General features: G+C 43.5%; 68 protein-coding genes and 1 other annotated feature (1 of these 69 running past the window's edge). Of the genes, 50 read left to right on the forward strand and 18 right to left on the reverse strand.

All coding sequences use genetic code 11. The annotated features are described in order from the left end of the window. Positions 1–81: 81 nt before the first annotated feature. On the reverse strand, positions 82–888 hold the full coding sequence (locus ABEV15_RS07255; RefSeq protein WP_498852810.1) for a Cof-type HAD-IIB family hydrolase: 807 nt from the start codon (positions 886–888) through the stop codon (positions 82–84). 108 nt (positions 889–996) lie between these two features. On the opposite strand from ABEV15_RS07255, the gene ABEV15_RS07260 reads away from it, so the two are divergent. Both ABEV15_RS07260 and ABEV15_RS07265 read left to right on the forward strand, forming a co-directional pair. Further along, positions 997–1752 (forward strand): alpha/beta fold hydrolase, encoded by a 756-nt coding sequence (locus ABEV15_RS07260; RefSeq protein WP_498852811.1) that lies wholly within the window; start codon positions 997–999, stop codon positions 1750–1752. Positions 1753–1820: 68 nt separating this feature from the next. Beyond that, positions 1821–2528: a YwiC-like family protein gene (locus tag ABEV15_RS07265; RefSeq protein ID WP_498852812.1), complete on the forward strand. Its 708-nt coding sequence runs from the start codon at positions 1821–1823 to the stop codon at positions 2526–2528. 40 nt (positions 2529–2568) lie between these two features. On the opposite strand, the gene ABEV15_RS07270 is transcribed toward ABEV15_RS07265, so the two are convergent. Further along, positions 2569–3252, reverse strand: a complete 684-nt coding sequence (locus tag ABEV15_RS07270) for a Crp/Fnr family transcriptional regulator (protein ID WP_498852813.1) — start codon at positions 3250–3252, stop codon at positions 2569–2571. A gap of 176 nt (positions 3253–3428) precedes the next feature. Here ABEV15_RS07270 and argC point away from each other — a divergent pair, with 176 nt between their 5' ends. From argC to clpB, 9 genes are all read left to right on the forward strand, one after another. Next, positions 3429–4454: an N-acetyl-gamma-glutamyl-phosphate reductase gene (argC, locus tag ABEV15_RS07275; RefSeq protein ID WP_498852814.1), complete on the forward strand. Its 1026-nt coding sequence runs from the start codon at positions 3429–3431 to the stop codon at positions 4452–4454. A 14-nt stretch (positions 4455–4468) separates the two neighbouring features. Beyond that, on the forward strand, positions 4469–5695 hold the full coding sequence (argJ, locus tag ABEV15_RS07280) for a bifunctional ornithine acetyltransferase/N-acetylglutamate synthase (RefSeq protein WP_498852815.1): 1227 nt from the start codon (positions 4469–4471) through the stop codon (positions 5693–5695). A gap of 12 nt (positions 5696–5707) precedes the next feature. Continuing rightward, complete coding sequence (gene argB, locus ABEV15_RS07285; protein ID WP_498852816.1) at positions 5708–6466, forward strand: acetylglutamate kinase; 759 nt, start codon at positions 5708–5710, stop codon at positions 6464–6466. Next, a complete protein-coding gene (gene argD / locus ABEV15_RS07290; RefSeq protein WP_498852817.1) occupies positions 6463–7620 on the forward strand; it encodes an acetylornithine transaminase in 1158 nt (385 codons plus the stop codon). Before argB ends, argD begins: the two co-directional genes overlap by 4 nt. A 49-nt stretch (positions 7621–7669) precedes the next feature. Next, positions 7670–8737 carry a carbamoyl phosphate synthase small subunit gene (locus tag ABEV15_RS07295; RefSeq protein WP_498852818.1) on the forward strand — a complete coding sequence of 356 codons (1068 nt, stop codon included), beginning with the start codon at positions 7670–7672 and terminating at the stop codon, positions 8735–8737. Beyond that, positions 8730–11834: a carbamoyl-phosphate synthase (glutamine-hydrolyzing) large subunit gene (gene carB / locus ABEV15_RS07300; protein WP_498852819.1), complete on the forward strand. Its 3105-nt coding sequence runs from the start codon at positions 8730–8732 to the stop codon at positions 11832–11834. Before ABEV15_RS07295 ends, carB begins: the two co-directional genes overlap by 8 nt. Beyond that, positions 11831–12775, forward strand: coding sequence for an ornithine carbamoyltransferase (argF, locus tag ABEV15_RS07305; protein WP_498852820.1), 945 nt, complete (start codon positions 11831–11833; stop codon positions 12773–12775). Before carB ends, argF begins: the two co-directional genes overlap by 4 nt. 89 nt (positions 12776–12864) lie before the next feature. Beyond that, complete coding sequence (locus tag ABEV15_RS07310; protein WP_003395421.1) at positions 12865–13044, forward strand: YjzC family protein; 180 nt, start codon at positions 12865–12867, stop codon at positions 13042–13044. An 85-nt stretch (positions 13045–13129) separates the two neighbouring features. Continuing rightward, complete coding sequence (gene clpB / locus ABEV15_RS07315; RefSeq protein WP_498852821.1) at positions 13130–15703, forward strand: ATP-dependent chaperone ClpB; 2574 nt, start codon at positions 13130–13132, stop codon at positions 15701–15703. Positions 15704–15728: 25 nt separating this feature from the next. Here the strand turns inward: clpB and ABEV15_RS07320 are convergent, their stop codons facing one another. Next, on the reverse strand, positions 15729–15908 hold the full coding sequence (locus tag ABEV15_RS07320) for a YjzD family protein (RefSeq protein WP_064214244.1): 180 nt from the start codon (positions 15906–15908) through the stop codon (positions 15729–15731). A 49-nt stretch (positions 15909–15957) separates the two neighbouring features. On the opposite strand from ABEV15_RS07320, the gene ABEV15_RS07325 reads away from it, so the two are divergent. The 7 genes from ABEV15_RS07325 (at position 15958) to ABEV15_RS07355 (ending at position 21446) form a co-directional block, all read left to right on the forward strand. Continuing rightward, positions 15958–16215 (forward strand): hypothetical protein, encoded by a 258-nt coding sequence (locus ABEV15_RS07325; protein ID WP_064214245.1) that lies wholly within the window; start codon positions 15958–15960, stop codon positions 16213–16215. A gap of 84 nt (positions 16216–16299) precedes the next feature. After that, positions 16300–17259, forward strand: coding sequence for a BMP family ABC transporter substrate-binding protein (locus tag ABEV15_RS07330; RefSeq protein ID WP_429631442.1), 960 nt, complete (start codon positions 16300–16302; stop codon positions 17257–17259). Positions 17260–17366: 107 nt separating this feature from the next. Next, entirely contained in the window at positions 17367–18299 is a 933-nt protein-coding gene (locus ABEV15_RS07335; protein WP_498852822.1) for a beta-ketoacyl-ACP synthase III, read from the forward strand. A 32-nt stretch (positions 18300–18331) separates the two neighbouring features. Beyond that, positions 18332–19573: a beta-ketoacyl-ACP synthase II gene (gene fabF, locus ABEV15_RS07340; RefSeq protein WP_498852823.1), complete on the forward strand. Its 1242-nt coding sequence runs from the start codon at positions 18332–18334 to the stop codon at positions 19571–19573. Positions 19574–19643: 70 nt separating this feature from the next. After that, complete coding sequence (locus ABEV15_RS07345) at positions 19644–20366, forward strand: DUF2268 domain-containing putative Zn-dependent protease (RefSeq protein ID WP_064221101.1); 723 nt, start codon at positions 19644–19646, stop codon at positions 20364–20366. A gap of 56 nt (positions 20367–20422) precedes the next feature. Then, positions 20423–20629 (forward strand): YuzI family membrane protein, encoded by a 207-nt coding sequence (locus ABEV15_RS07350; RefSeq protein WP_064221102.1) that lies wholly within the window; start codon positions 20423–20425, stop codon positions 20627–20629. 76 nt (positions 20630–20705) lie between these two features. Further along, positions 20706–21446, forward strand: coding sequence for a YjbA family protein (locus ABEV15_RS07355; RefSeq protein ID WP_004891837.1), 741 nt, complete (start codon positions 20706–20708; stop codon positions 21444–21446). Between the two features lie 33 nt (positions 21447–21479). On the opposite strand, the gene trpS is transcribed toward ABEV15_RS07355, so the two are convergent. After that, positions 21480–22469, reverse strand: coding sequence for a tryptophan--tRNA ligase (trpS, locus tag ABEV15_RS07360; RefSeq protein ID WP_088223460.1), 990 nt, complete (start codon positions 22467–22469; stop codon positions 21480–21482). Between the two features lie 48 nt (positions 22470–22517). Beyond that, positions 22518–22745 (reverse strand) — a binding site (T-box leader). 524 nt (positions 22746–23269) lie between these two features. On the opposite strand from trpS, the gene ABEV15_RS07365 reads away from it, so the two are divergent. The 5 genes from ABEV15_RS07365 to ABEV15_RS07385 all read left to right on the forward strand — a co-directional run bounded on the left by ABEV15_RS07365 (position 23270) and on the right by ABEV15_RS07385 (position 28880). Then, positions 23270–24910: a peptide ABC transporter substrate-binding protein gene (locus ABEV15_RS07365; protein ID WP_498852824.1), complete on the forward strand. Its 1641-nt coding sequence runs from the start codon at positions 23270–23272 to the stop codon at positions 24908–24910. A gap of 87 nt (positions 24911–24997) precedes the next feature. Next, positions 24998–25933 (forward strand): ABC transporter permease, encoded by a 936-nt coding sequence (locus ABEV15_RS07370; RefSeq protein ID WP_128356843.1) that lies wholly within the window; start codon positions 24998–25000, stop codon positions 25931–25933. A 2-nt stretch (positions 25934–25935) separates the two neighbouring features. Then, positions 25936–26853 (forward strand): ABC transporter permease, encoded by a 918-nt coding sequence (locus ABEV15_RS07375; protein ID WP_128356845.1) that lies wholly within the window; start codon positions 25936–25938, stop codon positions 26851–26853. A gap of 14 nt (positions 26854–26867) precedes the next feature. Further along, positions 26868–27935, forward strand: a complete 1068-nt coding sequence (locus tag ABEV15_RS07380) for an ABC transporter ATP-binding protein (protein ID WP_498852825.1) — start codon at positions 26868–26870, stop codon at positions 27933–27935. A 3-nt stretch (positions 27936–27938) separates the two neighbouring features. Further along, the gene (locus ABEV15_RS07385) at positions 27939–28880 is read left to right on the forward strand and encodes an ABC transporter ATP-binding protein (protein WP_498852826.1); all 942 of its coding nucleotides are present in this window, start codon (positions 27939–27941) and stop codon (positions 28878–28880) included. Between the two features lie 103 nt (positions 28881–28983). Here the strand turns inward: ABEV15_RS07385 and ABEV15_RS07390 are convergent, their stop codons facing one another. After that, entirely contained in the window at positions 28984–29175 is a 192-nt protein-coding gene (locus tag ABEV15_RS07390; protein WP_498852827.1) for a hypothetical protein, read from the reverse strand. Between the two features lie 250 nt (positions 29176–29425). Between ABEV15_RS07390 and spxA the strand changes: the two genes are divergently transcribed. Continuing rightward, on the forward strand, positions 29426–29836 hold the full coding sequence (gene spxA, locus ABEV15_RS07395; RefSeq protein WP_004891816.1) for a transcriptional regulator SpxA: 411 nt from the start codon (positions 29426–29428) through the stop codon (positions 29834–29836). 13 nt (positions 29837–29849) lie between these two features. On the opposite strand, the gene cls is transcribed toward spxA, so the two are convergent. Continuing rightward, positions 29850–31358 carry a cardiolipin synthase gene (gene cls / locus ABEV15_RS07400; protein WP_498852828.1) on the reverse strand — a complete coding sequence of 503 codons (1509 nt, stop codon included), beginning with the start codon at positions 31356–31358 and terminating at the stop codon, positions 29850–29852. 57 nt (positions 31359–31415) lie between these two features. Beyond that, a complete protein-coding gene (gene mecA, locus ABEV15_RS07405) occupies positions 31416–32081 on the reverse strand; it encodes an adaptor protein MecA (protein ID WP_004891810.1) in 666 nt (221 codons plus the stop codon). 223 nt (positions 32082–32304) lie between these two features. On the opposite strand from mecA, the gene ABEV15_RS07410 reads away from it, so the two are divergent. Continuing rightward, positions 32305–33489 (forward strand): competence protein CoiA, encoded by a 1185-nt coding sequence (locus ABEV15_RS07410; RefSeq protein WP_429631469.1) that lies wholly within the window; start codon positions 32305–32307, stop codon positions 33487–33489. A gap of 37 nt (positions 33490–33526) precedes the next feature. Beyond that, the gene (gene pepF, locus ABEV15_RS07415; protein WP_498852829.1) at positions 33527–35323 is read left to right on the forward strand and encodes an oligoendopeptidase F; all 1797 of its coding nucleotides are present in this window, start codon (positions 33527–33529) and stop codon (positions 35321–35323) included. Between the two features lie 24 nt (positions 35324–35347). Here pepF and ABEV15_RS07420 read toward each other — a convergent pair whose 3' ends face one another. The 5 genes from ABEV15_RS07420 to ABEV15_RS07440 all read right to left on the reverse strand — a co-directional run bounded on the left by ABEV15_RS07420 (position 35348) and on the right by ABEV15_RS07440 (position 38204). Then, positions 35348–35512, reverse strand: a complete 165-nt coding sequence (locus ABEV15_RS07420; protein WP_429631473.1) for a hypothetical protein — start codon at positions 35510–35512, stop codon at positions 35348–35350. Between the two features lie 239 nt (positions 35513–35751). After that, positions 35752–36564 (reverse strand): ClpXP adapter SpxH family protein, encoded by an 813-nt coding sequence (locus tag ABEV15_RS07425; RefSeq protein WP_498852830.1) that lies wholly within the window; start codon positions 36562–36564, stop codon positions 35752–35754. Then, entirely contained in the window at positions 36548–36952 is a 405-nt protein-coding gene (locus tag ABEV15_RS07430) for a globin domain-containing protein (protein WP_429631477.1), read from the reverse strand. Before ABEV15_RS07430 ends, ABEV15_RS07425 begins: the two co-directional genes overlap by 17 nt. Positions 36953–37008: 56 nt before the next feature. Beyond that, positions 37009–37617, reverse strand: coding sequence for a lytic transglycosylase domain-containing protein (locus ABEV15_RS07435; protein WP_498852831.1), 609 nt, complete (start codon positions 37615–37617; stop codon positions 37009–37011). Beyond that, positions 37614–38204 carry a CYTH domain-containing protein gene (locus ABEV15_RS07440; protein ID WP_429631481.1) on the reverse strand — a complete coding sequence of 197 codons (591 nt, stop codon included), beginning with the start codon at positions 38202–38204 and terminating at the stop codon, positions 37614–37616. The genes ABEV15_RS07435 and ABEV15_RS07440 overlap by 4 nt, the downstream gene beginning before the upstream one ends. Positions 38205–38331: 127 nt before the next feature. Between ABEV15_RS07440 and ABEV15_RS07445 the strand changes: the two genes are divergently transcribed. Genes ABEV15_RS07445 through ABEV15_RS07460 form a run of 4 tightly spaced genes read left to right on the forward strand, consistent with a single transcriptional unit; the run spans position 38332 to position 41027 of the window. Further along, positions 38332–38688 carry a UPF0738 family protein gene (locus ABEV15_RS07445; protein ID WP_004891794.1) on the forward strand — a complete coding sequence of 119 codons (357 nt, stop codon included), beginning with the start codon at positions 38332–38334 and terminating at the stop codon, positions 38686–38688. Positions 38689–38700: 12 nt separating this feature from the next. Beyond that, complete coding sequence (yjbM, locus tag ABEV15_RS07450; RefSeq protein WP_498852832.1) at positions 38701–39339, forward strand: GTP diphosphokinase; 639 nt, start codon at positions 38701–38703, stop codon at positions 39337–39339. 5 nt (positions 39340–39344) lie between these two features. Then, positions 39345–40136, forward strand: coding sequence for an NAD kinase (locus tag ABEV15_RS07455; protein ID WP_498852833.1), 792 nt, complete (start codon positions 39345–39347; stop codon positions 40134–40136). A 12-nt stretch (positions 40137–40148) separates the two neighbouring features. Continuing rightward, positions 40149–41027 carry an RluA family pseudouridine synthase gene (locus ABEV15_RS07460; RefSeq protein ID WP_498852834.1) on the forward strand — a complete coding sequence of 293 codons (879 nt, stop codon included), beginning with the start codon at positions 40149–40151 and terminating at the stop codon, positions 41025–41027. On the opposite strand, the gene prpE is transcribed toward ABEV15_RS07460, so the two are convergent. After that, complete coding sequence (gene prpE / locus ABEV15_RS07465) at positions 41024–41758, reverse strand: bis(5'-nucleosyl)-tetraphosphatase PrpE (RefSeq protein ID WP_498852835.1); 735 nt, start codon at positions 41756–41758, stop codon at positions 41024–41026. The genes ABEV15_RS07460 and prpE overlap by 4 nt on opposite strands. 42 nt (positions 41759–41800) lie before the next feature. Beyond that, positions 41801–42964: an FtsW/RodA/SpoVE family cell cycle protein gene (locus ABEV15_RS07470; protein ID WP_498852836.1), complete on the reverse strand. Its 1164-nt coding sequence runs from the start codon at positions 42962–42964 to the stop codon at positions 41801–41803. Between the two features lie 113 nt (positions 42965–43077). Between ABEV15_RS07470 and mgtE the strand changes: the two genes are divergently transcribed. The 4 genes from mgtE to ABEV15_RS07490 all read left to right on the forward strand — a co-directional run bounded on the left by mgtE (position 43078) and on the right by ABEV15_RS07490 (position 46328). Beyond that, on the forward strand, positions 43078–44400 hold the full coding sequence (gene mgtE, locus ABEV15_RS07475) for a magnesium transporter (RefSeq protein WP_498852837.1): 1323 nt from the start codon (positions 43078–43080) through the stop codon (positions 44398–44400). A 90-nt stretch (positions 44401–44490) separates the two neighbouring features. Further along, positions 44491–45267 (forward strand): enoyl-ACP reductase FabI, encoded by a 777-nt coding sequence (gene fabI, locus ABEV15_RS07480; protein WP_128356807.1) that lies wholly within the window; start codon positions 44491–44493, stop codon positions 45265–45267. 100 nt (positions 45268–45367) lie between these two features. Next, positions 45368–45724, forward strand: a complete 357-nt coding sequence (locus ABEV15_RS07485; RefSeq protein WP_498852838.1) for a CotO family spore coat protein — start codon at positions 45368–45370, stop codon at positions 45722–45724. A 271-nt stretch (positions 45725–45995) separates the two neighbouring features. After that, on the forward strand, positions 45996–46328 hold the full coding sequence (locus ABEV15_RS07490; protein WP_429631499.1) for a DUF1360 domain-containing protein: 333 nt from the start codon (positions 45996–45998) through the stop codon (positions 46326–46328). 21 nt (positions 46329–46349) lie between these two features. Here ABEV15_RS07490 and ABEV15_RS07495 read toward each other — a convergent pair whose 3' ends face one another. Next, the gene (locus tag ABEV15_RS07495; protein ID WP_498852839.1) at positions 46350–47027 is read right to left on the reverse strand and encodes a hypothetical protein; all 678 of its coding nucleotides are present in this window, start codon (positions 47025–47027) and stop codon (positions 46350–46352) included. A 267-nt stretch (positions 47028–47294) separates the two neighbouring features. Then, positions 47295–48014, reverse strand: coding sequence for a BMQ_0737 family morphogenetic spore coat protein (locus tag ABEV15_RS07500; RefSeq protein WP_498852840.1), 720 nt, complete (start codon positions 48012–48014; stop codon positions 47295–47297). Between the two features lie 154 nt (positions 48015–48168). Here ABEV15_RS07500 and ABEV15_RS07505 point away from each other — a divergent pair, with 154 nt between their 5' ends. The 13 genes from ABEV15_RS07505 to ABEV15_RS07565 all read left to right on the forward strand — a co-directional run bounded on the left by ABEV15_RS07505 (position 48169) and on the right by ABEV15_RS07565 (position 54218). After that, a complete protein-coding gene (locus tag ABEV15_RS07505) occupies positions 48169–48435 on the forward strand; it encodes a spore coat protein regulator protein YlbO (RefSeq protein ID WP_498852841.1) in 267 nt (88 codons plus the stop codon). Between the two features lie 71 nt (positions 48436–48506). Continuing rightward, positions 48507–48629, forward strand: coding sequence for a hypothetical protein (locus ABEV15_RS07510; RefSeq protein WP_429631507.1), 123 nt, complete (start codon positions 48507–48509; stop codon positions 48627–48629). Positions 48630–48647: 18 nt separating this feature from the next. After that, on the forward strand, positions 48648–48899 hold the full coding sequence (locus ABEV15_RS07515; protein ID WP_498852842.1) for a phage holin family protein: 252 nt from the start codon (positions 48648–48650) through the stop codon (positions 48897–48899). A gap of 24 nt (positions 48900–48923) precedes the next feature. Continuing rightward, a complete protein-coding gene (locus ABEV15_RS07520) occupies positions 48924–49127 on the forward strand; it encodes a DUF1657 domain-containing protein (RefSeq protein WP_064214209.1) in 204 nt (67 codons plus the stop codon). Positions 49128–49280: 153 nt separating this feature from the next. Beyond that, a complete protein-coding gene (locus ABEV15_RS07525) occupies positions 49281–49736 on the forward strand; it encodes a YhcN/YlaJ family sporulation lipoprotein (RefSeq protein ID WP_498852843.1) in 456 nt (151 codons plus the stop codon). A gap of 12 nt (positions 49737–49748) precedes the next feature. Next, positions 49749–50231, forward strand: a complete 483-nt coding sequence (gene spoVAC / locus ABEV15_RS07530; RefSeq protein ID WP_498852844.1) for a stage V sporulation protein AC — start codon at positions 49749–49751, stop codon at positions 50229–50231. Beyond that, complete coding sequence (gene spoVAD, locus ABEV15_RS07535) at positions 50228–51244, forward strand: stage V sporulation protein AD (RefSeq protein ID WP_192950919.1); 1017 nt, start codon at positions 50228–50230, stop codon at positions 51242–51244. Before spoVAC ends, spoVAD begins: the two co-directional genes overlap by 4 nt. Then, on the forward strand, positions 51241–51597 hold the full coding sequence (gene spoVAE, locus ABEV15_RS07540) for a stage V sporulation protein AE (protein ID WP_339170809.1): 357 nt from the start codon (positions 51241–51243) through the stop codon (positions 51595–51597). The genes spoVAD and spoVAE overlap by 4 nt, the downstream gene beginning before the upstream one ends. 6 nt (positions 51598–51603) lie before the next feature. After that, positions 51604–51810, forward strand: a complete 207-nt coding sequence (locus ABEV15_RS07545; RefSeq protein ID WP_088223447.1) for a DUF1657 domain-containing protein — start codon at positions 51604–51606, stop codon at positions 51808–51810. A 2-nt stretch (positions 51811–51812) separates the two neighbouring features. Continuing rightward, positions 51813–52670 carry a DUF421 domain-containing protein gene (locus ABEV15_RS07550; RefSeq protein WP_498852845.1) on the forward strand — a complete coding sequence of 286 codons (858 nt, stop codon included), beginning with the start codon at positions 51813–51815 and terminating at the stop codon, positions 52668–52670. A gap of 296 nt (positions 52671–52966) precedes the next feature. Continuing rightward, positions 52967–53194, forward strand: a complete 228-nt coding sequence (locus tag ABEV15_RS07555; protein ID WP_019418193.1) for a helix-turn-helix transcriptional regulator — start codon at positions 52967–52969, stop codon at positions 53192–53194. A gap of 5 nt (positions 53195–53199) precedes the next feature. Beyond that, a complete protein-coding gene (locus tag ABEV15_RS07560; protein WP_019418192.1) occupies positions 53200–53493 on the forward strand; it encodes a hypothetical protein in 294 nt (97 codons plus the stop codon). 206 nt (positions 53494–53699) lie between these two features. After that, positions 53700–54218 carry a hypothetical protein gene (locus ABEV15_RS07565; RefSeq protein ID WP_498852854.1) on the forward strand — a complete coding sequence of 173 codons (519 nt, stop codon included), beginning with the start codon at positions 53700–53702 and terminating at the stop codon, positions 54216–54218. A gap of 20 nt (positions 54219–54238) precedes the next feature. Here the strand turns inward: ABEV15_RS07565 and ABEV15_RS07570 are convergent, their stop codons facing one another. Continuing rightward, entirely contained in the window at positions 54239–54559 is a 321-nt protein-coding gene (locus ABEV15_RS07570) for a thioredoxin family protein (RefSeq protein WP_088223443.1), read from the reverse strand. Positions 54560–54646: 87 nt separating this feature from the next. Between ABEV15_RS07570 and ABEV15_RS07575 the strand changes: the two genes are divergently transcribed. The 3 genes from ABEV15_RS07575 (at position 54647) to spoVIF (ending at position 55444) form a co-directional block, all read left to right on the forward strand. Next, entirely contained in the window at positions 54647–54889 is a 243-nt protein-coding gene (locus ABEV15_RS07575; RefSeq protein ID WP_339170804.1) for a hypothetical protein, read from the forward strand. Positions 54890–54957: 68 nt separating this feature from the next. Further along, on the forward strand, positions 54958–55101 hold the full coding sequence (locus ABEV15_RS07580) for a YjcZ family sporulation protein (protein WP_429636266.1): 144 nt from the start codon (positions 54958–54960) through the stop codon (positions 55099–55101). A gap of 88 nt (positions 55102–55189) precedes the next feature. Then, positions 55190–55444 (forward strand): sporulation-specific transcription regulator SpoVIF, encoded by a 255-nt coding sequence (gene spoVIF / locus ABEV15_RS07585; RefSeq protein ID WP_498852846.1) that lies wholly within the window; start codon positions 55190–55192, stop codon positions 55442–55444. A 17-nt stretch (positions 55445–55461) separates the two neighbouring features. Here spoVIF and ABEV15_RS07590 read toward each other — a convergent pair whose 3' ends face one another. After that, positions 55462–55532: the 3' end of an ATP-dependent helicase gene (locus ABEV15_RS07590; RefSeq protein WP_498852847.1), read on the reverse strand. It continues 2053 nt past the right edge of the window; 71 of the gene's 2124 nt are visible here — the last part of the coding sequence; its start codon lies beyond the right edge, outside the window; it ends in the stop codon at positions 55462–55464.

Raw genomic sequence — 55532 nt, forward strand, 5'->3', positions numbered from 1 at the left:
AGGGTGCGAAATGTGAGTTGTGACGCGTATGGCGTCACATATAGTTTGCGCATATGACGCCACAATACGTGAGGGAATTTTTTATAACTTTAATGACGATTGCAAATAAACAGCGATCCCGTCTTCTTCGTTCGTTTTTGTCACATCGTCTGCCACCGCTTTGAGCGGTTCAATCGCATTGCCCATCGCGACACCTAATCCAGCCCATTTTAACATCTCGATATCGTTATCTTCATCGCCAAAAGCGATGACGCGCTCGCGTGGAATACCGTAATAGGAAGCAATTTTTTCAAGACCGACCGCTTTATGAATGCCGCTTCGGACGATTTCGATGACGTGCCACGGGGCTGTCCAACTGCGGTGGTCGATGACGTTGGCATGCACTTCAGATAAATATGTGCGAATGCGCCCGACGTTTTGTTCGTCAGATAAAATTAAAATGCTCGTTGGATCTTTTCGTAAAATGTCACGTAAGTTTCCGATATATACATTTGGATTTCCTAAATTAAACAAATCAAGCAATTGCTCGTCATGTTCGTGAAAATAAACATCGTCCATCACTTCAGCTAAAATGTTGCGTACGTTATATTTTCGGCTTACTTCAACAATTTCTTTTACTGTTTCTAACTGAAGTGGCGTATGGTACATTCCCCAGCTGTCATCTTTTGGATGATGGACGAATGCGCCGTTGAAATTGACGATTGGCGTCGTTAAGTCGAGTTGTTCATAATACATTTTGCTTGCGCGATACGGCCGTCCTGTCGCAATGACGACAATATGCCCCGCTTGTTTTGCTTTCTGAATGACATCGTAGGAGCGTGGAGAAATCGTTTTATTATCTTTTAGCAACGTGCCATCTAAATCAAGTGCAATTAAATGTTGTTCCATAACCGTTCCCCTTTTCGTTAAAATTATTCCTCATTCAGTGTATCGTTTTTCCAAAATATTTGTCTATATGGTAAGATAATGTTAAAACATAAAATGGGAGATGAGAACATGGTGTCGATTATTCGGGAGTCGATCGCAAATATTCCGTGCCTGCAGGTCGTGAAAGAAGATGGTACACATCATATGCGACCACTTGTCATTTTTATTCATGGATTTACAAGCGCGAAGGAACATAATCTTCATTTCGGCTATTTGCTTGCGGAAGCAGGGTATCGTGTCGTTTTGCCGGATGCGTTGTATCATGGGGAACGTCCAAATCCGCTTTCTGACGATGAACTTCATTTGTCTTTTTGGGATATTGTGTTAACGACTATTCGCGAATTAGAACAAATAAAAAATGAACTTGTGGCGCGAGAACTTGTTGATCCAAAGCGCATTGGCGTCGTTGGGACATCGATGGGGGGCATTGTGACGTTCGGTGCGTTGACGCAATATGAATGGATTCGCGTGGCTGGTTCGCTAATGGGGAGCCCGTGCTATAAAAAGCTTTTTGATTTGCAATTGCAATTTGCCGAGCGAAAAGGGATGACATTGCCGCTTTCTAAACAGCAAATCGAAACGTTGCGCAACACATTAACGGCATATGATTTATCGCTACAACCAGAAAAATTAAACGGTCGTCCGCTTTTCATTTGGCACGGAAAACAAGATGACGTCGTTCCGTTTGAGTATACATACGCCTTTTATAAACAAATCGAGCCGTTTCATGAGCCACTCCGTATGTTAGTCGATGAACGAGCAGGTCATAAAGTGACGCGCGAAGCATGGTTACAAACGGTTCAATGGTTTGTCACACATTTATAAAAACATGTGACATCGATCACAAAAAAGAGAAAGGGAGGATGGTACAATGAGACGTGAGGAGGGATAGTATGGTTATTCCGAAACAACATGGCGCATGGGCGATGTTAATCATTCCATTTTTATTCGGCATCGACATCGGTCAAGCGACGTGGCTTCATTTTCCGTTATTTGTCGCATGGTTTTTTCTTTATTTAGCCACATATATATGGATGCTCGTTGTAAAAAAGCAAGCGACCGCTCATCATAAAAAATGGCTTGCCATCTATACGTTTGTTGCCCTCATTTTCGTCGCTATCCCGCTTGCTTACAAGCCGACGCTCGTTTATTTTGGATTAGCTATGGTTCCGTTTTTTGTTGTGAATATATATTTTGCGAAAAAGAAAAAAGAGCGGTCGTTTACGAACGATGTGGCGGCGATTATGAACTTTTCGCTCGGCGGTGTAGGAAGCTACTATGTCGGAACGGGAGCAATCGATGAAAAAGCGTTGTTTTTATTTGTTGCCTCCGTTTTATTTTTCGTCGGAAGCACATTTTACGTAAAAACGATGATTCGTGAAAAAAACAACCCGCGGTATAAGTGGGCATCTTGGGTATTTCATATCGGGCTTATTGTCGCATGCATCGCTACGGGCCATGGCTGGCTTGCGCTCGCTTATGTGCCGAGCGTCGTGCGTGCCATTTACTTTTATGGAAAAGCGTTGTCGATTAAAAAAGTAGGGATTTACGAAATTGCCAATGCTGTTTATTTTGCGCTTGTTGTGATGATCGTTTATTAATATGATGCAAAACGGGTGCCGCCATTTTTCGGACACCCGTTTATTTCATGTTGCATATGTCGATTGGACAACCTTCGCAACGAATTTCATCTTTTAAAAACTGCAAATCGTGAATCGTTATTTTTCCTTTGTGGACAGAGATGATTTTTAGCTCTTTTAACTCTTTTAATAATCGGCTGACGACTTCGCGTGCACTGCCACAAAAATTGGCGAGTTCTTGCGTCGTCATCGGAAGATCGATAAAAATGCCGTCTTCTGTTTCAACACCGTAGCTATTCGCTAAACGAATGAGTGTGGAATAAAGCGCACCTTTTTTTCCGTACAAAATTAAATCGCGCACTTTTGCTTGCATCCGTTGCAATTGTAAATGAATCCATTGCATAAACTGCAACGCAAACGCATGGTCTGTCGTCAATTTTTCTTCGAGTTGTTGCTTGGTGATGACAGCTAACGTCCCCGCCTCCACCATTTTTGCGCTAACGGTACAAACGCACATCGGTTGAAACGGAACGATCTCCCCAAACGAGTCCCCTTGCTCACAGATGCGCAGCAATAGTTCGCGTCCTTCATCGGTTGTTTTACTCAATTGTACTTTTCCTGTACATACAACATACAGCTCGCTTGTCGCTTCTCCTTCACGAAAAATATATTCTCCTTTTTGAATGTCGATCGTATGGTGAGAGAGGGAAAGAAGCTCGGATAAGGAGATCGGTTGAATTGTCATATGCTAACCACCTTTTGTTGTTATCTAATTCCATTAAAAAGAAAAACAGAGGTAGCGTCAATAAAGAAGGTGAAAAAATAAAAAAAAATATTTAAATATACATTTGATTTTATTTTTATGCAGTATTATAATGATAACTAAATTTATAAAATATACAGAAAGTGGGGAACAGGTTAATGAAAGTCTCCATTATTGGAGCGACAGGATACGGGGGAATTGAACTCATTCGCTTATTGCAACATCATCCGCATATGCATGTCGCTTCTGTTCATTCATCTTCACAAGCAGGTGTTTCGCTACATGACGTGTATCCGCATATCGAGGAGCGTTTCGTCTTGCGTGATATTCGAAGCGACGATATCGAAGGCGAGCTTGTGTTTTTAGCGACACCGCCTGGCGTATCGAGTGAATGGACGCCAAAATTGCTTGCGGCAGGATATAAAGTCATTGATTTATCGGGAGACTTTCGTTTACGTGATGGGAACGTATATGCAAAGTGGTATAAAAAAGCCCCGCCGAACGAAAAAGTGTTGAAACAGGCGGTATATGGTCTGACAGAATGGAATCGCGAGCAAATTAAAAAAGCGACATTGATTGCGAATCCTGGCTGTTACCCGACAGCGACGTTGCTCGGATTAGCACCGCTCGTTATTCAAAAATGGATTGTGCCGCACTCCGTCATCGTTGATGCGAAATCAGGCGTATCTGGCGCAGGGCGAGGCGTTTCGCTTGGCGTTCATTTTGCGGAAACGAATGAAAATGTAAAAATATACAAAGTAAATACACATCAACATATTCCTGAAATAGAACAAATGTTGTGCGATTGGAACGAACAAATGGCACCAATCACGTTTAGCACGCATTTAATTCCGATGACGCGCGGCATTATGGCGACGATATATGCGGAAGCTGCATGCGCATTATCGCATGAAAGAATCATAGAGTTATATAAAGAAACGTATAAACATTGCCCGTTCGTGCGCGTTCGGGAAGCGGGATCTTTTCCGTGCACGAAAGATGTGTACGGCTCGAACTATTGTGATATTGGGATTGCTTATGATGAGCGTACGAATCGCATTACTGTTGTGAGCGTGATCGATAATTTAATGAAAGGGGCGGCAGGGCAAGCCGTTCAAAATGCAAATGTGATGTTTGGATTTGATGAACAAACGGGACTGACGGCGATGCCGATGTATCCGTAAATGGGGGGAGAAAAGTGAAAGTGAAAGAAAAAAAAGTAAAATATATAGCCGATGGAACGATTGTTACACCGAAAGGATTTCAAGCAGCAGGTGTGCATGCGGGCTTACGTTATACGAAAAAAGATTTAGGGGTGATCGTTTGTGACGTGCCCGCATCATGTGCGGCAGTATATACGCAAAACGTGTTTCAAGCCGCTCCATTGCAAGTAACAAAGCAAAGCATCGCTGTTGAAAACAAGCTGCAAGCAGTAATCGTCAACAGCGCGTATGCAAATGCATGTACAGGCGAACAAGGATTAAAAGATGCGTACGAAATGAGAAAATTGTGTGCGGAGACGTTCGGGCTTCATGAACATCTCGTCGCTGTCGCATCGACAGGGGTGATCGGTGAATGTTTGCCGATGGGAAAAATCCGCGCGAGCATTCCAAAGCTGAAACCGACGGCAGAATGGGATGGAGCGGTTGATTTTCAAACGGCTATTTTAACGACCGATCTTGTCATGAAAAAAACGTGCTACGAAACGATCGTGGACGGTCAAGTGGTGACCGTTGCAGGAGCGGCAAAAGGATCGGGGATGATTCATCCGAATATGGCGACGATGCTTGCTTTTATTACGACGGATGCGAACATCCCATCAGACGTATTACAAGATGCGCTGCGCTCCATTACAAATGTGTCGTTTAATCAAATTACGGTCGACGGAGAAACGTCAACGAACGATATGGTCATCGTTATGGCGAGCGGATTAGCAGGCAATGAGCCGCTTTCTCCACAACATCCGGATTGGGCGAATTTTTATGAAGCGCTTCGCCAAACGTGTGAACATTTAGCGAAACAAATTGCGCGCGACGGTGAAGGGGCAACGAAATTGATTGAAGCGCGCGTCAAGGGAGCGCGAACAGACGAAGAAGCAAAATGGGCAGCCAAACATATCGTCGGCTCGAATTTAGTGAAAACAGCTGTGTATGGGGCGGATGCCAATTGGGGGCGCATTATCGGCGCGATCGGTCATAGCGGAGCATACATCAATCCTAATTGTGTTGACGTATGGATTGGCTCCATTCAAATGTTAAAGCAAAGCCAACCGGTGCCGTTTTCAGAGGAAGAAGCTAAAGCGACTCTGATGGAAGATGTTGTCGTCATTACAGTCGATTTACATCTCGGCGAAGGAGAAGGCATCGCATGGGGATGCGATTTAACGTACGACTACATTAAAATTAATGCGAGCTATCGCACATAAGGTGGGATCGTTGTGATTGTCATTAAATGCGGCGGCAGTGTGCTTCATGAGTTATCTCCATCGTTTTTTACGAGCGTTAAACAACTAAGAGAAAGTGGACTTGATGTTGTCATCGTTCATGGCGGCGGGCCAGACATTGGGCATTTGTTACAGGCGCTCAACATTCCGTCCGAATTTGTGAACGGCTTGCGAAAAACGACAAAAGATGTGTTGGACGTTGTTGAAATGGTGTTAAATGGAAAAGTGAATCAGACGCTCGTCTCTCTTTTGCAAGCAAACGACATTCGCGCAGTCGGGTTATCGGGCGTTGATGATCGCCTTTTACAAGCAAGTCCAATCGATCTCGATGCGCTCGGCTATGTCGGTGAAGTTGTGAACGTTCATACGAAGCTGTTGCATACGTTGCTGCGCCACGGATACGTTCCTGTCATCGCGCCAATCGGTGTTGATGAACACGGTCAGACGTATAACATTAACGCAGATACAGCCGCAGCGGCTGTGGCACAGGCACTTTCGGCTGATAAACTCGTTTTTGTGACAGACGTCGCTGGCATTTTAAACAATGGGGAAGTTGTGAAAGAAGCAACAGCACATATGATTGAAGCGATGATCGCAGATGGAACGATTTCAGGTGGGATGATTCCAAAAGTCAAAGCCGCCCTTCATGCGCTCAACTCGGTCAATGAAGTGGCGATTGTAAGCGGAAAAGTTCCATTTTTTAAAGACGGAACATGGCATGGAACGATGATGAAGAAAGAGGTGTATGTATGATTTTTCCGACTTATCAACGGTTTCCGATTACGGTTGCAAAAGCGGAAGGCACGAAAGTCATCGCGACGGATGGAAAACAATATATCGATTTTGTTGCAGGCATTGCGGTATGCAATCTCGGTCATCGCCATCCTGCTGTGCAGCAAGCGTTAGAAGCGCAGTTAAACGAAGTATGGCACGTGTCCAATTTATTTCATCTTCCGATTCAAGAAGAAGTCGCTTCTCTTCTTGTTCAACATTCCGTTGGCGATGCGGTGTTTTTTTGCAATAGTGGAGCGGAGGCGAACGAAGCAGCGATCAAGCTTGCACGTAAACATACAGGACGGTCGAAAATAATTACGTGCGAACGGTCTTTTCACGGCCGTACGTTTGCGACGATGTCAGCGACAGGGCAGGCGAAAATTCACGATGGCTTCGGCCCGTTGTTGCCGACGTTTGTTCATGTGCCGTTTAACGATATCGCCGCGCTTGAGCGGGAAATGGATGAAACGGTAGCAGCTGTGATCGTTGAAGTTGTGCAAGGTGAAGGAGGTGTTGTCGTCGGAGAAAAGTCGTTCTTGCAGGCGGCACAACAGCTTTGCCAAACGCATGGTGCATTGTTCATTGTCGACGAGGTGCAAACGGGGATCGGGCGAACAGGAACGTTATTCGCCTACGAACAGTTTGACATTTCACCAGATGTCATTACCGTTGCGAAAGGGTTAGGAAGCGGATTTCCTGTTGGGGCGATGCTCGGAAAAAAACATGTCGTCGCAACGTTTAGCGCAGGTGTGCACGGCTCCACGTTTGGCGGAAATGCTTTAGCGATGGCAGCAGCGAAAGCAACGCTTGAAATCGTCACTCAGCCTTCGTTTTTACAAGAAGTACAGGAAAAAGGAATATATTTCAAGGAAAAATTAGCCGAGCAGTTAAAAGACGTTCATATCGTTCAAGACGTACGTGGTTTAGGACTGATGGTTGGTATTGTATGCAGCGAACCAGTCGCAAACATATTGCCGCATATTCATGAAAAAGGGCTGCTCGTTTTAGCGGCGGGACCGAACGTTATTCGCTTGTTGCCACCGCTTATTGTCACGAAGCAAGAGATTGATGAAGCGGTAAATATATTACAAGATGCGTTAACATCGTATGAACGCAATTTTTTATACGCATAGATGAATAAAAATTCTATTTGTTTAATAAACATTCGGTTGGGGTGTTGAAATGGAAGCATATTTACATTTGCAAAACGGCAAAACGTTTGTCGGCAATTTAGAAACGGCGTGGACGGGAGATATTGCGGGAGAAGTTGTCTTTTTTACAGGAATGACAGGATATCAAGAAGTGTTAACAGACCCGTCGTATAAAAATCAAATGATTGTTTTTACGTATCCGCTCATTGGAAATTACGGGATTAATGAAGTCGATTTTGAAAGCAAACAGCCGCATGTAAAAGCTGTCATCGTTTATGAAGCAGAAGAGACGGGACATCATTACGAAGCGACGTATAGTTTAAAACAATATTTGCAAAAATGGAACATCCCCCTTCTTACGCATGTGGATACGCGGGCGGTTGTGAAACAAATTCGGGAACATGGGGCGATGCCTGCCGTCATTTCAACAAGTCGTCAAGCGGTCGTGCAAATGGAGGAACAAGCGCCTGTTCCGCTCGTCAGCACATCGGAAATAAAAACATATGGAGACGGTCACATGCATGTCGTTTTATTTGATTTCGGCTATAAAAAATCGATCGTTCATTCGCTAATCGAGCATGGCTGTCGGGTGACCGTCGTTCCGTACAACACGACGTTACAAACGGTAGAACAACTTGATCCAGATGGGGTGTTATTATCGAACGGACCGGGGGATCCGAAACAGTTGTCGCATCATTTACGAAACATTCTTTCCGTTATTGAACGGTATCCAACGCTTGCGATTTGTCTCGGACACCAGCTCGTGTCGCTTGCTTACGGCGGGGATACGGAAAAATTACCGTTTGGGCATCGTGGGGCGAATCAGCCGGTATATGATACGAAGACGAAAAAAGTGTTGATGACGTCACAAAATCACGGCTATGTCGTCAAGGCGGAAAGTTTAGCCGATACGCCGCTCTCCATTCGCTTTATTAACGTTAATGACGGTTCAGTGGAAGGAGTCGTCCATGAAACGAAGCCGATTTTATGCGTGCAATATCATCCTGAAGCGCACCCTGGACCAAACGATACGCAATTTATCTTTGCGGAATTTGTCGACATGATGAAAGCAGCAAGAAAGGAGACAGTGTATGCCTAAAGATACAACGTTACGTTCGATACTTGTCATCGGTTCTGGTCCGATCGTCATCGGGCAAGCAGCGGAGTTTGACTATTCAGGAACGCAAGGGTGTTTAGCGCTAAAAGAAGAAGGGTATCGCGTCATTTTAGCTAACAACAACCCAGCGACGATCATGACGGATGAAGTGCATGCCGATGCTGTATATTTTGAACCGCTCACCGTTGAAAGCATGGAAAAAATTATCGCAAAAGAGCGACCCGATGGGTTGCTAGCTACGCTTGGCGGCCAGACGGGGCTCAATTTAGCTTTTGCGCTACATGAACGCGGCATTTTGCAAAAATATAACGTTCGCTTGCTCGGTACACCGATTGAATCAATTAAGCGTGGGGAAGATCGTGAAGCGTTCCGTGCGTTAATGTACGAATTAAATGAACCCGTGCCAGAAAGTGAAATTGTGACGACTGTCGAAGAAGCGGTGCAATTCGCAAAACAAATCGGGTTTCCGATTATCGTTCGTCCAGCATATACGCTTGGTGGAACAGGCGGCGGGATCGCAGCAACGATGGATGAGCTTGTTGAGATTGTGACGAAAGGGTTGCACGAAAGCCCGATTACGCAATGTTTAGTGGAACGGAGCGTCGCGGGGTTTAAAGAAATTGAATATGAAGTGATGCGCGACCATACGAATACGTGCATTACGATTTGCAACATGGAAAATATCGATCCTGTCGGCATTCATACGGGCGATTCGATCGTTGTTGCCCCGTCGCAAACGTTGACGGATGTCGAATATCATATGTTGCGTTCCGCTGCGATTAAAATTATTTCGGCGCTTGGCGTTGTCGGTGGATGCAACATTCAATTTGCGCTCGATCCGAAAAGTAAAAAGTATTATTTAATTGAAGTCAATCCGCGTGTGAGCCGGTCATCTGCGCTCGCATCGAAAGCGACCGGTTATCCGATCGCTAGAATGGCGGCGAAATTGGCGGTCGGCTATACGCTAGCCGAGCTTATTAATCCGGTGACGGGACATACGTATGCGAGCTTTGAGCCTGCACTCGATTACGTCGTCGTGAAATTTCCGCGCTTTCCGTTTGATAAATTTTCGTTTGCCGATCGTCGTCTCGGCACGCAAATGAAAGCGACGGGAGAAGTGATGGCGATTGACCGCAATTTCGAACGCGCATTACAAAAGGCGCTTCATTCGCTTGAGTTAGACCATGTTGGTTTATATTCACCGACGCTTGCGAAACAGCCGACAAAGGCGTTAATTGACATCGTAAAAGCGGGAGACGATCGGCGCTTTTTTGCGATATTAGAGCTGCTTCGGCGCGGCGTTTCAACGGAACAAATATATGAATGGACGAAAATGGACTTATATTTTTTAACGCGTTTTGCTCAGCTTATTGTGCTTGAACAACAGGCGAAAGAAACGACGCTCGATCTCATTGATGAACAAACGTTTCGCACGTTGAAAGAAAAAGGTTTTTCTGATGCATATTTAGCTTATATATGGAACGTTGACGAAAAAGACGTGCGTGAAAAAAGAAAAGCATACGGCATTGTACCTGCTTATAAAATGGTTGATACGTGTGCAGCGGAATTTTCAGCAGAAACATCGTATTATTACTCGACATATTTCGGTGAAAGCGAAGTGCAAACGAGCGACAAACCGAAAATGCTTATTCTCGGCTCAGGTCCGATTCGTATCGGGCAAGGTGTTGAATTTGATTACAGTTCCGTTCATTGCGTGTACGCTTTACAGCAAGCAGGCTATGAAGCGATTTTAATCAACAACAATCCCGAAACGGTAAGTACCGATTTTACGGTAGCGGATCGTTTATATTTTGAACCGCTCACCGTTGAAGACGTATTAAATGTGGTGGAAGCGGAGAACGTTGAAGCGGTCATCGTGCAATTTGGCGGGCAAACGGCCATTAATTTAGCGAGCAAACTTGAAGCGTATGGCGTTTCTATCATTGGAATGAATAGCGATACGATCGATCAGTTAGAAGATCGGGAGCGTTTTTATACGTTGCTTCAATCGCTTGACATCCCGCACGTGAAAGGCGCGATGGCAAACGATGAAACGGAATTATGGAGAAAAGTAGAAGAAATTGGATATCCACTTTTGCTTCGTCCGTCGTATGTCATTGGCGGACGAGGAATGCATATCGTTTACGATAAACAACAGCTTTCTGAGCTTGTCGAGCAAGGTCTTGTATATCCTGTATTAATTGACGAATATATGCGTGCAAAAGAAGGCGAGCTTGACGCCATATGTGATGGATATGACGTGTTTGTGCCAACGATCATTGAACATGTCGAAAAAACGGGCGTTCATTCTGGCGATAGTTATGCGTTGCTGCCTGCCCAATCGTTTACGGAAGAAGAGAAAGAAAAAATGATCGACTATACGAAACGAATCACAAAAAAGCTTTATTTTAAAGGATTAATGAACGTTCAGTTTATCGTACGAGACGGCGAAGTGTACGTATTAGAAGTGAATCCGCGGGCAAGTCGTACCGTTCCAGTTGTTAGTAAAGTGACAGGGGTACCGATGGTTCAACATGCGACAAACGTATTGCTTGGGAAATATTTGTCGGAAGAAGTCAAACAAACGGTTTGTATCCCGTATGTTGTCTTAAAATATCCGGTGTTTTCGACATACAAACTGCCGGGTGTCGACCCGCTCGTTGGGCCAGAAATGAAATCGACAGGCGAAGGTATTAGCATCGCAAAAACGCTGGAGGAAGCTGCATTAAAAGCGTTTTATCCATATCTCGTGAAGAAAAAAGAGGCGCATGAAATGTACGTCGATGCGCCAGCGGATGCGAAGTCGTTTATCGAACAAGCGCAACAACAAGGAGTAACGATTGTAACAGATGAGCCGTTTGAACAATGGGTCGCGAAAAAAGAGGCGCTTGCGTTTGTTAGCTTTATGCGTGATGAACAAAGTGCGGGGCGAAGAAAACAAGCGCTCGCTCGCCATGTGCTCGTGTTAACGGAAGAAGAAACAGGGAAATTGTTTTTACAAGCATGGTCAAGTAAAGATTTTTCCGTTTGTTCGATTCAAGATTGGTTAAAAACAATAAGTGAAGTGGTGAGAAAATGAATATGACAGCAACGATTCAATTAAAAGGAAAAGATTTTTTAACGTTAGCGGACTATTCAAAAGAAGAAATTGAATATTTACTTCATTTAGCTGTTGAATTAAAAGAAAAGCAACAAAACGGCGAACGGTATACGCCGTTGAGCGGCAAAACGTTGGCGATGATTTTTGAAAAACCGTCAACGAGAACGCGCGTCTCATTTGAAGTGGGGATGGTGCAACTCGGCGGGCATGCGCTTCATTTAAGCAGTCGCGATTTGCAAATTGGGCGCGGGGAAACGATTGCCGATACGGCACGCGTATTATCGGAATATGTCGACGCGATTATGATTCGCACATTTGAGCATGAAAAAGTAGAAGAGCTCGCCCAGTATGCGACCATTCCAGTCATTAACGGATTAACAGACGACGATCATCCATGCCAAGCGCTTGCTGATTTATTGACGATTTATGAAGTGAAGGGAAAACTACAAGGACTAAAGCTCGCTTACATTGGTGACGGAAACAATATGGCGCATGCGTTAATGCTTGCTGCGGCAAAAGTTGGCATGGATTGTGCCATCGCTTCACCGAAAGGATATGAACCGAAAGAAACAATTGTAAAAGAAGCAAAACATATCGCAAGCGAAAGCGGAGCGACAGTCGTTGTCACAAACGATCCGTATGAGGCGATTGCCGATGCGGATGTTGTATACACAGACGTATGGGCAAGCATGGGGCAAGAAGCGGAAGCAAATGAGCGCATGCACATTTTCGCCCCGTTTCAAGTGAATGAAGCACTCGTTCAACAAGCGAAACAAGATTTTATTTTCTTGCATTGTTTGCCAGCACACCGAGGCGAAGAAGTGACGGAAGGTGTCATTGATGGGGCACATTCGTATATTTTCCAACAAGCAGGCAACCGCCTTCATGCGCAAAAAGCGCTGCTCGTTTCGTTACTGTAACATTTGTATGTCCATCCGTTATTTCTCATGATGTTTACGAAGCAAAACGGACATATTATAAAATGATGAGACGATGAGGAGGGATACGGATGGGACAAAGTAGACATTTCCGCCCGGGACAAAAAGCACCAAACAACGGTATATATATTGAAATTGGTGAGACAGGGGATCAAGTAAAAAATCCGAAAAAATTAAAACTAAAAGCAGGTGACCGTTTCCCTGAAACGTCAAATCATAACCGCATTTGGACGTACTTTCCGAAACCGTAAGCCATCCTTGCATAAGGGTGGCTTTCTCACTATAATACGTAATAGATGAAGGTCAAATAAAGTCAAAGTCAAAGGGGTGAGAACGATGGAAATGACGGAAAAAGTGCAAGAGGCGTTCGGGCGTGCACAAACGCTAGCGACGGAAAACCAACATCAAGAAGTTGATGTTGAACACGTATGCATCGCGCTTTTTGAACAAGAAGATGGGCTTGCACGGCGCATATGCGAGAAAATGTCCGTTCCTGTTGCGGCGTTGTTAGATGAATGGAGAAAACAGCTGAATAAAAAGCCGCAAGTCATTTCGAGTTCAGAGGCGGGAAAAATATATGTAACAAATCGTTTACAACAATGGCTTGTGCGGGCAGAACAAGAAGCGAAACAAATGAAAGATGAATATGTATCGGTTGAACATTTGTTGCTTACCCTCGTTGATGATAAAGAAGCGAAACAAATATTGTCGCGCCACGGTATTGATCGAGAAAAGTTACTACAAACGATTATGGAAATAAGGGGGAATCAACGCGTGGTTAGTCCAAATCCAGAAGCCACATATGAAGCACTGCAAAAATACGGTCGCGATTTAGTGGCAGAAGTGAAAGCGGGAAAAATTGATCCGGTCATCGGCCGCGATAGCGAAATTCGTCGTGTCATTCGCATTTTATCGCGCAAGACGAAAAACAATCCGGTTTTAATCGGAGAACCGGGCGTTGGTAAAACAGCGATTGTCGAAGGGCTCGCACAACGCATCGTCCGAAAAGATGTGCCAGAAGGGTTAAAAGATAAAACGATTTTTGCACTCGATATGAGCGCGCTCATTGCCGGTGCGAAGTTTCGCGGAGAATTTGAGGAACGGTTAAAAGCAGTATTAAATGAAATAAAGAAAAGTGAAGGACGCATTATTTTATTTATCGACGAACTGCATACGATCGTCGGGGCAGGACGAACAGACGGTGCATTGGATGCCGGCAACATGTTAAAGCCGATGCTTGCGCGCGGGGAATTGCATTGTATCGGGGCGACGACGCTTGATGAGTACCGTCAATATATTGAAAAAGACCCAGCGCTTGAACGTCGTTTTCAACAAGTGCTCGTCGAAGAGCCGACGGTTGAAGATACGATTTCGATTTTGCGCGGATTGAAAGAGCGATTTGAAATTCATCACGGTGTGAACATTCATGACGGTGCGCTCGTGGCAGCAGCGACATTATCAGACCGTTACATTTCCGATCGGTTTTTACCTGATAAAGCGATTGACTTAGTTGATGAAGCGTGCGCGATGATTCGAACAGAAATTGATTCGATGCCGACAGAATTGGATGAAGTGATGCGAAAAATGATGCAGCTTGAAATTGAAGAAGCAGCGCTCAAAAAAGAACAAGATGAAGCGAGCAAACAGCGCTTGCAAGCCTTATCGCAAGAGCTGGCGAATTTGCGCGAAAAAGCAAACGCGATGAAAGCGCAATGGGAAAAAGAAAAAGAAGCGATTCAACACGTGCGCGCGTTGCGTGAGCAGTTAGAAAAAGCAAAGCGCGAGTTAGAAGAAGCAGAAAACAATTACGATTTGAATAAAGCAGCAGAACTTCGTCACGGACGCATTCCACAGCTTGAAAAACAATTAAAGCAACTTGAACAAACCGAAAGAGAAAGACGATTGTTGCGTGAAGAAGTGACAGAAGAAGAAATCGCGACAATCGTATCAAAATGGACGGGCATTCCGGTGACGAAACTCGTGGAAGGCGAGCGCGAAAAATTGTTGCGACTTTCAGACATTTTACATGAGCGCGTCATCGGACAAGATGAGGCCGTTGAACTAGTGAGTGATGCGGTGTTACGCGCGCGTGCAGGGATGAAAGATCCGAATCGTCCGATCGGTTCATTTCTTTTCCTCGGTCCGACAGGTGTCGGAAAGACCGAACTGGCGAAGGCGTTAGCGGAAGCGCTTTTCGATAGTGAACAACAACTGATTCGCATCGATATGTCGGAATATATGGAAAAACATGCGGTGTCCCGTTTAATTGGAGCGCCTCCGGGGTATGTCGGCTACGAGGAAGGGGGGCAGCTCACCGAAGCGGTACGCAGAAAACCGTATGCGGTCATTTTGCTTGATGAAATTGAAAAAGCGCATCCAGAAGTGTTTAACATTTTACTGCAAATGTTAGACGACGGTCGCATGACGGATTCACAAGGAAGAACGGTTGACTTTAAAAATACAGTCGTCATTATGACATCAAATATCGGATCACATACGTTGTTAGAAGCGGTCGATGCGCACGGGGAGGTAAACGAAGAAGCGCGCGAACAAGTGTTAAAACAGTTACGTGCGCATTTTAGACCAGAGTTTTTAAACCGCATCGATGATATTGTCTTATTTAAGCCGTTAACTGTACGTGAAGTGAAAGGCATTGTCGATAAGTTTATGAAACAGTTAGAAGAACGGTTGGCGGAGCGTCGCATCGCAGTCACATTAACGGATGAAGCGAAAACGTACATTGCAACACATGGGTTTGACCATGTATACGGTGCGCGCCCGTTGAAGCGGTTTATTCAAAAACATATTGAAACAAAACTTGCGCGTGAAATTGTTGCTGGACATATCAGAGACTATAGCGCGGTTACAATCGATATCGAAGGCGATGAATTGGTTGTAAAAAAAGGATAAACGGACAAATGCCGTTTATCCTTTTTTAATGATGCACAGGGTCGTCTGGAATAAGTTGCGCGATTAACAAAATGAGAACGGTTGCAATGACTGCCAATGTTGTACCGGTTGCGAAATGGTACGCCACACCGATCATGGAGCTAACGACGTATGTCACCATGTTGACTAATAAAAACGTCCAAAAAAACGTCCAAAAAATGCGCATGTAACTCCCTCCTTTGCACTCTTTTTTTATCTTAACATAAATGATGGATGTGCGAAAACGAAAAATTATAACGCCTAGTACACGCAAAAGAAAATCGCATACTGAACGATGGCTTCCACCACTTTATCCGCCGATTGTGCCGATGAAAATTTGGCAAGTGTCCGGCGTCAATCCTTATCCGCCGACGATTCATGCGAGGGCGTACGCCCAGGCGTTTGGCGTACCTGTTTCGTATCATTTGCCTGAAAAAAAGTATACGTTTGCGCAAGCGATCCATACATTTTTCGAGCAGTATAATGACGTATAGCCCCCATACCCGTGGGGATTTTTTCTTTACCGATCAGAAAGAAAGCAAGTAAAATAAAAAATGAAACAGAAGAGGGAGTGTTGCATGTTGATGTGGCGATATACATATTTGATTTTTGCACTACTTTTTATTTTAGTTTCTTGCGCTCCTGCTCAATTATCATCGGGACATGTGCAAAAGGTTGGTTTACTCGTTTCGGATACGATCGACGATCAAGTATGGGGAACGAAAGGATATAAAGGGTTGCTTCGTATTCAAGCGAAGTTTGGGGCGGACGTGTTTTATCGCGAAGGGGTCAACTCGAAGGCTGCTACGGCACATGCGGTAAAACAATTCCACGAAAAAGGTGTCACATTAATTTTCGGACACGGAAGCGAGTACGGGGAGTATTTCGATGAGATCGCAGGTCAATATCCAGACGTTCATTTTGTATTTTTTAACGGAGAAGCGAAAAAGAAAAATGTGACGAGCTTAAATCTTCAAGGGCATGCGATGGGCTTTTTCGGTGGTATGGTCGCAGGACATATGACGAAAACAAACAAAATAGGTGTTATTGCTGCGTTTGAATGGCAATCGGAAGTGGACGGTTTTTTTGAAGGGGCGTTATATGAAAATGAAAACGTCCATGTCGATATTGAATATGTACAAAGTTGGGATGACATAAATGCAGCTTTGGAGATTGCTGAGCGGATGATCGCAGATGGCGTAGATGTCATATATCCCGCTGGCGATAAATTTAGCGTACCGATCATTGAAAAGATGAAAGAACATGGTCTTTATGCAATTGGCTATGTGACAGACCAAGCAGATTTAGGGGAACGTACTGTGCTGACAAGCACCGTCCAACATGTCGATGCACTATATGAACTCGTTGCGCAAAAGTTTATCGATGGGGAGTTAACGTCAGGAACGACATATGTTGATTTTCAAGACGGTGTCGTTGAACTCGGCGCGTTTAGCCCGCTTGTAGATGAATCGTTTCAACAAAAAATGACAAAAGCGATTGAGCGATATAAAAAAACGGGGAAATTGCCGAATGAGTAAATGAGGTGTCGAGTGAACACCTCATTTTTTTATTGCACGGAACGAAAAAAGAAAGTAAAATTAGTACCAAGTAATAAAGTTTGATAATAAAAGGAGACGATACTCTCGTGAATGCAGGAATTATTGGAATTGGACGATATTTGCCGGAACGTATTGTGACGAATAAAGAATTAGAACAACAAATGGATACGTCCGATGAATGGATTCGGACGCGCACAGGTATTGAAGAACGGCGCATTGCTTCAGACGATATGGACACGTCCGATATGGGATATATTGCAGCGAAGCGCGCCCTTGATGATGCGGGTATTTCTCCCGAACAAATTGATTTGATTTTAGTGGCAACGGTGACACCAGATCGGGCGTTTCCGTCTGTTGCATGTATGCTGCAAGAAAAGCTTGGTGCGGTGCGCGCGGCGGCGCTTGATGTGAGCGCGGCATGCGCAGGATTTATGTATGCCATGGTGACAGCGAAACAATTTATTGAAACGGACACGTACAAATATGTGCTCGTTGTCGGGGTAGAAAAATTATCGAAAATTGTCGATTGGACGGATCGTAATACAGCTGTGTTGTTTGGGGACGGAGCAGGAGCTGTTGTGATGGGGAAAGTTTCAGAAGGCCGCGGCATCGTGTCATTTGAGCTTGGTGCGGACGGAACAGGTGGAAAATATTTATATCATGACGATTATGTCGTCATGAACGGACGGGAAGTATTTAAGTTTGCCGTGCGTCAAATGGGAGAGTCGTGCATTCGCGTATTAGAAAAAGCAGGTTTGACGAAAGCGGACGTCGACTTTTTAATTCCACATCAAGCGAACATTCGCATTATGGAAGCGGCGCGCGAACGGTTAGAACTACCTGTCGAACGCATGTCGATTACGGTTAATAAATACGGAAATACGTCCGCTGCATCGATTCCGATTTCGCTCGTTGAAGAAGTAGAAGCTGGACGCATTCAAGATGATGATCTCATCATTATGGTTGGCTTTGGCGGTGGATTAACGTGGGGCGCTATCGCGTTGCGCTGGGGCAAATAACGATGTATGATGAAACAAAGGAGTGATGAGTGGTGGCAAAAAGACGAGTCGTCGTCACGGGATTAGGGGCTGTCACACCGTTAGGACATGATGTGGAAACGACATGGAAAAACATCGTGGCAGGACAATCGGGCATCGGTCCGCTCACACGATTAAATGCGGACGATTTTCCTGCGAAAGTGGCAGCGGAAGTGAAAGATTTTCAAGTCGAACAATTTATTGATAAAAAAGAAGCGCGCAAAATGGACCGTTTCACGCAATATGCGGTCGCCGCTTCGATGATGGCAGTAAAAGATGCCGACTTACAAATTACAGAGGAAAACGCAGCGCGCGTCGGCGTATGGATCGGTTCAGGCATCGGCGGAATGGAAACGTACGAAGAGCAAATGAAGACGTTTTTAGAAAAAGGGTATCGTCGCGTCAGCCCGTTTTTTGTTCCGATGATGATTCCAGATATGGCGGCCGGACAAGTGTCGATTATGCTTGGCGCGAAAGGAATAAACTCATGCACGGTGACCGCCTGCGCCACAGGAACGAACTCGATTGGCGATGCGTTCAAAGTCATTGAGCGCGGCGACGCTGATGTAATGATTACAGGCGGAACAGAGGCGCCGATTACACATATGGCGTTCGCCGGATTTAGCGCGGCGAAAGCGCTCTCGTTTAACCCTGATCCGAACACAGCGTGCCGTCCGTTCGATCAACATCGTGACGGATTTATTATGGGCGAAGGGGCTGGCATTATTATTTTAGAAGAACTTGAACATGCGTTAAAACGTGGTGCACGCATTTATGCAGAAATTGTCGGCTACGGTGCGACAGGCGATGCGTATCATATTACAGCGCCAGCACCGGGCGGAGAAGGCGGCGTACGCGCGATGCGCCAGGCGCTTCATGATGCGGACATGCAACCAGAAGACATCGATTACATTAACGCACACGGAACGAGCACAGAGTATAACGATAAATACGAAACGATGGCGATTAAAGAGGTTTTTGGTGAACATGCGTACAAATTAGCGGTCAGCTCGACGAAATCGATGACAGGGCATTTGCTCGGGGCAGCAGGGGCTGTTGAAGCGATTTTCTCCGTGTTATCCATTTACGATGGTGTTATTCCACCAACGATTAACTATGAAACACCAGATCCAGAATGCGACTTAGATTACGTGCCAAACGTTGCCCGCAAACAAGACGTGCGTGCCGTATTAAGCAACTCGCTCGGTTTTGGTGGCCATAATGCGACGATTATTTTCAAAAAATATGAAGGATGAGGCTTTCCTCATCCTTTTCACATTTTCCTTTCGTTTTTCGTACAATGCGATAACGAAAGGAGGGAGGATGATGGGAGTAGTAAATACGAAAGATTGGTTTGTGGATGATCGATGGCGTGAAAAAATAAACGAAGACGTACACCGCCATTTATTCGCACATGGCATGGCACGGCGCAATCAACAGGAGATCATGAAACAGCTCGCTGAAAAAAATGTATGGGCGTTTGTCGCCAAAAAGTTTGCGGAGCTAAAAAAAGGGTGGAATGGGCCAGATGTGCCGATTTATATTTTTCCTGCAGATGCCACAAATCGTTCGCTCCAACATGAATTTGGCGGAAAGTCAGGCGTCGCTTTTTTCGATCAACTATTTTTATTTTTACTTCCTCATGTCTCGAACGAACATATTTACGCCCTCCTCATTCACGAATACAATCATGTCTGTCGTTTACATGTGGATCCGAAAGATGAACGGGACTATACGCTTCTTGATCGCATCGTCATGGAAGGATTAGCCGAACATGCAGTGAGGGAGCGGCTTGGAAGCGAATATGTCGCCAAATGGACGACATATTATACGAAAGAACAACTCGAGCAATTCACGAAAAAATGGCTCGTGCCAAACTTGTCTCTTCGTCCAGACGATGCTCGTTATCGTGCCTTGTTGTATGGTTCGATGTTGTATCCACGCATGCTTGGTTACGCAGTTGGATATGAAGTGGTGAGACGAGCGCTAGCGAAAAAGACGATGACAAAGTTACTCACTATGACATCTGAAAAAATTTTTTTTATGTAACGCATCGTTATGTCGCTTGTTCATACATATAGTTAGTGGACAAGGGGGATAAGTGTATGCGTTTCTTTTTTTATTTGCTTGGGTTCGGGATGTCGGTGATCGGTGGGACGACGATGATTGCGTATTTAAACATTATGACATCGCGCTCAGACTGGAAAGAATATTTGTTATTTATTAGCACAAAAGTTGAATGTTATTTTTTACCGATTGGCTTACTCATAACGTGGCTAAGCATTTTTTTCCCATTTCGTGATGATGGTTAAATTTAGGGTGAAATGGAATAAAATGAGCAACCTCTGACCATACTGTGAACAAATCGTTCGAAGTGAGGGGTTATGCATGTTATATCTTCACGATGTTTGGGTGAATTGGTTTGAAGGAGAAGAAAACGGATATAACGTTTGCCACTTTTATGAGTGGAGAAAAGATGATGCGATTGAACTGTTAGATCAAGTGCCGGTGTTGAAAGTGAGCGCGCCGTTGTTTCACTACTTAGAAAACAGCTTGGCCGAAATTCCGAAACCGTTGCTTGAAGACGTATATCAAAAAGCGTACGTGCGCAAAAACCACGAACGCATTCGGCTTGATTATTGTTTTATTGCCACAGATGGCTATGGCATCGTTGCGATTGATACGATTGGCTATCACATTCCGATTCGTAAAAGCCGACTCATTCCACGTCAAGAACAGCTCGTTTATGAGATGATGAAAGAGCAAGATGTGCGCATATATCCGTTTCAACAAAGTGAAAAAGAATATCACATTTTATCGCCCCATCCTGCGCTCATGAGCGGATTGACACGTAAAGAGCGACAATTGAAACAACTGTTATTTATGGCGCTTGATCAACTATACGGAACGAAAAATGTTGCCGAAGTGCGTTATTGGTATACGGAATGGGCGCCGGAGAAGTATGCGTATATTCAGCAAATGTCATTTGAAGAAGCGTGGAATGGCTTGTATGAAGAAGCGAAATACGGTTGGTCCGAACGACACGCTCATTTATGCGAGCGGCTCGTGAAAGGGCAACCGTTTTTCGAAAAACTATGGGAAATGGAACAAGAACCGAAAGTCAATTAAAAAAAACTCAGCCCTACACGGAGCTGAGTTTTTTTATTTTCTTTTTCTACCTAAGCCGATGGCATTTTCCATTTTCTTTAACATTTTGCTTGCGACGCGATTTGCTTTTTCGGCACCTTCGTCTAAAATATCGTCTAATTTTGTGCTTTCCATGAGCTCATAATATTTTTCTTGAATTGGTGTCAAGGTGTTAATGATCGCTTCTGCGACATCTGCTTTAAACTCCCCATATCCTTTTCCAACATAGCGCGCTTCTAGCTGTTCGATCGGTTCGTTCGCCAAAATGGAGTAAATCATTAATAAGTTCGATACGCCCGGTTTATTTTCTTTATCGTAACGAATGATGCCTTCGGAGTCCGTCACGGCACTTTTTACTTTTTTCTCGATCGTTTTTGCATCGTCAAGTAGTGTAATGTACGATTTTTGGTTTGGATCGGACTTGCTCATTTTTTTCGTCGGATCAGTAAGCGACATAATGCGGGCTCCGATTTTCGGAATGCGCGCTTCTGGGATCGTGAAAATGTCGCCGTATCGTTTATTGAATCGCTCCGCTAAATCGCGTGTCAACTCAATATGTTGTTTTTGATCTTCACCGACAGGAACGATGTCTGTCGAGTAAAGTAAAATGTCGGCTGCCATAAGCGGCGGATACGTTAACAATCCGGCGCTGACCGCTTCTTTTCCTGCTGATTTATCTTTAAATTGCGTCATGCGCTCCAATTCGCCGATGTAGGCGATGCATTGTAAAATCCAACCTGCTTGTGCATGCGCAGGAACTTCTGACTGGATAAATAACGTTGATTTGTTCGGATCAATGCCGACTGCTAAATAAAATGCAGCTAAACTGCGAATGTTTTTCCGAAGCGCGAGCCGATCTTGTGGAACGGTAATCGCATGTTGATCGGCGATGCAAAAGTAGCAGTTGTAATCGTCTTGCAATTCAACAAATTGCTTCATCGCCCCGATATAGTTCCCGAGCGTAATGACGCCGCTCGGTTGAATGCCAGAAAAAATCGTCTTCATGAAATCACTCCTTTTTTTATTTTTCCAAATAAAAAAGGCTCTATCATCTGTAGGGACGATAGAACCGTGGTGCCACCCTAGTTATTGTCATGTCGACAATCACTTTGCCCATGCGCATGCATGGCACCTTTGTAACGGAAGGCAACCGTCCAAGCTTACTTTCGTTTCAGCTTGAATGCTCGAAAGCCCATTCCATATAACTAGCGGCTTGTTCGCACCGTCCACAAGCTCTCTGAACGCCTCGTCATATGTACTATTCTTTGTCATCGCATCGGTTTTCTTTTACCTTATATCCTACAATATTTATCGTTTGATTGGCAAGGGCACGATATTTGTGACAAAGTCTTTACAAATTGAAACCGTTTTTATAAAATAAACGTGCAATTTTTATTAAATTTTTATTGCGTGTTTAGCAAAAATGAAATAAAATTTTCAAGCGTGAACGCTTTAATTTATTAATATAAAAAAGAAACAGGAAACTATTTTTAAAAATAATCATCAAAGTTTTCTTGCAATAAATTTTTAAACTATTTATAATAAGCTTAACAAGCAAACAGTTTAACAAATTTGTAACATTTACTTAACAATTGCTCCTAATTTGTGCGAGAGAAGCCAACGCTCATTACATAAGGGTGGGCTTTTTGTATAAGTTTTTTTGGAAAAATTCTTGCTGTGTATAACGTAAAAAGTCAGACTATTTAGCAAAAATATTCTTTTCTACAAATTGGAGCATTGACGAGTAAATGGGCAAGTTTGTTAAAATGGGGCTTGGGAAAAAATATATTTAGGGGGGAAATCCATTGAAGAAAAGACTTTCACTTTTATTTAGCCTCATGTTAGTGTTGAGTCTTTTCCTTGCAGCGTGTGGTGGGTTTGATAAAAAGGAATCTACCGACACGAAAGAAGGAGGAGACAAAAAAGCGGAAGTTCCGCAAGAATTACGCATCAACATTAATACAGAGCCATTCTCTTTACATCCAGGTTTAGCGAATGACTCTACGTCTGGTACAGTATTGCGCCAAACATTTGAAGGTTTAACAGTTATTAAAGACGGTAAACCAGAATTGGCAGCTGCAGAGAAATATGAAGTTTCTGATGATTTAACAACATACACATTCAAATTACGCGATGCAAAATGGACAAACGGTGACCCTGTGACAGCGCATGACTTTGAATATGCGTGGAAATGGGCACTTGATCCGCAAAATCAATCTCAATACGCTTACCAACTTTACTACATTAAAAACGGTCAAGCGTTTAACGAAGGAAAAGCGAAAGCTGAAGATGTTGGTGTCAAAGCACTTGACGACAAAACATTACAAGTGACACTTGAAAATCCAACACCTTATTTCTTAGAATTAACAGCGTTCTATACGTATTATCCAGTAAACAGCAAAATCGCGAAACAAAATCCAGACTGGTATAAAAATGCCGGTGACCAATACACTTCCAATGGTCCGTTCAAAATGGTATCATGGGAGCATAACAGCAAAATCGTTCTTGAAAAGAACGAGAACTACTGGGATGCAGATAATGTAAAATTAACAAAAATCGAAATGGTGATGGTTAACGATCCAAACACTGAACTTTCGATGTTCAACAACGGTGAGTTAGACTGGGCTGGTTCACCAACTGGTACATTACCAACAGATGCGATTCCGCAATTAAAACAAGAAGGAAAGCTTCATGTACAACCGATTGCAGGTACGTACTGGTACAAATTTAACACAGAAAAAGCGCCATTAAACAACGTCAACATTCGTAAGGCGCTCACATATGCGATTGACCGTAAAGCAATCGTTGAAAACATTACAAAAGGTGAGCAAGTGCCAGCGATGGCAGCAGTACCACCAACAATGTTCCCTGAAAACGAAAAAGGGTACTTCAAAGATAACGATGTTGAAAAAGCAAAAGAACATTTACAAAAAGGTCTTCAAGAGCTTGGCTTAAAAGATGTGAAAGAATTACCACCAATCACATTATCATTCAACACATCTGAAGCACATGCGAAAATCGCTCAAGCGATTCAAGATATGTGGAAGAAAAATTTAGGCATTGAAGTGAAACTTGAAAACGCTGAATGGAACGTTTACATTGACAAGTTACATTCTGGCGACTATCAAATCGGTCGTATGGGTTGGTTAGGAGACTTTAACGATCCAATCAACTTCTTAGAGTTGTATCGTGACAAAAAAGGTGGAAACAACGATACAAACTGGGAAAATCCGAAGTTTAAACAATTGTTAATTGATTCTCAAAAAGAAAAAGATCCAGAAAAACGTAAACAAATGTTAAAAGAAGCAGAAACGATCTTAATGGATGAGCTTCCAATTGCACCAATTTACTTCTATACAAACACTTGGGTGCAAAAAGAAAACTTAAAAGGTGTGCAAGTTTCAGGTCTTGGCGATATTCAATTTAAATGGGCATACTTTGAATAAAATGGTGAATGATGAAGGTATATGGGGCATCCCATATACCTTCATTTCACGATAGCGAACATTTGTAAAAAATGGAGGTGTTTCAATATGTTGCGGTATATAGGCAGACGTTTGCTTTATATGTTGCTATCGCTATTTTTAATTATTACAGCTACATTTTTCTTAATGAGAGCCGCGCCGGGCGGACCGTTCTCAGGAGAGAAAAAGCTTCCGCCAGAAATTGAGAAAAACTTAAATGAATTTTACGGGTTAGATCGTCCGTGGTACGAGCAATATTTCGATTATTTAACATCAATTGCTCAATGGGATTTCGGTCCTTCGTTTAAATACAAAGGACAAACAGTTAATGATTTAATTAATAGCGGGTTTCCTGTGTCATTCTTTTTAGGAATGGAAGCGTTGTTTATTGCAGTCGGTATGGGGGTATTGCTCGGAATTATTGCTGCATTGAATCATAACAAGTGGCAAGATTATGCAGCAATGGTTTTTGCTGTGATGGGGATTTCTGTACCGAGCTTTATTATGGCATCGCTACTCCAATACGTATTAGCGATTAAACTAGGCATTTTCCCAGTTGCTCGTTGGGAGTCGTTTATGCACAGCATTTTGCCAGCGGTCGCTTTAGCGACAGGACCGACAGCGTTTATCGCTCGTTTAACTCGTTCAAGCATGCTTGAAGTGTTAAGCAACGATTATATTCGAACAGCGAAAGCAAAAGGGTTATCGCGCATGCAAATTACGGTGCGCCATGCGATCCGCAACGCATTATTGCCTGTTGTTTCATACCTCGGTCCGCTATCTGCTGGGGTGATCACAGGTAGTTTCGTTATTGAGAAAATTTTTGGCATCCCAGGTCTAGGAAGTCACTTCGTATTAAGTATTTCTAACCGTGACTATACCGTTATTATGGGTGTTACTGTGTTTTACAGCATCATTTTATTAGCAGCCATTTTACTTGTAGATATTGCTTATGGATTAATTGATCCTCGCATTAAATTAGCCGGTGGGAAGAAAGGAGAGTAACTATGCAGCAAATTCCAAAGGAAATGTTTCAGCCTGCATCGGTTGATTTAAGTGAAGCGGAAAAAATTTCGAAACCAAGCCTTTCATTTTGGAAAGACGTATCGATCCGTTTCCGTAAAAATAAATTAGCGATGTTCGGTCTTGTTTTGCTTTTCATTCTCGTATTCATGGCAATTTTTGGACCGATGATGACACCGCACGATTATCGAACAAACGATTTAATGAATACAAATAAGCCCCCGTCCGCTGAACACTGGTTTGGTACAGATGAACTTGGACGGGATATTTTTGCGCGCACATGGTATGGGGCACGTATTTCATTATTTATCGGTGTGGCTGCGGCGCTCATTGACTTATTTATCGGCGTATTATGGGGCGGTATCGCTGGTTTCCGTGGTGGACGTACAGATGAAGTAATGATGCGCATTGCCGATATTTTATGGGGCGTTCCGTACTTACTTTTAGTTATTTTGTTAATGGTCGTGTTAGAACAAGGATTAGGAACGATGATTTTGGCGATGACGATTACAGGTTGGATTAACATGGCGCGTATTGTGCGCGGACAAGTCCTTCAGTTGAAAAATCAAGAGTACGTTCTTGCAGCGCAAACATTAGGGGCAAGCACATCACGTATTATGTTTAGACATTTAATTCCAAATACAATGGGTCCAATTCTCGTAACGATGACGTTAACGATTCCTTCCGCTATTTTTACTGAGGCCTTTTTAAGTTATCTCGGTCTTGGTGTTCCGCAGCCGTTGGCAAGTTGGGGAACGATGGCCTCTGATGGTGTATCAGCGTTACAATATTATCCATGGCGCTTATTTTTCCCAGCAACGATGATCTGCTTAACGATTTTTGCGTTTAACGTTGTTGGTGATGGGTTGCGCGATGCATTAGATCCAAGATTGCGTAAGTAAAGAGGGGTGAGGACATGGAGAAATTGCTTGAAGTAAAAAACTTAGAGGTATCCTTTCAAACGTATGGTGGAGAAGTACAAGCGGTTCGCGGTGTAAGCTTTCACGTCAATAAAGGTGAAACGCTTGCGATTGTAGGTGAATCGGGATCAGGAAAAAGTGTTACATCGCAAACGATTATGCGCCTCATTCCGATGCCGCCTGGAAAAATCAAAAACGGTCAAATTTTATTTAATGGGGAAGACCTCGTGAAAAAGACCGATAAAGAAATGGAGCAAATTCGCGGGAAAGATATTGGTATGATTTTCCAAGATCCGATGACATCATTAAATCCGACAATGAAAGTCGGTAAACAAATTATGGAAGTTCTCGTTAAACACCAAAATATGTCACCCGCGCAAGCAAAAGAACGTGCGATTGAGTTATTGAAACTTGTTGGTATTCCGATGCCTGAAAAACGTGTTAACCAATACCCACACGAGTTTTCTGGTGGAATGAGACAACGTGCAATGATTGCCGTAGCGCTTGCATCTAATCCGAAGTTGCTCATTGCTGATGAGCCGACGACAGCGCTAGACGTGACGATCCAAGCGCAAATTTTAGAGTTAATGAAAGACTTGCAAAAGAAGATGGGGACGTCCATTATTTTTATTACCCACGACTTAGGCGTTGTTGCAAATATGGCAGATCGCGTCGCTGTTATGTATGCAGGAAAAATTGTGGAAATGGGAACGGTGGATGAAATTTTCTATGACCCACGCCATCCATACACATGGGGTCTACTTGCATCGATGCCAAGCTTAGACAGCGATGATAAAAAGGAGTTAGCTGCCATTCCAGGTTCGCCACCGGATTTAACGAATCCACCGAAAGGGGACGCTTTTGCGCCACGCAATCCGTATGCCATGCGCATCGATTTTGAACAAGAGCCACCGTTATTTAAAATTTCTGATACACACTATGCGGCAACATGGTTGCTACATCCGAATGCACCGAAAGTCGAGCCGCCTGAAGCAGTAAAAAAACGGTTGCGTAAACTCTCCTCAAACTACGATAAACCGATTATTGTAAAGGAGAGTGAGTAAAAAATGGCACAACAAAAACAAAAACTCGTTGAAGTGAAAAACTTAAAACAATATTTTAAAGTCGGGAAGGGTCAAGTCGTTAAGGCGGTTGACGATGTGACGTTCGATATTTATAAAGGCGAAACGCTCGGTCTTGTTGGGGAGTCAGGATGCGGAAAGTCAACGACAGGCCGTACAATTATCGGGCTATATGAAGCAACAGATGGCGAAGTGTTGTTTAACGGGTTGAGCGTCCATCGAAAAAAATCGGCGAAAGAAGCGAAAGAATTAAAACGGAAAATGCAAATGATTTTCCAAGATCCGTATGCGTCATTAAATCCACGTATGACGGTTGCGGATATTATTGCGGAAGGAATCGACATTCACGGCTTAGCGTCGTCGAAAGAAGAGCGTATGAATCGCGTATATGAGCTTCTTGAAACAGTCGGATTAAATCGTGAACATGCGAACCGTTATCCACATGAGTTTTCGGGTGGTCAGCGTCAGCGGATCGGTATTGCGCGCGCATTGGCGGTTGAGCCGGAGTTTATTATTGCGGACGAGCCGATCTCGGCACTTGACGTATCGATTCAAGCGCAAGTCGTCAACTTAATGAAAAGGCTGCAGCGTGAAAAAGGGTTAACGTATTTATTTATCGCGCACGATTTGTCGATGGTGAAATACATTAGCGATCGCATCGGTGTTATGTATTTCGGAAAAATGGTTGAGCTTGCTGATGCAGAAGAACTGTATCGCAACCCAATTCATCCATACACAAAATCGCTCCTTTCTGCGATTCCACATCCAGATCCAGAAACAGAGCGGACACGAAAACGGATTATTTACGATCCGTCACAACATAACTATAAAGAGGGCGAAGACGTGCGCATGCGCGAAATTACGCCAGGTCATTTCGTTTACTGCTCCGAAGCAGAGTACGAAAAATATAAAGCGATGTACAGCTAATCTCTCGGCTTTCGAGAGATTAGCTTTTTTCGTTTGATGCACTAAAGTATTATACAATATTTTGATTTATTTGACTATTTCGTTTTTAAAAAAAGCTCCGAGATTATCTCGAAGCTTTTTTGCCTCCGACCATTTTCCAACCGGTTTGGATATGTTCGCTCATTGCTGTATGTAGCCGTTTTTTCCGTCCACCAAATACGTTTTCCCCGATGCCGTTTAAAATGACGCCCATGAGCGCCGTGATGCCAATCACTAAAATAGCGACAATCGTAAAGTCAATAAAAAATTGCGCCATTGTCACTTCCCCCTTTGTTTTCCCATGTTTACTTCTATTGTAGAGAAAATTTACAAGAGAAGCAACGAAAAATGAAACCATTTTGATCGGACAACCGTATAATATGTTGGGTAAAATTGAAAAAAGGTGTATCTTTCTAAACTTTTTTGTTGTATAATGTACGTTGTAAAGTTTTTTAAAGTCATTTTAAAATAAGATGTGTTTTAATACAGAAAGCGAACAAAGCAACCCATAAGGGAGTGATTCACATATGGTGATCGTATATTCATCGCCAAGTTGTACGTCTTGTCGAAAAGCAAAAGCATGGTTAGAAGAGCATAACATTCCGTATAAAGAGCGCAATATTTTCGCTGAACCGTTAACGATTGAAGAAATTAAAGGCATTTTGCGCATGACCGAAAACGGGACAGACGAAATTATTTCGACGAGATCAAAAATTTTTCAAAAGCTAAATATTCAAGTCGATTCATTGCCGCTGCAAGATTTATATGAAATTATTCGCCAACATCCAGGCTTGTTGCGCCGTCCGATCATTATGGACGAAAAGCGCCTGCAAGTTGGCTACAATGAAGACGAAATTCGCCGCTTTTTACCGAGAAAAGTGCGGACGTATCAATTGCGTCAGGCACAACAGCTCGTCAACAACAAAGGCTTAGCATAAACGCTAAGCCTTTTTACAATAGCGGCGAAAGGAGGCGAGCAGTCGACTCGGCGAGCCGCATCCAAAGCGGTCGGAGTTTGAATTGGTTGATATCAATTTTTGATGAATGCTCGAAGTCGTTTATAAAATCATCGACTAACGTTTGCACGCTTGGCGTTTGATATAAAAACGCATTCACCTCAAAATTTAAATGAAAGCTGCGCATATCCATATTCGCTGTGCCGATGGAAGCGAGTTCTCCATCTACAACGATAATTTTGCTGTGCATAAATCCTTTTTCGTATTCGTAAATGGTCGCTCCTGCTTCGAGTAGTTCGGGAAAATAAGAGCGTGACGCATAAAATACAATTTTCTTATCCGGTCGCTTTGGGACAAGAAGCCGCACGTCAATTCCGCTTAATGCCGCCACTTTTAATGCCGTTAAAATGTCCTCATCTGGAATAAAATACGGCGAGGCGATCCAGATCGAGCGCTGTGCCGATGTAATCATCGCAAAAAATAAATGTTTCAGCACTTCCCATTTCGTATCCGGTCCGCCGGCGACAAGCTGAACGCCTCCAAGTGCTTCATCCTCAACTGTCGGTGCACTTAAGTAGTTCAGCGTTAATAGCTGTTGACCGGTCATGTAATACCAATCTTGTAAAAAAATAAGTTGTAGCGTACGTACTGCTTCGCCGTACACGAATAAATGCGTATCGCGCCAAAAGCCGAAATATTCGTTTTTCCCTAAATATTCGTCTCCAATATTTAACCCGCCAACAAAACCGACTTTTCCATCAACGACGATAATTTTACGATGGTTGCGGAAGTTAATTTTATTGTTTAAAAACGGCAAGCGCACAGGGGAGAAAGGGATGATATCAACGCCAGCTTCACGCATCTCCTGTATGTACGTTTTCGATAGCTGCCAACTGCCGACCGCATCGTATAAAAAGCGGACGTGCACCCCTTTTTTTGCTTTGCCCATTAATATTTGCTTCAGCCGTTGGCCGATGTCGTCGTCACGTACGATATAATATTCAAGATGAATGTGATGCTCGGCTTTTTCCAATTCGGCAAAAATAGCGGCAAACGTTTCTTCTCCGTTCGTTAAGACGCGCGTTTGCGTAGCGGTTGAAATCGATTCTTTCGTCATGCGTCTCGCTAGTTGTAGCAACGGCTGTTGATGCGGTTTCATATATAATGTTTGCGCGTCATGCGCCTCGTTGCGCTCTAGTTTGCGAAACGTTTGTTCATCAAGCAACGCCTTTTTTCGAAATAGTCGTTTTTTGCGATAGTTTTGGCCGAGTAAAAAATAAAGAATAAAACCAACGAGCGGAAAGCTGCTGAATAAAACGAGCCATGCGAGCGTTTTTGTTGGATGGCGATTTTCTAAAAAGATGACAAACGAAATAAAAATTACTGACAAGGTGACAAATAAGCTGAACGTCCCGAGCAGCCAGCCTTCCCAATAATCTTTTATCACTACTAAAAAGCCGACGAAAGCAAGTATAAATAGCACAACTTTTAAAGCGTTTCTCATTTGTTGTTCACCTGACCTCGCGAGAAAAAAGCCGATTTCAATCAATTGAAATCGGCGTTATGAGTTTGGAAAGTGTTTGGCGATCATTGTTAATGCTTGTTCTGCGATGACGATTTTTCCGTATTCTTCGAGACGATGAATCGTCATTTGCGAATCTTGCCCGTATTCAAGCAATATGCTTAACATATTGTCAATGTCGCGATCGGTATCCTCTTCTGTAAATTCGACGTACAAGTAGTAGTGATTTTCAAATGCGAATAGTTTGTTGTGCAATGTTGAAAAATCGCGACGGTGCGCAAGAGCAATGACGTCTTCAATCGTTTTGAAACGGATGACGAACTGGAGCGGATTATCAGGTTCTGATGACGATGCTTTTATAATGTTAAAATGCTGGTCTAATATATGTTCAATTTTTTCATCAACCGGTAAGTCTCTGAAGCGTTCATCGACAATTGGCAATTCGAGTTTGCTGCCGTCTTTTGAAATTTGCGCTTTTGTGACGAATACTTCTAACCCTTTTTCAAGAGCATGCACTTGAATCCAAAGCGGTCCTTCTAAATAAATTTCTGCTTCTTGATGGATTTCATCCATCATTTCCCAAAATAATTCTTCACTCCGTTCGCGATTGTACCAAATTTCTTCACGATCGAAGCCGCGTTCTTCAATATCTCCGTAAGATATATATAGTTTCAACGTATATTCATTGATGCGTTCGATTTCCATGTTCCTCAGCTCCCTTCTACGATTATCCAGTCAGGAAGGGAATGTATCCCCGAGCGTTCGCCCATCCTCCTACATCTTGTACTTCTATTGTATGACAAAATGTGAAAGAAGGGAAATAAAAAACGCCTAATTCAATAAATTTAGTTGTTCCCCTATTTTTTGTATTTGTTGCAGGAAAAAAGACGATGATGGTGAAAAAATGTGTGGAGAAAGGAGAGGTTATATGTTTGTCGCATTATTGAAAAATGGAGAAACATGTTCGTTGTTAGACGATTGGACGATCGAGGAGCTACATGTATTGCGAGCGACGCAGGCGTTTTTTTGTCCTGTTTGTTTAAAACGAGTTCAGTTGAAAATAGGGACAAAACGTATGCCGCATTTTGCGCACGAAACGAAATGTACGATTGAAACAGAGCGGGAGACATTTGCTCATTTACAAGGGAAACAACAATTGTATGAATGGTTGACAAATGAAAAAATCGAAGTAGAAGTCGAGAAGTATTTGCGGCACATTCAGCAACGTCCAGATGTATTTGTTCGACATATGCAACACATGTACGCGATCGAATATCAATGTTCCGTCATTCCATTCTCTTTATTCGCGAAACGAACGAATGCATACAAGAACGCACATATTGTCCCGATTTGGTTACTTCATACATCTCATGTCAAACGCCGCAGTTTGTTTTTTCAACTTTCCTCATTTTCATGGCTATTTTTCAATGATCAAGAAGTCATCCCGTTTTATTGTGCTGAACGCCGAGAAGTATCGTTTCTTCATCATCTTATTCCGCTCTCTTCTACGCTCGCATACGGAGAATGGGCGACGTTTCCACTTCATGCGATGTCGTTTTCTTCTTTTTTTCAGACGCCACAACGACAACATGATGTTTTGTTTCATGCATGGCAAATGAAAAAGAAGCAATGGCGGCTATCTCCCCTATACTATCGCACAAATCGAACGTTTTGCCGCATCGTATATCATGCGCATATGACCCCATCATTATTTCCGCATGAAGCTGGCATTCCGCTTCGCCATTCGTATTGGTTTGAGACACCTCCGTTTATTTGGCAAACGTATATGTTAGTTGAGATGATGAACGTTCCGCTTCATGTGACGTTTTCGTTTCATCAATTATATGAACGATTGCAGCGTTTCATTCGTCAAAACGTCGTTCATATTCGCCTTTTACCGCTCGTGACAAAGAGTCATTATTCGTACGCGCTCATGGATTATTTACACGCGCTCGTTTCGCTTCGTTTTTTAAAAAAAGTCGGAAAAAGTTCGTTTCAGCGCATTCGTTCATGGTCGCTTCCGCGCACAATAGAAGAAGCGATCGTTGGAGATGAACAAGTGTTGCGACGAATCGTAAGCAAAAAAGAGGATTTTTTCACAAAACGAGAATAATATATAAGTAAACATTTTGATGTAAGAGGTGATGAACATGGCAAAAACGTTGCCGACACGCAAAGACGTTCCGGTAGAGTACACATGGCGTCTCGAAGATATTTTTGCGACGGATGAACAATGGGAACAAGAATTTCAACAAATTCAAGCACTGCTTCCGAAATTTTCGGAGTATAAAGGCAGATTAGGGGAAAGCGCACAGATGTTATACGAGGCGTTACAATATCGCGACCATGTGTTCATGCGACTAGGAAAATTATATGCGTACGCACATATGCGCCATGACGAAGATACGGCTAATTCGCTTTATCAAGGATTGGAAACGAGAGCAGAAGGGTTGTATGCGGAAGCAGGTCAAGCGACGGCGTTTATCGTGCCAGAAATTTTAGCGATGGATGAAGATGTGTTGCGCACGTTTTTACAACAATACGAGCCGCTTCGTTTGTATGCGCATGAATTAGATGAAATGAACCGCCAACGTCCGCACGTGTTATCGGAAAAAGAAGAAGCGTTGCTTGCACAGGCGGCGGAAGTGATGAACGCATCAAGCAATACGTTCGGGGCGTTAAATAATGCTGATTTGCGTTTTCCGACGATTACAGATGAAAATGGCGAAGAAGTGGAAGTGACGCACGGCCGTTACATTCGTTTCCTTGAAAGCGAAGATCGCCGCGTCCGCCGCGATGCATTTAAAGCGGTATACGATACATATCGCAAATATGAAAATACGTTTGCGAGCACGTTAAGCGGAGCGGTGAAGCGCAATAACTTTTTTGCGCGCGTTCGCAACTATCGCTCAGCGCGCGAGGCGGCATTAAGTAAAAACCAAATTCCTGAAACGGTGTACGATAACTTAATTGAAACGATTCATCGCTATTTGCCACTTTTGCATCGTTACGTTCAATTGCGCAAGCGCGTGCTCGGATTAGATGAATTGCATATGTACGATTTATATACGCCGCTTGTCAAACAAGTCGATATGAAAGTGACGTATGAAGAAGCAAAAGACATATTGTTAAAAGGATTGACGCCACTAGGTGACGAATATATTTCGATCGTGAAAGAAGGGTTTGATAACCGTTGGGTTGACGTGCAAGAAACGCGCGGCAAACGAAGTGGAGCGTACTCGTCTGGTTCATATGGAACGAATCCGTACATTTTAATGAACTGGCAAGATAATGTGAACAACTTATTTACGCTTGCCCATGAGTTTGGCCATTCGGTGCATAGTTACTATACGCGCAAATATCAGCCGTATCCGTACGGAAACTATTCGATTTTCGTTGCGGAAGTCGCATCGACGTGCAACGAAGCGTTGTTGAACGATTATTTATTAAAAACGATCGATGACGAGAAGAAAAAGTTATATTTATTAAACCATTATTTAGAAACGTTCCGAGGGACGGTGTTCCGTCAAACGATGTTTGCGGAGTTTGAACATATGATTCATCAAATGGCACAAAACGGGGAAGCGCTGACCGCCAAAGTATTGACGGAAAAATATTATGAGCTAAACAAAACGTATTTCGGGGATGGCGTCGTCATCGATGAAGAAATCGGTTTAGAATGGGCGCGCATTCCGCATTTTTACTACAACTATTATGTGTATCAATATGCGACAGGCTTTAGCGCTGCGACCGCATTAAGCAAACAAATTTTAGAAGAAGGTGCGCCAGCGGTTGAGCGATACATTGAGTTTTTAAAAGCCGGAAGCTCCGATTATCCGATTGAAGTGTTGAAAAAAGCAGGTGTCGATATGACAGCGCCTGAGCCGATTGAACAAGCGTGTCAAGTGTTCGAACAAAAATTACAAGAACTCGAGCAACTATTGTAAAAGGCGACCGTGCGTCGCCTTTTTTCAATGAAATCCGCGAAAGCGGTGGCGGTTGTTCAAATAATTGAAAAACGAAAGGAAAGAAAGGAATAAAAACGGAATGGATATAAATAAAGGAAATAAACGCATTAATGCAAAAAAGTGAATGATGAGTGCGACAACAATCCAAACAATATGTAAAATGAACATCGTATTCCCCCCTCTATGTATTCATAATAAGCAAAAACGAAAATAATTATGACAAATGTGTGAACAAGTAAACAAAGCACTTGTCAAGGCATAAAGGAGTCTGTTAATATATAAACGTGAAGTGAATCACAATCAAACAAACTTATACCCCTTTGTTTGACCGTGAAAAATTTCTCCCATCCCCTTTGTTGTCTTTATGACAAAGAAAAAGGACTCGGCGTCCCCCGAGTCCTTTTTCTTTATCCGATCCAGCGCCAAAATGAGCCGATTTTCTCCACTTTTTGCTTTAAACGCAACTTTTTTAATTCGCATTCCGCTTTGCTGTGCGAGATGTTGTATACCATGGCAATATCATCGGTCGTAACAAATAGCGCATGATGTAAAAACTGTTCAATTGGTGGAAGTGAAGATGGTTGAGGATGAAATCCGAGCATTTCATGGATTAAATCGACATATACGTCGTACGGATAACAACCTGAAATTTTAATGCCTTCATCTTCAATGTTTTCGTTAAAAAAGACGAGCGTTGGAACTTCGCGAACGTCCATTTCTGCACTAATTTTTAAATCGCATTGTAGCGCTTTAACGGCACTTGGGGAAGATAAGTCGTTTATAAACTCTTGCACATCTAAACCAGCATCGATGGCGCATTGAATGAGTGTGTTTGTTTCTGTAATCGTTTTGCCTTGAATAAATACAATTTCTTGTAGTTGACGCAAAAAGCGAATGCTCGCTTGACGCCCTTGCAATTCGGCTGCTTTCACAGCGAGTGAAGCAATGTATGGGATCGGCAACGGTGTTTGAAGAAGCACGCGGTCTTCACAGGCGATGCCGACGCGCGACGCATGCCGATCGATTCGTTTATAACCGACGCCATTCAGCCGATCGAGTTGACCGATTAAGACGTGACGCAAAGCAAAATATTGTCCGTATTCAACCCATAATTTTTTTAAAACGGGTTCAAGCGCCCAACAGTCTGGGCAAAGAGGATCGACAAATAAGTAAATTTCTAATTGCTTTGCCGTTCCTTCTTGCTTACCATTCACCTTCATGCTCCTTTCGCTCGTCCTCTGGTGTATTGATCATATGTTGGGCAGTTAAAACAAGGCGTTGATACAATTCATCGCGCACTGGCCCTTTCAGTCCGATCGCATCCATCGCTTCGTGCATGCAAGCGAGCCATGCTTTTGCGCGCGTTGGTGTAATTGGAAACGGCAAATGACGAGCGCGCAACATCGGATGTCCGTGTTCGGCTGTATATAGCGGAGGGCCGCCTAAATATTGTGTTAAAAATTGTTTTTGTTTTCGCGCCGTTTCTGTTAAGTCTTTTGGAAAAATCGGCGCTAAATCAGGATGTTTCGCCACCCGTTCATAAAATGCATCGACGAGCTTTGCGACAACTTGTTCGCCTCCAAGCGCTTCATAAGGGGATTGAAACATACAAAAAACTCCTTTGCCGAGATATATCAATATTGTAACAACGACAGTCTTGAATCTCAAACGATGTGACTTGCGGAGTAGTACGTTTGCATGACTTTTTTCACGTAGTTCATCGTTTCGCGAAACGGTGGAATGCCCCCGTGTTTATCGACATTTCCCGGCCCGGCGTTATAAGCCGCAAGCGCAAGTGCCATGTTGCCGTCGTACCGATCGAGAAGCTGGCGTAAATATTTTGTCCCGCCTTCAATGTTTTGTTGTGGATCGAAGGCGTCTTGTACCCCTAACATGCGCGCCGTGCTCGGCATTAATTGCATCAGTCCCATCGCGCCGACGCGGCTTTTTGCTTGTGGGTTAAAGTTGGACTCATGGCGAATGACCGCATAAATGAGTTTCGGATCGACATCGTATTTCGCTGCAGCTTTGTCAATCCATTGATGTATCGTATCTTTATGAAGAGGTGCGCTCGCTTTATATGTCGGCGCTTTCGTTTCTTCGCTTGTCATAAGCGGAAGAGATAGGCGCATTGTTTCCGTTTCTTCGTTCGTCTCTGGTGTTAACAGCCCGCGAAATAGGTCGTGAAACGATGTTGTTGGCGCTTCTTTTTTTCCTTGTAAATGTTGCAACGCTTGCAGTTCAAGAAGCAATTTCAATTGTTGCACATTCATGACGATCGCTCCGTTTCGTATTTAGCTTCGTAAAATCGTTCAATTTTATTTTTCGTTTTTCGTTTTGGAATATGAAACGATTCGAGCAGTTGCGTAAACGTTTTTTCCCCTTCTGCTCGTTCGTTCGCTTCGTATTCGACTTCATAGTCAGCTACGTTCATATATTCGTTATAATCGAAAACGAGCGTGCCGTTTTTATACGGGCGTTCCGCGCGCCGAGTTGTGAGCGATCCGAAACAAACGATCGCTGTCGGATCGATATGAAGCGCCTGCAATATGTTGGCGATGTCGCCTTGAAGTGATGTCGCACCCGAAATAAGTGCTGTCGCGGCTTCAGGCGTTAGCGGTTCATGCGTTTCTAACAGCCCGTCTTCGTATGGTTGTTTTAATGTTAATGTATATGAGCCGTTTTTGAAACGAATGCGTAATGCGCTTTTTTGTTGTTTCAGTTGAAAGTCTGGCGTGTCAAAATAATAATTTTGTTGCACGTCCCATTCCTCATCGCGCACCGCAAACGCTGTCGTGAAACGAGAAAATTCGTCGGCTGTCAACATATTTTTAAATTCAATTTCTAATTCGTGCTTCATCGTTTTTTCTCCTTACATCATTCTACTTTTATTATCAACATGTACGCGAAAAAGTGCAACTAGTGAACATCGCTAGGTGAAATGTGGTAAAATAAAGGCGGACATCATGGATGACGGAGGAACAAATATGAAAATATATGTACATACAGCAGAAAAAAAAGAAAACGGATGGTACTTTTTATGTGAGGCGTCGCTTCAAGGGTTACAAGCGAAACGCCATATGCTTGTTGATTCGGATGCATGTGCGTTCGCATACATATTAGAAGCAGCGGATGCGTTCGTTTATGTCATTATGCCAAAGGAAGTATGGGGGGCGATTAAAGAAGCGCTTCGTACAAGCGAGCCGGTGTTTCTTGTCGGAAACGATGCAACAATCGAGTTAGAAGGCATTCATGAAGAAGTGGCATACTTAATCGAAAATATTGCAGGAAATGCAAACTACGGTGAAGAAATGGAACAGGCGGTAACGGCATTTTTCGCATAAGTAGGTGGTTGAATGGAAAGACATTGGGAATTTTTTTTAGCGCCGTATAAACAGGCGGTCGAGGAGTTGAAAGTAAAGTTAAAAGGGATGCGCGCTCAATTTGAAATGCAAGGGGTGCATTCTCCAATTGAATTTGTGACCGGAAGAGTGAAGCCGATTGCGAGCATTTTAGATAAGGCGCAAAAGAAAAATATTCCGCTCGATCAACTCGAAGAACAAATGCAAGATATTGCAGGTTTGCGTATGATGTGTCAATTTGTCGATGACATTCAAACGGTCGTTGAACTGTTGCGCAAGCGAAACGATTTTACGATTGTCGAGGAACGCGACTACATTACACAAAAAAAAGAGAGCGGTTATCGTTCGTATCATGTCGTCATTCGTTATCCGGTGCAAATGATTTACGGTGAAAAAAACATTTTAGTGGAAATTCAAATTCGCACGCTTGCGATGAACTTTTGGGCGACGATTGAACATTCGTTAAACTACAAATATAGCGGCAAGTTTCCAGAAGATATTCGCCAACGATTGCAGCGCGCCGCAGAAGCCGCATATTTGTTAGACGAGGAAATGTCGAAAATTCGTTTTGAAATTCAAGAGGCGCAAGCGGCGTTTTCGCGTAAGCAAGACGTAAAAGATAACAAGGGGTGAGGCGCGTGAAATTTGCAGTCATATCCAAAGGGGATGCGATATCAAACGAATGTATGTATAAAATTCGCACATATTTAACCGATTTTCGTTTAACGTATGATGAAGATGAGCCGGATATCGTCATTTCAGTCGGCGGGGATGGGACGTTGTTGTATGCGTTTCATCGCTATCGGAGCCGGTTAGAACAGACGGCGTTTGTCGGGGTACATACGGGCCATTTAGGCTTTTATGCCGATTGGGTGCCAGATGAAATTGAAAAGCTCGTCATTGCGATTGCGAAAACGCCATATCAAATCGTGGAATACCCGCTTTTAGAAGTAACGATTCGATATGTGCGCGGCGGACGCGAAGCAAAATATTTAGCGCTCAATGAATGTACAGTAAAAAGCGTTGCAGGGACGCTTGTGATGGACGTTGAAATTCGCGGCGATTTGTTTGAAACGTTTCGCGGGGATGGGTTATGCATTTCGACGCCATCGGGAAGTACGGCATACAATAAAGCGCTTGGCGGGGCGATTTTACATCCGTCGCTTGAAGCGATTCAAGTCGCAGAAATGGCGTCCATTAACAACCGCATTTTCCGAACGATCGGCTCACCGCTTATTTTGCCAGCGCATCATACGTGTATGTTAAAGCCGGTCAATGACGTCGATTTTCAAATTACGATTGACCATTTGTCGCTACTTCATAAAGATGTGAAGTCGATTCAATGCCGCGTCGCCGATGAAAAAATTCGCTTTGCCCGTTTCCGTCCGTTCCCATTTTGGAAGCGTGTACGCGAATCATTTATTCAGTAGAAAGGGATTCGTATGTTTCAACTTCGTTGGATCGTCACACAACAACAAGACGGCATGCTCGTTCGTGAATTTTTGAAACAACAACATATTTCAAAAACAGCGCTCACCGATATTAAATTTCAAGGGGGGCGGATCGAAGTGAACGATGTGCCTGTGACCGTCCGTTACGTGCTAAAAGCAGGCGATGAAGTGTGCGTTTCGTTTCCTCCCGAACAAAAAAGTGTACACATGGTCGCTCAGCCGATTCCGCTTTCGATTGTGTACGAGGACGATTATGTTATCGTCGTCGATAAGCCGCCGCATATGGCAACCATTCCGTCGCGTGAACATCCGCATGGGACGCTTGCGAATGCGTTATTGTATCATTACGAACAACAACAGTTACAAACGACGGTGCATGTCGTCACACGGCTTGACCGCGATACGTCCGGGCTTGTGCTTGTCGCAAAGCATCGCCATGTGCATCATTTACTTAGCGAACAACAAAAGCAAGGGCGGGTGAAACGGCGGTACGAAGCGGTTTGCCACGGTTATGTCACCCCGCTTGTTGGAACGATTGATGCGCCGATCGGACGAAAAGGCGACAGCATCATCGAGCGGGAAGTGCGGCCAGACGGTCAGCGAGCGGTCACGCATTATGAAGTATTGCAGCATAAAAACGATATGACGCACGTGTCGATTCAATTAGAGACGGGGCGAACGCATCAAATTCGCGTTCATTTTTCTCATATCGGTCATCCGCTCGTTGGTGATGATTTGTATGGCGGTTTTCGGGAACATATCGACCGCCAAGCGTTGCATAGTTGTGAGCTGACGTTTTTTCATCCATTTCTCGAAAAAACGATGACGTTTCATGCGCCGCTCCCTGACGACATCGCCCGTTTGCTTTAATCAAACGGGCGAAATTTTTCTGCGACATATGGCATCGTTGATGGAACAGAAACGGTCTCCATTTCTGGATAGCGAAGCGCTGTGAGTTGTCCGCCGAATACGCAGCCGGTGTCGATGTTGACGGTGTTGTTTAGCCAGCGCGGCTCTTTGACCGGCGTATGTCCATATACGATGAGCGCATCTCCCCGGTAATGTTTTGCCCAATCTCGGCGCACAGGGGAGCCGTCTGGATGTTTTTCTCCTGTAATATCGCCGTATAGCACAAATGTTTTTACTTTTTGATTCGATTTGCCAATATAGTCCCCTCGAATGCCGGCGTGGGCGATCACAAGTTTTCCATCGTCTAAGACGGCATAAAGCGGGGCGTCTTCGTACAGCTTCATAAATTGCGTACGAATGCGCGTTTTTGTTTTTTCATCTGCTTGTTCCCATTCCGCTACTGTCGTTTCAAGTCCATGTGTAATTTGCACGTTTCGACCGAGAAAAAAACGATACAGCTTGTCGCAATGGTTGCCCGGAACGTACACCGCTTTATTTTGTTGAACGAGCGCAACGACCGTGTCAATGACTCGCAACGATTGCGGACCGCGATCGGCTAAATCACCGACGAAGGCGAGCTTTCGCCCGTTCGGATGAATCGGGACATCATTTTCCCAGACGTAGCCAAGCTTTTTTGTTAACGACATCAATTCATGAAAACAACCGTGAATATCGCCAATAATATCGTACATCGTTTGCTCCTTTCTACAAAAATAGCCGCATGCAAGCGGCTATCATTGTTCAGCAGAAAACATAAATTTTTGTGTGCGGGAGCGGACGTTTAAGACGAGCCCGATCGCAAGCATGTATGTGGCAAGCGAGCTTCCGCCGTAGCTGACGAATGGAAGCGGAAGACCGGTAATCGGCAGCAACCCGATTGTCATGCCGACGTTTTGGAACACTTGGAACGTAATCATGCCGATGACGCCGGCGCATAAATAACTGCCAAACGGATCGTGGCATTCTAGCGCAATTTGAATCATGCGGTAAATTAATAAGAAAAAGAGCGACACGACGATGCTTGCCCCAATAAAGCCGAATTGTTCTCCGATAATGCTAAAAATGAAGTCGGTATGCGACTCTGGTAAATAGACGTCTAAGTTTTTATATCCTTTTCCATATAATTCCCCAGATCCGATCGCCAGTAGCGATTTAATAAGCTGAAACCCTTGATCGCTTGAATATTCGTACGGATTCAACCAGCCGTAAAAACGGTTTAATTGATATTGTTGAATTTTTAATACGTCTGGGAAATATAAAAACGCCACGATAAAGGCTGTCGCTCCGAGTACAGCGAGACTAACGATAGCGACGATAATGCGCAAGCGAATGCCAGACACGAGAATAAGCGAGCCGGTGATCGCCATAAACACCATCGACATCCCCATATCCGGTTGACGCGCAAGTAAAAAGAGCGGCGGTAGTAGCGACAGACCGATTTTTCCGAGCAGTTTCAAATCGTCTTGCAACGTCGGATCATGGTATTTTTCACGATGGTTGACGATCATGCGGCTTATGACGATAATCATAAAAATTTTCATCAGCTCAGACGGCTGAAAGTTTCCGCCCGGCAGTCTGTACCAGCTCGTTGCTCCTTTAATCGTTAATGTACCCGGTACGTTCAATTCTAATCCAAGCAAAAGAATGATACCGAAGCCATATAAATACCAAGCGATTTTAAATAGTCGATCGTAATCGACAAGCATCGTCACGGCAATGACGACGGCACCGATGGCGTACCACATGAGCTGTTTTTGCGCAAAGTTAATATGTTGCAGTTTGACAGGGAGCGTCTCGCGCGCACTTTCGATGGCGACGGCGCTCACGATCGCAATTAAAAATAAAATAAACAATAAATGATAATCTATTTTCGTTTGAACTGTTTTCTCATTTTCCATCGTTGTTCCCCCTGCGTTTCATCGTGCATTATCATTTTACATTGTCGGTTGCAAGTTGGCAAAGATTCGCGCATAATAAAAAAAGCGATTTTCGTCGAGAGGAGGGAAACACCATGTTGCAAGCTTTATACGATGAAAAGATGGAAGAGTTTCGCCGACAGTTTTTAAAATTGCATCCGTATGATCGGGCGAAGTTTTACGTCGAACAAAGCCCAGAAGTAAGAAAGCGGATGTATGAATATTTGTCGCCAGCGGAAATGGCGGAAATTTTTGACCACCTCGACATTGAAGAAGATGAATATAAAATTTATTTGTCGGAAATGGATCCGTTATTTGTGGCGCAAATGCTCGCGCACATGTATGCTGATAATGCCGTGGACGTATTAAATGAACTCGATAAAAAAGAAGTGGCGAATTATTTAACGATTATGGATGATGAAGCGGCGAAAGATATTCAAGGGCTGCTTCATTATAAAGAATATACGGCCGGAAGCATTATGACAACGGAATATATCGCCATTCATGCCAACCAAACGGTGCGTTCGGCGATGCAAATTTTGAAAAAAGAAGCAGCGAATGCGGAAACGATTTATTATTTGTATGTCGTGAATGAACAGCGCCAGCTCGTTGGCGTATTGTCGCTTCGCGAGCTATTGACATCCGATGACGATCAAATGATTGCCGACATTATGAACGATCACGTCGTTTCCGTATTCGTGGATGAAGATCAAGAAGACGTTGCCCGCAAAATGCAAAATTACAACTTTTTAGCGCTTCCTGTCGTCGATGCGAACAATCATTTGCTTGGTATTATTACCGTTGATGACATCGTCGACGTCATTTCTGAAGAAGCGACAGACGACTATTCGAAGCTTGCCGGGGTTCCTGATGTCGACATTCAGCGCAATCCGTTTGAAGCGGCGAAAAAACGGCTGCCATGGCTTATTATTTTATTGTTTTTAGGCATGATGACGGCGAATTTAATTAGCCGCTTTGAAGATACACTGCAAAAAGTTGCGATTTTAGCAGTGTTTATTCCACTCATTGCGGGGATGTCAGGAAATACAGGGACGCAGTCGTTAGCGGTCGCGGTGCGCCGTTTAGCGATGGGGGATTTCGAAAAAGAAGGAAGGTGGAGTATGATCGCGCGTGAGGCGTTGACAGGGCTGATTATTGGGTTGTCGTGTGGCGTCGTCATTACGATTGTCGTGTATGTATGGAAGCAACAATTTTTCTTAGGGATGCTCGTCGGGCTGGCGTTATTTGCGACGCTGACGGTTGCCACAGTCGCTGGGGCGCTCATTCCGCTTTTTATGCATAAACTGCGCATCGACCCTGCCGTTGCCTCTGGTCCGTTTATTACGACGATTAACGACTTAATTAGCATTCTCATTTATTTCGGTTTAGCAACGATGTTTATGGACTATTTATTATAATTCCCTATTTGAAAGTAGGGAATTTTTTGTTATAATCATATTAATACTAGGTTCTAATAACAAATCATAATTTTAAGGGGATGAACGAACATGCAATTATCATTACAAGGAAAAACGTACGTCATTATGGGTGTGGCAAATAAACGAAGCATCGCCTGGGGCATTGCGCGTGCGCTTCATGCGGCAGGGGCGCGATTAATTTTTACATATGCAGGCGAGCGTTTTGAAAATGAAGTGAAAAAACTCGTTGCGACGTTAGAAGATGACACAGCGCTTGTATTGCCTTGCGATGTGACGAAAGATGAAGAAATTGAAGCGTGCTTTGCGCAAATCAAAGAACAAGTAGGCGTCATTCACGGCCTTGCGCATTGTATCGCGTTTGCGAATAAAGAGCATTTAGAAGGCGAGTATATGAACGTCGATCGCGAAGGATTTTTGCTTGCGCACAACATTAGCGCATATTCATTAACAGCTGTGGCGAAAGCGGCGAAAGAGTTAATGACAGAAGGCGGAAGCATCGTCACGTTAACGTATTTAGGAGGCGAGCGCGTCGTACAAAACTATAACGTTATGGGCGTAGCGAAAGCGTCATTGGAAGCGAGCGTCAAATATTTAGCAAACGACTTAGGCAAATACGGCATTCGTGTCAACGCCATTTCCGCAGGTCCGATTCGCACATTATCAGCTAAAGGCGTCGGCGACTTTAACTCGATTTTAAAAGAAATTGAAGAACGCGCACCGCTGCGCCGTACAACGACACAAGAAGAAGTAGGCGATACTGCTCTATTTTTATTTAGCGACTTATCGCGCGGCGTCACAGGCGAAACGATTCACGTCGACTCAGGTTATCATATTTTAGCGCGGTAATGAAAAAGCTGTTTGGTCGATGCCAAACAGCTTTTTATGTATTATGGCATGCCCGTTTCTTTTTGCGCATATAGTAGTCGTAAAAGGGAGGGGTGTGGAAATGAAAAAGCATGTGGAAAATGCACCGTTGTTGTATATCGTTCAGCCGAATTTAGGGCCAAAAACGTGCTATATGCAACAGATGTTTCGGACAAAAAAAGAAAAGCCGTCGTATCCACCGCCATCGTTTGCGAACTTTCGCGACATGGATACGATCGAGCGCATTGAGTTTTTAGCGACGCTGCCAAACGAGCTTCGGCCAGTGACGTGTGAGTTGAAAACGAAAAACAAGACGTATGAAGGGGTTATTCAAACGTGCGATAAGAAAAAAGTCGTCCTTACGCTAAGCGATGAAGAAAAAACGATCACGATCCCGATTGAACATGTCGTATCGGTATCGCTTATTGGCAAATCGTAATATATACACGCTCAAGCTGCTCGGCTGTGTTTGCGAATGAAAACGTCGTTTTCGCTCGTTTTCGTCCTTCGTGAGCAAGTGCGAGCGCTTTTTCTTTATTTGTTTTTTTTTTGCTAAAAAGTCTTTGCTGAAAAAAATGCGATACACTCGTTCCACTCCTTTCTTCGTCTATCTCATCGCATTATATGTACGGAAAGGAAAAGGGGAATGGGCGGTTTGCCGACATTTTTTCACCGTATTTCACATACAGTAGAGCGAGGAGGCGAGAAAGATGGATGCGTTTCACTTTTTTCTTTTATGTATTGCTTCGTTTCGCTTGACGCACCTCATTGTATATGACCGTATTACGTCGTTTTTGCGCGCGCCGTTTCATGATGAGTTCGAACAAGATGGAGAGACGTATATTGTCGTGAAAGGGACGGGAATACGGAAATGGATCGGGGAGTTGTTAAGCTGCCATTGGTGTACAGGGGTATGGTGCGCAGCAGCGTTGTACGTTGGCGTTATATATGTACCGCATGTGATCATGCCAGTTGTATGGATTTTAGCGATTGCAGGAGGTGCTGCGCTTATCGAAGTCGTTGTCCAAAAATGGAGCCAATAAAAAAAGCGGGCGGATGCCTGCTTATTTATTGACGACGATATGATTGAAGGAGGGGATTCCTTGCTTGAGCTGGCGGAAATAAACGAACGCTTCGACGACAATCGTTTGTACGATGCTCAATTCAAATGACGGGAAGCGCAATTGTTCATTTGGTAAAAGCGTTGTCTGGTCGATCGGTTTTAGCCAATATTCCCCTTCTTTTACTTTTTGGCGCCAATCTTCGACCGCAAACGTCCATCCGCCTTCTTCTTGCAGTTGGCGAAATGAAAATTTTCCGCTTAACTGAGCGTGATGTGCGGGGCGGAGACGAAGACAAATGATCGGGTCATTGAGCGGCGTATTGCCGATATTTTCAATGACGAAATCGCCAACAATCGTCACATGTTCTTCTTTTTCTTCCGGGATCATGACGGCATATGCAAAATAGGCGTGGGCGCGCACGATCTCTTCTTTTTTTGTTTCTTTTTTTCGCTTTTTTTCTTCTTCAAGAGCCACTTCGTAAAACAGAAGCTGTTGTTCGAGCTTTTCGATCGTTTGTTCATATTCATCCATTTGTTCAAGCTGTTTTTGCAAATAATGATTGCGCAGCTGCTCACGTTTTAGTTCGGTTTCAGCAAGCTGCAAAAGTTGTTTATATTTTGCCACTTCCGAGCGATAATGAATCACTTTTTGTTGAAGTTGAATATGTTGGTCGTTCATCTCCTCCCCCCTATAAGCATTCTGGACATCCTTGCCAACCATTTGGAGTCATATGACTTGGTTGAACGATAAGCATCGAGACCAACATTCTTTTCGTCATTTTATGCCATCCTCTCTTTTTGTTGTTTCAATATTCATTTTATTTTATCATATGTGAAAAATACGTGCTATCGTTCTTATTCCTTTTGGATTGCTTGCACATATACGGTAATCAGCTACATGTTAAACATATAAAGAAGCAGGCTGTATGTGAGCCTGCTTTACTCATTAATGTGCTGGGAATACTTCAGGGCATTGCGGTGGGAATTTGTCTGTTGGGCAAAGCGTCGCTTCTAAAATTTCTTCGCGCGGCTGGCAGTAGCGTGCTTCGACTTCAAGTTTTACCTCGGCTTCCATTTGCACTTCTAAACATAATGTAATCGATACATCGAGCTGTGAGAAGTTGTCGGTGCAAATTAAGCTAGCGTCACATTCGAAAAATGAAATGTGGCAATCAAGCGTCGTTCCTTCTGGGGCGCATAAAATAAATGTTTGCGCTGTCGCGAATGGAATTGGATTTGATTCACAAACAACGTAGCCGTTTGCGTTTACGACTTGCACAACAACGTGGCCTTTTACGAGCACTTTTACTTTCTGTAATGTAACTGTGTCGCCTGATGGAAGAGTGACGTGAACAGGTTGGCGTCCGTCTGGTTGCAAAATTTCTTGGCAAATAAGAGCATTGTTATCTACTGTTTGATCGATGCGGTTTCCTTCATCGTCTGTTAAGAAGCAGCGAATCGAGAAATCGCTAGCACCTAAACCGTTTGATGCGAAGAAGTCACAAACCGACTGCCCTCCACGTGGACATTTGCTTTCAGGGAAGATATTTTCCAAATCCCCATTTGAAAAACTACGCAACGGCACATCGACTTGACGAGTAACCCAGTCATACACTTTGCGTGTTTTAATACACACTTTTTCTTTACATTCTTTATGATGCGTCATGCCTCGTTCCTCCTATTTCAGTTTTTCCCGTCGCATGTATCGGGACTACTGTATAGTATGAGAAAGGTAGGTAAGTGTGCAGGGATATGTGCGGAATTTTTTGTCATAAATGAGCGCAATGTTGAATTGTTATGTAGTAGAGAGGAGGAGGCATATGCAAAACGAGTTAGACGTGTTGCGAGCGGAAAATGTGTTGTTAAAAGAATTAGCAGCGTTAAGTGAACAGCGCTATCGAGAAATTAAACGGTTAAAAAAAGAAAATGAGGAGTTGAAAAAGCAGCTCGAACAAATGACCAAACAGTTATTTGCCCAAGGAACAGATTCATGGTTTATGCACAATATCAAGCGACAACAAACGTTAAAGCATGACGGACGGCTGCCACTTTCGACCCCATTTTCATTTACGGAAAAAAAGAAATAGGGAAAACGCATAGTCGTTCGCTCCATCTTTTTCATATGTTATTGTATCTTGCATGTGGGGAGGGTTACAAAATGGAAAAGAAAAAGACGATGGCGCTTTACGGAACACAGTCGGCAAAAGTATATACGCCTTCCCCAGCACCTGTCAAAAAAACGGGTGGCTGTGGATGTGGAAAAAAAATAAAAAAACAGTGAGCACGGGGTGAGAAGAAGATGGAGCGTTTTAAAAATTACGGGCTATGGCTCGCAATTGGCGCTTTTATACCGCTTTTCTTGCAAACGTTTGGAGTCGATATTGATTTAGGAAAATATGAGCAATTATGGAACGCCTTTTTAAGTATTTTAGTCATGGCTGGAATCATCAATAACCCGTCGCTCGGAAACGGATTTCGCGATAAACGTTGGCTCCTTCGGGGGCTATTTTTTTTGTATAACTTTACGGGATGCGTGCACACTATGGGATGAAAAAGAAAAAGGAGGTTTTTCAATATGACTGTTGCAAGTTCTGTGAAACAAACGTTAGCTGGATTAAAATCGGCGCAGGCAAGTTTTGAAACGTTTGCCCTGCAAACAGAAAACCAACAAGCGAAACAATTGTATCAACAAGCGGCTCAACAAACGCAAGCGATCGTTGATATGTTGTCCCCGCGCCTGCAAGAAATTGAACAAGAAGAGCCACAATACAAACAGTAAGTGAGTCGGGTGTCCAATCGTGGGCGCCCTCTCGTCACATGAAGTAAGTGAGTCGGGTGTCCAATCGTGGGCGCCCTCTCGTTACATGAAGTAAGTGAGTCGGGTGTCCAATCGTGGGCGCCCTCTCATTACATGAATAGAAAGGTGAATGCGATGAGACAATTGCTCGTAATGATCCTCTTTTTTTCCATCATAGGTTGTGCACATGAGCCAAAAGAACAAAAACAGTCGCTGCAAAACGAAAACATCACGAACGTAAGTCATGACGGGAGCGCAAGTCGAAGCGACCAATGGCACGCAAAAAAAGCGGTCGATATGTTAAAAGCACGACGCGATGTGAAAGATGCGGTGGCGGTCGAAGCGAACGGACGACTGCTTGTTGCGTATCAAGTGAAGCATATGCAACGATTTCGTATGAAAGATATTGAAAAAGATATAGAGCGCATGTTAAACGATACGTTCGATAAACAAGTGATCGCTTCACGCGATTTAAAAATTTTTTGGGAAACGAAAGCGTTAAAAGAAAAACTCGAAACGAAGCATATGAGTGAAAAAGAGATTGAAAAAGAAATGATGACCATTCAGAAATTAAGCGAAGAACAAACGTAGCGAGGTGAGATGATGGCAAACGAAAAACGAAAAAATTTAACACCCGTTCAACAAGAATATCATCAGTTTGAACAAGCGCGTGAAACGAAGCGACCGGTGTTAAAAAATTGCGTGCGTGCCTTTCTTGTTGGTGGTTTGATTTGTGCGATTGGCCAAGCCATTTCTTATTTTTACATGTACTTTTTCAACTTTACAGAAAAAACAGTCGGCAATCCGACGGTGGCGACGATGGTGTTTATCGCGATGTTATTAACGGGGTTTGGCGTATATGACCGATTGGCGCAGTTTGCCGGGGCAGGAAGTGCGGTGCCTGTCACCGGATTTGGAAATGCCGTCATTTCGGCTGCGATTGAGCATCGGACGGAAGGGTTTGTGCTCGGTGTCGGTGGAAATATGTTTAAATTAGCGGGCTCTGTCATTTTATTTGGCACGTTTTCTGCCTTTGTCGTTGCGCTCATTAAAACGATTGCGGTGAGATGGGGTGGTCTCGGATGATGAAAGGGCATCGTACGTGGGTGTTTGAAAACCGTCCGGTCATCGTCTCCACCGCAACGGTTGGCGGACCGTTTGAAGCGAACGGAAAGATTGCCGATGATTTTGATTTGCTTCATGAAGACCTTTGGCTCGGGGAAGATTCGTACGAAAAAGCGCATAAAGTGTTGATTGAAGAAGCGTTTTTTCAAGCGATGAAAAAAGCGCGCATCGAAAAGGAACAAGTGCAGTTTATTATTTGTGGCGATTTAATTAATCAAATGACGCCGTCAAGTTTTGCGGCGCGCACGCTTAGCACGCCGTATCTCGGTGTATTTGGCGCATGTTCAACGTCGATGGAGGCGCTCGCACTAAGCGCGTTTATCGTCAATTACGGCGGGGCGAAGTACATATTGACAGGAGCGGCAAGCCATAATGCTGCCGTCGAAAAGCAGTTTCGTTATCCGACCGAATATGGAGGGCAAAAGCCGCCGACTGCGCAATGGACGGTGACAGGAGCAGGCGTGGCGCTCGTCGGGGGCGAAGGAGACGGTCCGCGCATTACAGCTGCAACGATTGGTCGTGTCGTCGATATGGGATTGACCGATCCGTTCAATATGGGGGGAGCGATGGCGCCAGCGGCTGTTGATACAATTGAGGCGCATTTGCGCGATATGCAAGTCGATGCGTCGCATTATGACTTAATCGTCACAGGTGATTTAGGAGAAATTGGCCGCACCATCTCGCTCGATTTATTGCGAAAAAATGGGATGAAGCTTGAAGAAGAACGATATCAAGATTGTGGATTAATCATTTATCGCGAAGGGCAGCCGGTGTTGTCGGGAGGAAGCGGGGCAGGATGTTCTGCGACGGTTGTCTATGGGCATTTATTTAACCGAATGAAGCGCGGGGAAATTCGGCGCATGCTCGTCGTCGCGACGGGCGCACTTTTGTCGCCGCTCACGTTTCAACAAGGGGAGACGATCCCGTGCATCGCACATGCGGTGGCGATTGAATATGGAGGCGATCATGGATGATGGCAATGTTTTTTTGGGCGTTTGTCGTCGGCGGGCTCATTTGTGTTATCGGGCAGTTGATGTTTGATGTATTCAAACTTACCCCAGCCCATACGTTAAGCACGCTCGTTGTCGTCGGAGCGATTTTAGACGGCTTCGGCTTATACGAGCCGCTTATTGATTTTGCTGGAGCGGGTGCGACTATTCCAATTACAAGTTTCGGTAACTCGCTCGTGCACGGAGCGATGCAAGAAGCGGAAAAGCATGGCATCGTCGGGGTGTTAACCGGCATGTTTGAAGTGACGAGCGCCGGCATTTCGGCAGCCATTGTATTCGGCTTTATCGGAGCATTATTATTTAAACCGAAAGGATAGAGGAAGATGACCATTGGTTCACAAGTAAAGCAAAGTTTAGCGAACATGAAGGCCATTCATGCGACGCTGCAACAGTTGGCGCTCACTTCGACAAACGAGGAAGCACAACGGGCGTTTCATGAAGCGATGCTTAAAACGGAACAAATGATTGCGGCGCTGAAAGGTCGAATATCGACGCTTGAACGCGAGGAGCCGCAATACAAGGGGATGTAAATATGCCAGCATGGTTAGAAGTTGCGATTCGCTCCATTTGCATTTTAATCGGACTGTTCATCATTACGAAATTGTTAGGAAAAAAACAGTTGTCAAAGCTGTCGTTTTTCGAATATATCGTCGGCATTACGATCGGGGATATTGCTGGCACGATGTCAATGGATTTAGATATTCGATTAACGGAAGGGGTTACGAGCATTTTAATTTGGGCGCTTTTCCCCGTCGCCATCTCGCAAATTTCGTTACGAAGCAAAAAATTTCGTGATTTTGTCGAAGGAAAGTCAACCGTATTTATTAAAAACGGAAAAATCTTAGAAGATAATTTGAAAAAAGAGAAATATACGGCGGACGAATTGCTTGAACAGCTGCGGAAAAAAGATGTGTTTCGCGTCGCCGATGTGGAATTTGCGACGCTTGAAGCGAACGGTGATTTAAATATTTTATTAAAACGCGACAAACAGCCGTTGACGCTCGGAGACATCAAACCGTATGCGCCAGAAGAAAAAGAACCCCAAACGGTCATTATGGACGGCAAAATTTTAGACGAACCGCTTGCGACCGCCCGTTTAAGCCGCGGTTGGTTGAAGCAGCAACTCGATCAAATGGGCGTCGCTATCGAAAACGTCTTTTTAGCGCAAGTCGATTCGTACGGCCAGCTGACCGTCGATTTATATGACGACCGCATTCAAGTACCAGCACCGCAACAAAAACAACTATTGCTTGCCTCGATGAAAAAAGCAGAAGCGGATTTCGAGCTGTTCTCTTTACAAACGAACGATGCAGAAGCGAAACAAATGTACGAACAACAAGCAAAACAAATGCAGCAGCTTATTCAAAAACTGCAGCCGTTTCTTATGTGAAAGATAAACACCGCTCTCATGCGAATAGGCATAGGGGCGGTATTTTTGTTTTTCTAAGGGGAAATGGTTCAGCTTACATATAGAAAGCAAAGTGGACGATGGGTCATTGTCGCATGTAGTGGTTAAGCGATTTAACGTTGACACATGCGAACATTTCATTTTGCCAAGTTATTTTCGGATAGTATACGAGTTATAGGTGGAAAACGTAACGTTTTTATGTAAAATAAACTTTACATTTTGTAAAAAATACTTTACTATGTGTATATAGAAATCTTTGCATAATGGAGGTGTGATAAATGACAAAGAACAACGGCTCTTTATCCAATCGAATCAACGTTTTAAGAGCCGAACGGAAAATGACACAAAAAGATTTAGCTGAAAAAGTAGGGGTTAGTAGACAAACGATTATTTCAATTGAAAAGGGAAACTACACACCCTCGTTAGTATTAGCGTTTGAAATTGCAAATGCTTTTGGAGTGGACATTAATGATGTATTCCAGTTTAAAAAAAATGAGGAGGTTTGATAATAATGGGTACTTTCGTTCATTTTACTAATATTTTAGCAGTATTAGCACTGGCTGCTTTTTTAGTTTTAATTTTTTTGATTAAGCGAGAAGGTAACGATGAAAGAACACAATATATGGTTTATAAATTGTTTAGTTTTCTGTTTACTTTCCTGCTGATCGGACTATCTTTAATTATAATTGTGACAGGGTGGAAAACTATAGATTATACTTTGCTTAGAGTTAGCATCACTACTTTAATGTCATTGAACATTTTTGTTGGACTCGTTTATTGGATATATCTTAGTAAAACAGCTTAGTAAAAATAAAAGTTGTACACCATTTTTTACAACATGTTGTACTGACATTTATAAGAAAGAATAAGCAAATGAATGATGTTTTCACATTCTTGTTCAGGAGAGAGCATCATTTGTCAAGTACATGTTGTGATAATGAACCAAAAAGTTTTATCAAAAAGTAAAGAATTGTAGTTAAACGTTTAGACAAGGGGAATCAAGTGGAAACTATGAAAAAATGTATTTTTTTTATCGTTATACTCATTTTGTTCGGTTGTCGTCAAGAAATGAACTTTCATTCTCCTTTGTATACAGGGAGTGAATTAAAGATCGGTGTTGTTGGAAAAGCACCAGATGTTCGAGAGACGAATGTGTCATTTATACCGTTATCTTTGGAAGATATTTTACAAAAAAAATTCGGACAATTTGATGGCGTGCTTATTATGAAGGAACATTTGAAAGAGGCAGCTGAAAAACCGTATGCCGATATTTATTTACAATCTTCTGTTCCGTTTGTTTTTGTTGATTCCCAAAAAGTATATTTAGCGTTTGTGGATGGCGATCTCAGCTATGAGCATGCGCATGATATGAAATCGGGCGATTATCTTGTTGGATTTTACAAAGATACGTATGTTGGTTTTGGGCTATACAACAACATCAAAAATGAAAAAACGATTCAAGACTGTTATTCACGGTTGCTTACTGTATTAGAAAGAATAAAATATACAGGAAAAGTGGAGATTCGATAAAGAAGGGCTGACATCATTTGTCAGCCTTTAATCGTTTGAAGAAACTCCTCGACTTGTTCGCGTGTTTTTGCATTGGCGCTATGCAAGTGGGCGATTTTTTCGCCGTTTTGGAATACAAGTAAGCTCGGAATGCCCATGACGTTGTATGTTTCTGCGATGTCTGGCACGTCATCGCGATTGATGTCATACCACTTAAATTGTGGATAACTAGCGATCACTTCGCCGATAAATTGATCCATGCGCACGCAATCTGGGCACCATGTTGTAAAAAATTTCACGACAACAGGTGTAGCCGATGCGATTGCTTGTTCAAATTGTTGTGCGTCTTGTAGCCGTTCCATATGACACGTCCTTTCTTTTGATTTCGTCTTTTATTTTAGCACATTTTTACGTTTGTTACGTATGAAAAAATAAAGGGGGGGGAGGCGATGAACCGATTGGAAAAAGAACTGCAATCGTATGCGCGCGCAAAACATCAAAAGCACGATGCGTTCATGAAGGCGTTTGACACATGGGAGAAAGAAGTCGAAGCAACGCTAAGCAAACTTGAAAACATAAACGGTAAGCTATTGCAACAATTTGAAGCAAATATGAGCGATGCCGAAGCGTTTTTTGCGAAAAAAGAAAAGCAGTTCGCGCGGATGTTTCGGCAAGGAGGGAAATTTTTATAGGAGCGCCCATACCAAATTCATTTGTATGCATATGATGTAAGCGACAACGTTCAAGGAGGTGGAGTTTCATGGGCTTCGGATATTGCGGATATGGTTACGGTGGCTACGGCGGCTACGGCGGCGGCTACGGTGGCGGATACGGTTCAACATTTGTGTTAATCGTCGTGTTGTTCATCTTGTTAATTATCGTTGGTGCAGCGTTCGTTCACTAAAAAGAGACGTTCCAAAGGGTCACGCCTTTGGAACGTTTTTTTTGTTTTTTCATATGCTGAAAAAGAAAAGTGAAGGAGGCGGAGAAAGATGGATCAACATTTTTTTAAAAATATCGAAAAGAAAACGGGCGTCAACATGCAAGATATTTTTGCGCTCGCAAATTCCTTACAACATGCGGACTTTAAAGACGAAAAAACGGTGCGCGGCATCGTGCAACGCGTTGCCAAAATTGCCAATCGCGACGTGCCGAAAGAATTAGAAGATAAAATTGTTCAAGCGATTATCAACAACGGAAAACAAATTGATTTCAATACGATTGCGAACATGTTAAATAAAAAATAACGCAAAAGCGAAAAGTCTTAGACGGGGCTTTTCGCTTTTGCTTTGAGAGAAGGAAGCAAGCGCGAGGCGTTTGCTTTTTTTAATCGGC

Source organism: Bhargavaea massiliensis, from assembly GCF_050480245.1.
GTDB lineage: Bacteria > Bacillota > Bacilli > Bacillales > Anoxybacillaceae > Anoxybacillus.

Coding starts and splice junctions, on each gene's coding strand:
- ABEV15_RS07255 (WP_498852810.1), bottom strand. CDS start 888: ATGGAACAACATTTAATTGCACTTGATTTAGATGGCACGTTGCTAAAA.
- ABEV15_RS07260 (WP_498852811.1), top strand. CDS start 997: ATGGTGTCGATTATTCGGGAGTCGATCGCAAATATTCCGTGCCTGCAG.
- ABEV15_RS07265 (WP_498852812.1), top strand. CDS start 1,821: ATGGTTATTCCGAAACAACATGGCGCATGGGCGATGTTAATCATTCCA.
- ABEV15_RS07270 (WP_498852813.1), bottom strand. CDS start 3,252: ATGACAATTCAACCGATCTCCTTATCCGAGCTTCTTTCCCTCTCTCAC.
- argC (WP_498852814.1), top strand. CDS start 3,429: ATGAAAGTCTCCATTATTGGAGCGACAGGATACGGGGGAATTGAACTC.
- argD (WP_498852817.1), top strand. CDS start 6,463: ATGATTTTTCCGACTTATCAACGGTTTCCGATTACGGTTGCAAAAGCG.
- ABEV15_RS07295 (WP_498852818.1), top strand. CDS start 7,670: ATGGAAGCATATTTACATTTGCAAAACGGCAAAACGTTTGTCGGCAAT.
- carB (WP_498852819.1), top strand. CDS start 8,730: ATGCCTAAAGATACAACGTTACGTTCGATACTTGTCATCGGTTCTGGT.
- argF (WP_498852820.1), top strand. CDS start 11,831: ATGAATATGACAGCAACGATTCAATTAAAAGGAAAAGATTTTTTAACG.
- ABEV15_RS07310 (WP_003395421.1), top strand. CDS start 12,865: ATGGGACAAAGTAGACATTTCCGCCCGGGACAAAAAGCACCAAACAAC.
- clpB (WP_498852821.1), top strand. CDS start 13,130: ATGGAAATGACGGAAAAAGTGCAAGAGGCGTTCGGGCGTGCACAAACG.
- ABEV15_RS07320 (WP_064214244.1), bottom strand. CDS start 15,908: ATGCGCATTTTTTGGACGTTTTTTTGGACGTTTTTATTAGTCAACATG.
- ABEV15_RS07330 (WP_429631442.1), top strand. CDS start 16,300: ATGTTGATGTGGCGATATACATATTTGATTTTTGCACTACTTTTTATT.
- ABEV15_RS07345 (WP_064221101.1), top strand. CDS start 19,644: ATGGGAGTAGTAAATACGAAAGATTGGTTTGTGGATGATCGATGGCGT.
- ABEV15_RS07350 (WP_064221102.1), top strand. CDS start 20,423: ATGCGTTTCTTTTTTTATTTGCTTGGGTTCGGGATGTCGGTGATCGGT.
- ABEV15_RS07355 (WP_004891837.1), top strand. CDS start 20,706: ATGTTATATCTTCACGATGTTTGGGTGAATTGGTTTGAAGGAGAAGAA.
- trpS (WP_088223460.1), bottom strand. CDS start 22,469: ATGAAGACGATTTTTTCTGGCATTCAACCGAGCGGCGTCATTACGCTC.
- ABEV15_RS07370 (WP_128356843.1), top strand. CDS start 24,998: ATGTTGCGGTATATAGGCAGACGTTTGCTTTATATGTTGCTATCGCTA.
- ABEV15_RS07375 (WP_128356845.1), top strand. CDS start 25,936: ATGCAGCAAATTCCAAAGGAAATGTTTCAGCCTGCATCGGTTGATTTA.
- ABEV15_RS07380 (WP_498852825.1), top strand. CDS start 26,868: ATGGAGAAATTGCTTGAAGTAAAAAACTTAGAGGTATCCTTTCAAACG.
- ABEV15_RS07385 (WP_498852826.1), top strand. CDS start 27,939: ATGGCACAACAAAAACAAAAACTCGTTGAAGTGAAAAACTTAAAACAA.
- ABEV15_RS07390 (WP_498852827.1), bottom strand. CDS start 29,175: ATGGCGCAATTTTTTATTGACTTTACGATTGTCGCTATTTTAGTGATT.
- spxA (WP_004891816.1), top strand. CDS start 29,426: ATGGTGATCGTATATTCATCGCCAAGTTGTACGTCTTGTCGAAAAGCA.
- cls (WP_498852828.1), bottom strand. CDS start 31,358: ATGAGAAACGCTTTAAAAGTTGTGCTATTTATACTTGCTTTCGTCGGC.
- mecA (WP_004891810.1), bottom strand. CDS start 32,081: ATGGAAATCGAACGCATCAATGAATATACGTTGAAACTATATATATCT.
- ABEV15_RS07410 (WP_429631469.1), top strand. CDS start 32,305: ATGTTTGTCGCATTATTGAAAAATGGAGAAACATGTTCGTTGTTAGAC.
- pepF (WP_498852829.1), top strand. CDS start 33,527: ATGGCAAAAACGTTGCCGACACGCAAAGACGTTCCGGTAGAGTACACA.
- ABEV15_RS07420 (WP_429631473.1), bottom strand. CDS start 35,512: ATGTTCATTTTACATATTGTTTGGATTGTTGTCGCACTCATCATTCAC.
- ABEV15_RS07425 (WP_498852830.1), bottom strand. CDS start 36,564: ATGAAGGTGAATGGTAAGCAAGAAGGAACGGCAAAGCAATTAGAAATT.
- ABEV15_RS07430 (WP_429631477.1), bottom strand. CDS start 36,952: ATGTTTCAATCCCCTTATGAAGCGCTTGGAGGCGAACAAGTTGTCGCA.
- ABEV15_RS07435 (WP_498852831.1), bottom strand. CDS start 37,617: ATGAATGTGCAACAATTGAAATTGCTTCTTGAACTGCAAGCGTTGCAA.
- ABEV15_RS07440 (WP_429631481.1), bottom strand. CDS start 38,204: ATGAAGCACGAATTAGAAATTGAATTTAAAAATATGTTGACAGCCGAC.
- ABEV15_RS07445 (WP_004891794.1), top strand. CDS start 38,332: ATGAAAATATATGTACATACAGCAGAAAAAAAAGAAAACGGATGGTAC.
- yjbM (WP_498852832.1), top strand. CDS start 38,701: ATGGAAAGACATTGGGAATTTTTTTTAGCGCCGTATAAACAGGCGGTC.
- ABEV15_RS07460 (WP_498852834.1), top strand. CDS start 40,149: ATGTTTCAACTTCGTTGGATCGTCACACAACAACAAGACGGCATGCTC.
- prpE (WP_498852835.1), bottom strand. CDS start 41,758: ATGTACGATATTATTGGCGATATTCACGGTTGTTTTCATGAATTGATG.
- ABEV15_RS07470 (WP_498852836.1), bottom strand. CDS start 42,964: ATGGAAAATGAGAAAACAGTTCAAACGAAAATAGATTATCATTTATTG.
- mgtE (WP_498852837.1), top strand. CDS start 43,078: ATGTTGCAAGCTTTATACGATGAAAAGATGGAAGAGTTTCGCCGACAG.
- fabI (WP_128356807.1), top strand. CDS start 44,491: ATGCAATTATCATTACAAGGAAAAACGTACGTCATTATGGGTGTGGCA.
- ABEV15_RS07485 (WP_498852838.1), top strand. CDS start 45,368: ATGAAAAAGCATGTGGAAAATGCACCGTTGTTGTATATCGTTCAGCCG.
- ABEV15_RS07490 (WP_429631499.1), top strand. CDS start 45,996: ATGGATGCGTTTCACTTTTTTCTTTTATGTATTGCTTCGTTTCGCTTG.
- ABEV15_RS07495 (WP_498852839.1), bottom strand. CDS start 47,027: ATGAACGACCAACATATTCAACTTCAACAAAAAGTGATTCATTATCGC.
- ABEV15_RS07500 (WP_498852840.1), bottom strand. CDS start 48,014: ATGACGCATCATAAAGAATGTAAAGAAAAAGTGTGTATTAAAACACGC.
- ABEV15_RS07505 (WP_498852841.1), top strand. CDS start 48,169: ATGCAAAACGAGTTAGACGTGTTGCGAGCGGAAAATGTGTTGTTAAAA.
- ABEV15_RS07510 (WP_429631507.1), top strand. CDS start 48,507: ATGGAAAAGAAAAAGACGATGGCGCTTTACGGAACACAGTCGGCAAAA.
- ABEV15_RS07515 (WP_498852842.1), top strand. CDS start 48,648: ATGGAGCGTTTTAAAAATTACGGGCTATGGCTCGCAATTGGCGCTTTT.
- ABEV15_RS07520 (WP_064214209.1), top strand. CDS start 48,924: ATGACTGTTGCAAGTTCTGTGAAACAAACGTTAGCTGGATTAAAATCG.
- ABEV15_RS07525 (WP_498852843.1), top strand. CDS start 49,281: ATGAGACAATTGCTCGTAATGATCCTCTTTTTTTCCATCATAGGTTGT.
- spoVAC (WP_498852844.1), top strand. CDS start 49,749: ATGGCAAACGAAAAACGAAAAAATTTAACACCCGTTCAACAAGAATAT.
- spoVAD (WP_192950919.1), top strand. CDS start 50,228: ATGATGAAAGGGCATCGTACGTGGGTGTTTGAAAACCGTCCGGTCATC.
- spoVAE (WP_339170809.1), top strand. CDS start 51,241: ATGATGGCAATGTTTTTTTGGGCGTTTGTCGTCGGCGGGCTCATTTGT.
- ABEV15_RS07545 (WP_088223447.1), top strand. CDS start 51,604: ATGACCATTGGTTCACAAGTAAAGCAAAGTTTAGCGAACATGAAGGCC.
- ABEV15_RS07550 (WP_498852845.1), top strand. CDS start 51,813: ATGCCAGCATGGTTAGAAGTTGCGATTCGCTCCATTTGCATTTTAATC.
- ABEV15_RS07555 (WP_019418193.1), top strand. CDS start 52,967: ATGACAAAGAACAACGGCTCTTTATCCAATCGAATCAACGTTTTAAGA.
- ABEV15_RS07560 (WP_019418192.1), top strand. CDS start 53,200: ATGGGTACTTTCGTTCATTTTACTAATATTTTAGCAGTATTAGCACTG.
- ABEV15_RS07565 (WP_498852854.1), top strand. CDS start 53,700: ATGAAAAAATGTATTTTTTTTATCGTTATACTCATTTTGTTCGGTTGT.
- ABEV15_RS07570 (WP_088223443.1), bottom strand. CDS start 54,559: ATGGAACGGCTACAAGACGCACAACAATTTGAACAAGCAATCGCATCG.
- ABEV15_RS07575 (WP_339170804.1), top strand. CDS start 54,647: ATGAACCGATTGGAAAAAGAACTGCAATCGTATGCGCGCGCAAAACAT.
- ABEV15_RS07580 (WP_429636266.1), top strand. CDS start 54,958: ATGGGCTTCGGATATTGCGGATATGGTTACGGTGGCTACGGCGGCTAC.
- spoVIF (WP_498852846.1), top strand. CDS start 55,190: ATGGATCAACATTTTTTTAAAAATATCGAAAAGAAAACGGGCGTCAAC.